The sequence below is a fragment of the Cryocola sp. 340MFSha3.1 genome (genome assembly GCF_000383315.1).
Lineage (GTDB): Bacteria > Actinomycetota > Actinomycetes > Actinomycetales > Microbacteriaceae > Leifsonia.
Window position 1 is genome coordinate 1 of sequence record NZ_KB911087.1, and the last position, 56,590, is coordinate 56,590.

At 69.5% G+C, this 56,590-nt stretch carries 53 protein-coding genes and 1 tRNA gene; 29 read left to right on the top strand and 25 right to left on the bottom strand.

Going from position 1 to position 56,590, the window contains the following annotated elements; genetic code table 11:
* Window positions 1-3,620 (bottom strand): CLIPPER-2 domain-containing protein (locus H284_RS20455; protein ID WP_020074690.1); only part of this gene is annotated, 3,620 nt, incomplete at its 3' end.
* 287 nt (window positions 3,621-3,907) lie between these two features.
* Here H284_RS20455 and H284_RS0100010 point away from each other — a divergent pair.
* A complete protein-coding gene (locus H284_RS0100010; RefSeq protein WP_018191091.1) occupies window positions 3,908-4,345 on the top strand; it encodes a DUF1707 SHOCT-like domain-containing protein in 438 nt (145 codons plus the stop codon).
* 23 nt (window positions 4,346-4,368) lie between these two features.
* Here H284_RS0100010 and H284_RS0100015 read toward each other — a convergent pair whose 3' ends face one another.
* The 4 genes from H284_RS0100015 to H284_RS0100030 all read right to left on the bottom strand — a co-directional run bounded on the left by H284_RS0100015 (window position 4,369) and on the right by H284_RS0100030 (window position 7,658).
* The gene (locus H284_RS0100015) at window positions 4,369-5,457 is read right to left on the bottom strand and encodes a VIT1/CCC1 transporter family protein (protein WP_026307177.1); all 1,089 of its coding nucleotides are present in this window, start codon (window positions 5,455-5,457) and stop codon (window positions 4,369-4,371) included.
* A gap of 10 nt (window positions 5,458-5,467) precedes the next feature.
* Entirely contained in the window at window positions 5,468-6,469 is a 1,002-nt protein-coding gene (locus H284_RS0100020) for a helix-turn-helix transcriptional regulator (protein ID WP_020074691.1), read from the bottom strand.
* Between the two features lie 39 nt (window positions 6,470-6,508).
* Window positions 6,509-7,486 carry a cation diffusion facilitator family transporter gene (locus H284_RS19805; protein WP_051092439.1) on the bottom strand — a complete coding sequence of 326 codons (978 nt, stop codon included), beginning with the start codon at window positions 7,484-7,486 and terminating at the stop codon, window positions 6,509-6,511.
* Window positions 7,487-7,573: 87 nt separating this feature from the next.
* A tRNA-Leu gene (locus H284_RS0100030) sits at window positions 7,574-7,658 on the bottom strand.
* Window positions 7,659-7,791: 133 nt separating this feature from the next.
* On the opposite strand from H284_RS0100030, the gene H284_RS0100035 reads away from it, so the two are divergent.
* From H284_RS0100035 to mshC, 3 genes are read left to right on the top strand one after another with little or no spacing between them, the layout of a single operon-like run.
* A complete protein-coding gene (locus H284_RS0100035) occupies window positions 7,792-9,111 on the top strand; it encodes a M20/M25/M40 family metallo-hydrolase (RefSeq protein WP_020074692.1) in 1,320 nt (439 codons plus the stop codon).
* A gap of 21 nt (window positions 9,112-9,132) precedes the next feature.
* Entirely contained in the window at window positions 9,133-9,996 is an 864-nt protein-coding gene (locus tag H284_RS0100040) for an undecaprenyl-diphosphate phosphatase (RefSeq protein WP_020074693.1), read from the top strand.
* A gap of 31 nt (window positions 9,997-10,027) precedes the next feature.
* Entirely contained in the window at window positions 10,028-11,296 is a 1,269-nt protein-coding gene (gene mshC / locus H284_RS0100045; protein ID WP_020074694.1) for a cysteine--1-D-myo-inosityl 2-amino-2-deoxy-alpha-D-glucopyranoside ligase, read from the top strand.
* Between the two features lie 7 nt (window positions 11,297-11,303).
* Here mshC and H284_RS0100050 read toward each other — a convergent pair whose 3' ends face one another.
* A complete protein-coding gene (locus tag H284_RS0100050) occupies window positions 11,304-12,239 on the bottom strand; it encodes a proteasome assembly chaperone family protein (protein WP_018191085.1) in 936 nt (311 codons plus the stop codon).
* Window positions 12,240-12,327: 88 nt separating this feature from the next.
* On the opposite strand from H284_RS0100050, the gene H284_RS0100055 reads away from it, so the two are divergent.
* From H284_RS0100055 to lnt, 10 genes are all read left to right on the top strand, one after another.
* Entirely contained in the window at window positions 12,328-13,053 is a 726-nt protein-coding gene (locus H284_RS0100055; protein WP_020074695.1) for an HAD family hydrolase, read from the top strand.
* A complete protein-coding gene (locus H284_RS0100060) occupies window positions 13,050-14,060 on the top strand; it encodes a tRNA (adenine-N1)-methyltransferase (RefSeq protein WP_020074696.1) in 1,011 nt (336 codons plus the stop codon). The genes H284_RS0100055 and H284_RS0100060 overlap by 4 nt, the downstream gene beginning before the upstream one ends.
* 40 nt (window positions 14,061-14,100) lie before the next feature.
* On the top strand, window positions 14,101-15,018 hold the full coding sequence (locus H284_RS0100065) for an FKBP-type peptidyl-prolyl cis-trans isomerase (RefSeq protein ID WP_051092440.1): 918 nt from the start codon (window positions 14,101-14,103) through the stop codon (window positions 15,016-15,018).
* Window positions 15,019-15,048: 30 nt separating this feature from the next.
* Entirely contained in the window at window positions 15,049-16,134 is a 1,086-nt protein-coding gene (locus H284_RS0100070; protein ID WP_020074698.1) for a helix-turn-helix transcriptional regulator, read from the top strand.
* Window positions 16,127-17,101 carry a helix-turn-helix transcriptional regulator gene (locus tag H284_RS0100075; RefSeq protein WP_018191080.1) on the top strand — a complete coding sequence of 325 codons (975 nt, stop codon included), beginning with the start codon at window positions 16,127-16,129 and terminating at the stop codon, window positions 17,099-17,101. The genes H284_RS0100070 and H284_RS0100075 overlap by 8 nt, the downstream gene beginning before the upstream one ends.
* Window positions 17,102-17,130: 29 nt before the next feature.
* Window positions 17,131-17,490, top strand: a complete 360-nt coding sequence (locus tag H284_RS0100080; protein WP_020074699.1) for a hypothetical protein — start codon at window positions 17,131-17,133, stop codon at window positions 17,488-17,490.
* Between the two features lie 4 nt (window positions 17,491-17,494).
* Window positions 17,495-17,779 carry a Sec-independent protein translocase subunit TatA gene (gene tatA, locus H284_RS0100085; RefSeq protein WP_018191078.1) on the top strand — a complete coding sequence of 95 codons (285 nt, stop codon included), beginning with the start codon at window positions 17,495-17,497 and terminating at the stop codon, window positions 17,777-17,779.
* 43 nt (window positions 17,780-17,822) lie between these two features.
* Window positions 17,823-18,575 (top strand): twin-arginine translocase subunit TatC, encoded by a 753-nt coding sequence (gene tatC / locus H284_RS0100090; protein ID WP_018191077.1) that lies wholly within the window; start codon window positions 17,823-17,825, stop codon window positions 18,573-18,575.
* Window positions 18,576-18,598: 23 nt separating this feature from the next.
* On the top strand, window positions 18,599-21,031 hold the full coding sequence (locus H284_RS0100095; RefSeq protein ID WP_020074700.1) for a DEAD/DEAH box helicase: 2,433 nt from the start codon (window positions 18,599-18,601) through the stop codon (window positions 21,029-21,031).
* Window positions 21,032-21,111: 80 nt separating this feature from the next.
* Window positions 21,112-22,680 (top strand): apolipoprotein N-acyltransferase, encoded by a 1,569-nt coding sequence (lnt, locus tag H284_RS0100100; RefSeq protein ID WP_020074701.1) that lies wholly within the window; start codon window positions 21,112-21,114, stop codon window positions 22,678-22,680.
* Between the two features lie 24 nt (window positions 22,681-22,704).
* Here the strand turns inward: lnt and H284_RS0100105 are convergent, their stop codons facing one another.
* The 4 genes from H284_RS0100105 to H284_RS0100120 form a co-directional block, all read right to left on the bottom strand.
* Entirely contained in the window at window positions 22,705-23,076 is a 372-nt protein-coding gene (locus H284_RS0100105; protein WP_026307176.1) for an RNA polymerase-binding protein RbpA, read from the bottom strand.
* A gap of 124 nt (window positions 23,077-23,200) precedes the next feature.
* The gene (locus H284_RS0100110; protein WP_020074702.1) at window positions 23,201-23,950 is read right to left on the bottom strand and encodes a glycerophosphodiester phosphodiesterase family protein; all 750 of its coding nucleotides are present in this window, start codon (window positions 23,948-23,950) and stop codon (window positions 23,201-23,203) included.
* Complete coding sequence (locus H284_RS0100115) at window positions 23,947-24,942, bottom strand: SPFH domain-containing protein (RefSeq protein WP_020074703.1); 996 nt, start codon at window positions 24,940-24,942, stop codon at window positions 23,947-23,949. The genes H284_RS0100110 and H284_RS0100115 overlap by 4 nt, the downstream gene beginning before the upstream one ends.
* Window positions 24,939-25,448 carry an NfeD family protein gene (locus H284_RS0100120; protein ID WP_018191071.1) on the bottom strand — a complete coding sequence of 170 codons (510 nt, stop codon included), beginning with the start codon at window positions 25,446-25,448 and terminating at the stop codon, window positions 24,939-24,941. The genes H284_RS0100115 and H284_RS0100120 overlap by 4 nt, the downstream gene beginning before the upstream one ends.
* Window positions 25,449-25,554: 106 nt before the next feature.
* On the opposite strand from H284_RS0100120, the gene H284_RS0100125 reads away from it, so the two are divergent.
* Both H284_RS0100125 and H284_RS0100130 read left to right on the top strand, forming a co-directional pair.
* Window positions 25,555-26,325, top strand: a complete 771-nt coding sequence (locus H284_RS0100125; RefSeq protein ID WP_020074704.1) for an SDR family oxidoreductase — start codon at window positions 25,555-25,557, stop codon at window positions 26,323-26,325.
* Window positions 26,322-28,316 (top strand): S9 family peptidase, encoded by a 1,995-nt coding sequence (locus H284_RS0100130; protein ID WP_020074705.1) that lies wholly within the window; start codon window positions 26,322-26,324, stop codon window positions 28,314-28,316. Before H284_RS0100125 ends, H284_RS0100130 begins: the two co-directional genes overlap by 4 nt.
* An 88-nt stretch (window positions 28,317-28,404) precedes the next feature.
* On the opposite strand, the gene H284_RS0100135 is transcribed toward H284_RS0100130, so the two are convergent.
* From H284_RS0100135 to H284_RS0100150, 4 genes are all read right to left on the bottom strand, one after another.
* The gene (locus H284_RS0100135; protein WP_020074706.1) at window positions 28,405-29,046 is read right to left on the bottom strand and encodes an HdeD family acid-resistance protein; all 642 of its coding nucleotides are present in this window, start codon (window positions 29,044-29,046) and stop codon (window positions 28,405-28,407) included.
* A gap of 163 nt (window positions 29,047-29,209) precedes the next feature.
* Complete coding sequence (locus H284_RS0100140; protein ID WP_020074707.1) at window positions 29,210-29,935, bottom strand: alpha/beta fold hydrolase; 726 nt, start codon at window positions 29,933-29,935, stop codon at window positions 29,210-29,212.
* 148 nt (window positions 29,936-30,083) lie between these two features.
* Complete coding sequence (locus H284_RS0100145; protein WP_155885431.1) at window positions 30,084-30,524, bottom strand: hypothetical protein; 441 nt, start codon at window positions 30,522-30,524, stop codon at window positions 30,084-30,086.
* A gap of 149 nt (window positions 30,525-30,673) precedes the next feature.
* Window positions 30,674-30,985, bottom strand: coding sequence for a putative quinol monooxygenase (locus H284_RS0100150; protein WP_020074709.1), 312 nt, complete (start codon window positions 30,983-30,985; stop codon window positions 30,674-30,676).
* 215 nt (window positions 30,986-31,200) lie between these two features.
* On the opposite strand from H284_RS0100150, the gene H284_RS0100155 reads away from it, so the two are divergent.
* The gene (locus H284_RS0100155) at window positions 31,201-31,557 is read left to right on the top strand and encodes a hypothetical protein (protein WP_020074710.1); all 357 of its coding nucleotides are present in this window, start codon (window positions 31,201-31,203) and stop codon (window positions 31,555-31,557) included.
* A gap of 22 nt (window positions 31,558-31,579) precedes the next feature.
* Here the strand turns inward: H284_RS0100155 and H284_RS0100160 are convergent, their stop codons facing one another.
* Complete coding sequence (locus tag H284_RS0100160; RefSeq protein WP_353597349.1) at window positions 31,580-32,476, bottom strand: helix-turn-helix transcriptional regulator; 897 nt, start codon at window positions 32,474-32,476, stop codon at window positions 31,580-31,582.
* Window positions 32,477-32,533: 57 nt separating this feature from the next.
* Between H284_RS0100160 and H284_RS0100165 the strand changes: the two genes are divergently transcribed.
* The gene (locus H284_RS0100165; protein ID WP_020074712.1) at window positions 32,534-33,742 is read left to right on the top strand and encodes an MFS transporter; all 1,209 of its coding nucleotides are present in this window, start codon (window positions 32,534-32,536) and stop codon (window positions 33,740-33,742) included.
* Between the two features lie 13 nt (window positions 33,743-33,755).
* Entirely contained in the window at window positions 33,756-34,244 is a 489-nt protein-coding gene (locus tag H284_RS0100170) for a nuclear transport factor 2 family protein (RefSeq protein WP_020074713.1), read from the top strand.
* A 29-nt stretch (window positions 34,245-34,273) separates the two neighbouring features.
* Here the strand turns inward: H284_RS0100170 and H284_RS0100175 are convergent, their stop codons facing one another.
* Window positions 34,274-34,852 carry a TetR/AcrR family transcriptional regulator gene (locus tag H284_RS0100175; RefSeq protein WP_018191060.1) on the bottom strand — a complete coding sequence of 193 codons (579 nt, stop codon included), beginning with the start codon at window positions 34,850-34,852 and terminating at the stop codon, window positions 34,274-34,276.
* Window positions 34,853-34,928: 76 nt separating this feature from the next.
* On the opposite strand from H284_RS0100175, the gene H284_RS0100180 reads away from it, so the two are divergent.
* The gene (locus tag H284_RS0100180) at window positions 34,929-35,705 is read left to right on the top strand and encodes an SDR family NAD(P)-dependent oxidoreductase (protein ID WP_020074714.1); all 777 of its coding nucleotides are present in this window, start codon (window positions 34,929-34,931) and stop codon (window positions 35,703-35,705) included.
* 63 nt (window positions 35,706-35,768) lie between these two features.
* Here H284_RS0100180 and H284_RS0100185 read toward each other — a convergent pair whose 3' ends face one another.
* Window positions 35,769-36,110: an EthD family reductase gene (locus H284_RS0100185; RefSeq protein ID WP_020074715.1), complete on the bottom strand. Its 342-nt coding sequence runs from the start codon at window positions 36,108-36,110 to the stop codon at window positions 35,769-35,771.
* Window positions 36,111-36,319: 209 nt separating this feature from the next.
* Here H284_RS0100185 and H284_RS0100190 point away from each other — a divergent pair, with 209 nt between their 5' ends.
* Genes H284_RS0100190 through H284_RS0100205 form a run of 4 tightly spaced genes read left to right on the top strand, consistent with a single transcriptional unit; the run spans window position 36,320 to window position 39,280 of the window.
* Window positions 36,320-36,730 (top strand): VOC family protein, encoded by a 411-nt coding sequence (locus H284_RS0100190; protein ID WP_020074716.1) that lies wholly within the window; start codon window positions 36,320-36,322, stop codon window positions 36,728-36,730.
* A gap of 17 nt (window positions 36,731-36,747) precedes the next feature.
* A complete protein-coding gene (locus H284_RS20615; protein ID WP_029042758.1) occupies window positions 36,748-37,335 on the top strand; it encodes a TetR/AcrR family transcriptional regulator in 588 nt (195 codons plus the stop codon).
* A 35-nt stretch (window positions 37,336-37,370) separates the two neighbouring features.
* Entirely contained in the window at window positions 37,371-38,291 is a 921-nt protein-coding gene (locus tag H284_RS0100200) for an arginase family protein (RefSeq protein ID WP_081630393.1), read from the top strand.
* Between the two features lie 53 nt (window positions 38,292-38,344).
* Window positions 38,345-39,280 carry a S1C family serine protease gene (locus H284_RS0100205; RefSeq protein WP_020074720.1) on the top strand — a complete coding sequence of 312 codons (936 nt, stop codon included), beginning with the start codon at window positions 38,345-38,347 and terminating at the stop codon, window positions 39,278-39,280.
* A 59-nt stretch (window positions 39,281-39,339) separates the two neighbouring features.
* Here H284_RS0100205 and H284_RS0100210 read toward each other — a convergent pair whose 3' ends face one another.
* Entirely contained in the window at window positions 39,340-39,954 is a 615-nt protein-coding gene (locus tag H284_RS0100210; protein ID WP_020074721.1) for an N-acyl homoserine lactonase family protein, read from the bottom strand.
* Between the two features lie 148 nt (window positions 39,955-40,102).
* On the opposite strand from H284_RS0100210, the gene H284_RS0100215 reads away from it, so the two are divergent.
* From H284_RS0100215 to H284_RS0100225, 3 genes are all read left to right on the top strand, one after another.
* Window positions 40,103-40,711 (top strand): dihydrofolate reductase family protein, encoded by a 609-nt coding sequence (locus tag H284_RS0100215; RefSeq protein WP_020074722.1) that lies wholly within the window; start codon window positions 40,103-40,105, stop codon window positions 40,709-40,711.
* 45 nt (window positions 40,712-40,756) lie between these two features.
* A complete protein-coding gene (locus tag H284_RS0100220; RefSeq protein ID WP_020074723.1) occupies window positions 40,757-43,099 on the top strand; it encodes a HelD family protein in 2,343 nt (780 codons plus the stop codon).
* Window positions 43,100-43,183: 84 nt separating this feature from the next.
* Window positions 43,184-44,656, top strand: a complete 1,473-nt coding sequence (locus tag H284_RS0100225; protein WP_020074724.1) for a phospholipase D-like domain-containing protein — start codon at window positions 43,184-43,186, stop codon at window positions 44,654-44,656.
* A gap of 29 nt (window positions 44,657-44,685) precedes the next feature.
* On the opposite strand, the gene H284_RS0100230 is transcribed toward H284_RS0100225, so the two are convergent.
* Window positions 44,686-46,071 (bottom strand): FAD-dependent oxidoreductase, encoded by a 1,386-nt coding sequence (locus H284_RS0100230; RefSeq protein WP_020074725.1) that lies wholly within the window; start codon window positions 46,069-46,071, stop codon window positions 44,686-44,688.
* A 73-nt stretch (window positions 46,072-46,144) separates the two neighbouring features.
* Here H284_RS0100230 and H284_RS0100235 point away from each other — a divergent pair, with 73 nt between their 5' ends.
* Together H284_RS0100235 and H284_RS19820 are read left to right on the top strand one after the other, a co-directional pair.
* The gene (locus H284_RS0100235; RefSeq protein WP_029042759.1) at window positions 46,145-47,068 is read left to right on the top strand and encodes a helix-turn-helix transcriptional regulator; all 924 of its coding nucleotides are present in this window, start codon (window positions 46,145-46,147) and stop codon (window positions 47,066-47,068) included.
* A 133-nt stretch (window positions 47,069-47,201) separates the two neighbouring features.
* Window positions 47,202-47,843, top strand: coding sequence for a GNAT family N-acetyltransferase (locus tag H284_RS19820; RefSeq protein ID WP_051092441.1), 642 nt, complete (start codon window positions 47,202-47,204; stop codon window positions 47,841-47,843).
* A 35-nt stretch (window positions 47,844-47,878) separates the two neighbouring features.
* Here the strand turns inward: H284_RS19820 and H284_RS0100245 are convergent, their stop codons facing one another.
* The 6 genes from H284_RS0100245 to xrtR all read right to left on the bottom strand — a co-directional run bounded on the left by H284_RS0100245 (window position 47,879) and on the right by xrtR (window position 56,479).
* Window positions 47,879-50,554, bottom strand: a complete 2,676-nt coding sequence (locus H284_RS0100245) for a helix-turn-helix transcriptional regulator (RefSeq protein WP_020074727.1) — start codon at window positions 50,552-50,554, stop codon at window positions 47,879-47,881.
* Window positions 50,555-50,644: 90 nt separating this feature from the next.
* Window positions 50,645-51,772, bottom strand: coding sequence for a non-hydrolyzing UDP-N-acetylglucosamine 2-epimerase (gene wecB / locus H284_RS0100250; RefSeq protein ID WP_020074728.1), 1,128 nt, complete (start codon window positions 51,770-51,772; stop codon window positions 50,645-50,647).
* 243 nt (window positions 51,773-52,015) lie between these two features.
* On the bottom strand, window positions 52,016-53,917 hold the full coding sequence (locus H284_RS0100255; RefSeq protein WP_018191044.1) for an acyltransferase family protein: 1,902 nt from the start codon (window positions 53,915-53,917) through the stop codon (window positions 52,016-52,018).
* A complete protein-coding gene (locus tag H284_RS0100260) occupies window positions 53,914-54,498 on the bottom strand; it encodes an Ig-like domain-containing protein (protein ID WP_018191043.1) in 585 nt (194 codons plus the stop codon). Before H284_RS0100260 ends, H284_RS0100255 begins: the two co-directional genes overlap by 4 nt.
* Window positions 54,499-54,512: 14 nt before the next feature.
* A complete protein-coding gene (locus H284_RS0100265; protein WP_020074729.1) occupies window positions 54,513-55,883 on the bottom strand; it encodes a glycosyltransferase in 1,371 nt (456 codons plus the stop codon).
* Window positions 55,883-56,479: an exosortase R gene (gene xrtR / locus H284_RS0100270; protein ID WP_018191041.1), complete on the bottom strand. Its 597-nt coding sequence runs from the start codon at window positions 56,477-56,479 to the stop codon at window positions 55,883-55,885. The genes H284_RS0100265 and xrtR overlap by 1 nt, the downstream gene beginning before the upstream one ends.
* Between the last annotated feature and the right edge of the window lie 111 nt (window positions 56,480-56,590).

Genomic DNA, 56,590 nt, shown 5'->3' on the forward strand with positions numbered 1-56,590 from the left:
ACCCCGGTGAGGGTGACGTTGCCGGTGTTGGTGGAGGTGAAGGTGTAGGTGATCGTGTCCCCGACCGTCGCCGGGTTCTTCACCGCGGACGCGTTCGCGGTCTTGATCAGGTTCAGGGTGGGGTTCGCCACCAGCGGGGTGTCGGTCGCGGCCGGGGGCGGGGTGACCGTGGTCCCGTCCGGGGTCTTCCCGGAGGTGGTGGCCTGGTTGTTCACCTCACCGGCGTCCAGGTCGGCCTGGGTGAGCCGGTAGGTCGCGGTCGCGGTGACCTTCTCCTTCGGCTGCAGGGTGCCCGGGGTGCCCGGCCAGGTGTAGGTCAGGGCGGACAGGCCCGGCTTGGGGTCGGTGATGGTGACCCCGGTCATCGTGACATTGCCGGTGTTCTCGGTGACGAACGTGTAGGTGATCACATCGCCGACCGCGGCCGGGATCTTCACCTGGGAGTTGTTGACGCCCTTGGTCAGCGACAGTCCCGGACCCTGAGTCAACGGGGTGTCCGTGGTCGCCGGCGGCGGCGTCACCGGAGGACCGGTCGGCGGGTTCCCGGAACTGGTGGCCGTGTTGGACACCATGCCCACATTCAGGTCCGCCTGCGTGAGCACATACTGCGCCTGCGCGATCACCTCCTGCGACGGCTGCAACACCCCCGCCACGCCCGGCCAGGTGTACACCAGGTTCGACAGACCCGGCTTCGGATCCGTGATCGTCACCCCGGTCAACGTCGTGTTCCCGGTGTTCTTCGCCTTCAGCACGTAGGTGATCACATCACCCACCTTCGCCGGCGAGGACACCCCCGAACTCACCGCATCCTTCGTGAACGTCAGATCCGGACCCTGCGTCAATGGGACATCGGCAGCGGCCGGAGGAGTGCTCACCGACGGGCCTGTGGGCGGGTTGCCGGATGCGGTCGCGGTGTTCGGCACGAGCCCGTTGTCGATGTCGGCCTGCGTCAGCTTGTAGGTGGCTGTCGCGGTGACCGTCTCATCCACCTGCAGAGTTCCAGCGGTACCTGGCCAGCTGTATGTCAACGGGGACAGTCCGACATGGGGGTCGCTGATGGTGACGCCCGTCAACGTGGTCTGGCCGGTGTTCTTCGCCGAGAAGCGGTACGTGATCGTGTCGCCGACCTTCGCCGGCGTCATCACGGCTGAGTCGTCCGCCACCTTAGTGACCGTCAGATCGGATACCGGCACCATCGACGTGCACTTCGCGTCGGCCGAACCGGCTGCACAGTTGCTCCCGACGGTGGGAGACACGACGGTGTTGCGGAGGGAGTGGTCCCCGGGAGTCGGATTCTTCACCGTCACCGAGTAGGTGATCGTCGCTGTGTCACCGGGCCCGAGAGGACCGGACCACGCCAGGGTGGGGGCCGTGTAGGCGACGGCACCCTTCGACGCGGTCACGTCGCCGTTGTAGGTGGCGTCCTTGAGGACGTCGGTCAGGTCATCCGTGAACGAGGCGGTGTCGTACGCCTGCGTGCCTGTGTTCTTGACGGCGACCGTGTAGGTCACCGTGTCTCCAGGTCGGGCCGATTGCACCGACGAGTCCTTGGTGATCGCGAGGGAACAGGATGCGGGATCCGCCTCCACGGTGAAGCGCGCCCCGCCGGACGTGTTGCCGTTCGGTGCGTCGGTCCCGCCGGGGGAGGTCGTGACGGCGTTCGCCGTGTTGGTCAGGATCAGGGGCGTCGGAGCGTCGCAGGACACCGGGGGAGCCGTGGTCTGGAAGCAGAGTTGGGGGGCGTCGCCGGACCAGGTGATGCCCACCTGCGCGCTTTCGACACCGGCGGGGTCGGTGACGGCGTTGACCGTGACGGTCGCGGTGATGGAGGTCACCGTCGTCGGGATCCCCGACAGGTCGACGGACGCCCCGGGATTGACCGTGACCGCTTCGAACCCGGAGATGACCGCGTCGTTCTGGTCGCGCAGCGACACCGTCGCGTTGGCGTACGAGCCGTCCGTGAGCCCTGGAAGCGTCAGCGCACGCCAGCCGCGGAAGGACGTCGCTCCCGTGCCGCAGTAGTACCCGCTCGGCGTGACGGTGACCTCTCGCGGCTCCGTCGGACCGGCGCATTCCTTGCCCGTCGTCGCGTCGAAGAGCACGAACTGGGCGGCGTCTCCCGTGGCCACCAGGCAGTTCGTCGCGACATCCGTCGCGGGCCGGATGGTGTAGTTGAGGCCGTTGTTGACGTTGCTGAACCCGGCGCACGGCGGGACCGTGCCGGTTCCGGACCACTGTCCGAAGTCGCGACACATCACCTGGTTGCCGTTCGACAGGTACACGCGGGTGCCGATGACGTAGGCCTCGCCAGCGCCGTTGCCGCCGGCGGCGTAGTTCGCGCCAGTTCCTGCGTAGGGGTTGGCGGCAGCGGCGCCCGCGACGGTGACGCAGTTGGAGGCTGTTCCGGGGCCGTTCGTGATGGTGCAGACACCGGAGACCGCGCCCGTGCGGGACAGGATGGGCGCCATCGGCGATCCGGCCTTGGTGTTCGCCGCCGATCCGTTCACGGGCCAGCTGCCGGTGCAGAGCGCCTTGGTGTTGGTGTTGTAGCAGTAGTTCTTCCATGCGCTGGTCGACGTCTGCTGGATGCTCGCGAAGACGTAGGGGCCGTAACTGGACGAGGTGTAGATCGACGTGGTCGTGACGCCGCTCGCGATCAGGGTGACGCCCGGGCACGAGCCCATGTCGGGCGTCGTGCAGACGAGGGCGGCCTGATTGCGGCTTACGACGACGCTGTAGGTGTTGCCGTCGTCGGCCGGGAGCCCGGTCCCGTTCATCTGGGCGGCGAACGCGGTGTTGCTGACGGCCGCTCCCGATCGGGCAGTGTAGCCGCAGCTGCTCGGCGTCTTGGTCGACAGGTCGAGGCACGCGATGCCGTTGCTGCTGCCGTCGGTGAGTCCGGCGTACCAGTACAGCTTGTCGCCCGCGAGCCACGTGCCGCCCTGCTGCGGGGTGATCCCCGCGAAGGACGTGCCCGTTCCGATCGGTGTGCCCGGTACCGACGACCACGTCTGGACGTTGCTGCCGGTCGGCCAGCCCGGGCAGGTCGTCCCGTCGTGCTGTGCGCAGAAGACGACCGCCCCCTTGGCGTGGTGGTAGATCGCGTAGAGGAGGTCTTTCCGCGCGACCACGTTGTACGCGTCTCCGCCTCCCATGGCGATGACCTTCGACGGAGGCACGACGAACGGCGGCGAGAGCTGCTGTGTGCCCTGCGGGACGGGTGTCGCCACGAACCCGATTCCCGTGGCGTCGGCGGGGGGCGTGCCGGTGACCCAGCCCGGTCCGCCCGCGCGGTACTGGGGAGTCACCGAGCCGGCCGGGTTCTGGTTCGGGGGCAACCGGAGCGAGCCGGGGACGTAGGTGCCCGCCGTGCTGATGTCGTCTTTGAGATCCACGACCGCGTTGGCGCTGGTGTTGTTCTGCGACTCGACGACCCAGTCGATCACGTCGCCCGGTCGGGCAGTGCCGGTGGAGGGGCCGCCCGGAGCATCGTCCGAGGCCGCAGTGGACCCGTTGGCCGCGTTCTTCCCGGTGGTGAACACCGTCGACACGGCGGTCGTCGCGGCGTCCGAGTAGTGCTGCGGCAGCAGGAGCACGCCGACGAGCGCGCCGACGGTCACGCACGCCCCGAATGACAGCGCGACTCGCCAGCGGCGGGCTCGGCGAGCAGCGAATCCGGAACGACGCGCCATGTGCAGCACTTCCTCTCAGGACATGCCGGGAGGAGTCAGCCCCGGTCACGTGGTCGAGAGCACGGTTGCCCTCATTTATGAGGACACGGTGAGGTGACGTTCGTTACGGGATGCGCGATCCAATGCAAGCAAGGTGGTCTTTCCATGCGAGGCGTGCGCTCCAGGCGCATCCGAACCAGTGCGATCCCGCGCGGGCCGCTGCCATACTGGCGTCTATGTCGGACATCACAGACCCTTCCGGCGCCTCACTGCGCCTCAGCAATGACGAGCGCGAACGCGCGGTCGCGGCTCTGCAGTCGCACGCCGCAGAGGGGCGGCTCACCGACGTCGAGCTGCAGACGCGGTCGGCTGCGGCCCGATCCGCCGTGACACGCGGAGATCTCGCACCGCTCTTCACGGACCTTCCCGGCGGACTGCAGCTCGCGGGTCATCCCCAGGCGGCGCCCTCCGTTCCCGCCGGCGCGGGCGCGACAGGTCGCGAGCCGTCGTCCCGTTGGGGCCTCCTGGCGGTCTCGATCATCCCGTTCGTCTCGGTCATCCTGTTCTTCCTGACCGGGATGGCGTGGGGATACCAGTATTCGTGGCTGTGGTTCCTGCTGATCCCGCTGGTCGGCGCGATCGCATACGGCACCGAGGGCGGCCGCCGGCGCTAGCCGCGGAGCCGCGGAACCGAGCCTCAGCCGACGGTGGCGCCGAACAGCAGGCCGAGGAGGTACGTGGCGGCCGCCGCTCCGTATCCGATGAGCAGCTGACGGATGGCGCGCTTCAGCGGTGACGCACCGGACAGCAGCCCGACGACGGCTCCCGTGCCGAGCAGGACGATCCCGACCAGCAGGGCGGAGACGATGATCGCGGCCGTCCCGGTCAGCCCGAAAAGGAAGGGCAGGATCGGGATGAGCGCACCGGAGGCGAAGAAGCAGAAGCTGGAGATCGCGGCGTTCCATCCGGTCCCGATCGCCTCGTGCTCGTCCTCCGCGACCGCGGGAGTGATCGGGATGGGCGAGGTCACCGCCTGCAGGCCGGAAAGCACCTCGCGTGCGTGCTCGGCCGCCTCCTCCGCCGTCATTCCGCGTGCGCGGTAGACCAGGGTGAGCTCGTTCGCGTCGACGTCGAGGTGCGGCAACGCCGATCCGGTGGCCGGGTTGGGGGTGGATGCCTCCAGCAGTTCGCGCTGCGACCGCACCGACACGTACTCTCCCGCGCCCATGCTCAGCGCTCCGGCGAGGAGTCCGGAGATGCCGGTGAGCAGCACCACGTGGGTCGGGACGCCGCTGGCGCTGACGCCGAGGACGAGCGCCAGGTTGCTGACGAGGCCGTCGTTCGCCCCGAAGACCGCTGCGCGGAAGGTGCCGGAGAGCCGCTGCCTCCCGCGGGCCGCAAGGGCTCGGACGACCTCTTCGTGCACCTGTTCGTCCGCCGCCATCTGCGGCGTCGCGTCGGAGTCGGACGCGTACGGGGACCGGGCCTCGGCCCGCTGTGCGAGAGCGAGCACGAACACCGAGCCGAACCGCCGTGCGAGCCAGCCGAGCAAGCGCGTACGGACGTCGCCCTTCAGCGGGCGGCCCGCCTGGTCGCCGAGCAGGTCGACCCAGTGCTGTTCGTGGCGTCGTTCGGCTTCGGCCAGTGCGAGCAGGATCTCGCGTTCCTCGCCCTCACGCCGGCCGGCGAGGTCGCGGTACACGGAGGCTTCCGCGCGTTCGTCGGCGAGGTAGCGACGCCACCGCCTGATGTCGGCGGGGCTCGGGGTTCGGGCTGTTGTCGTCATCCCCTCAAGTCTACGAGGTCGCCGCCGGCTCTCTCGGGGCGGTGGCCTCAAGGCTGAGCGCCAGCGTCGAGCGGGTGAACCGCTCGCCCCACTCGGTGGCGGCGACGATGGCCTCTTCCGGACCGAGGATGCGGAAGGGCGCGTCGACAGCGGCGAGCCCGAACAGCGCCCACTCGGCGCTGTCGGCCGTGATCCGGACGGCGCACGTGCCGTCGCCGCGGTCGTCGACGGTCGCCCAGCGTCCGAGCACCTCGACGACCCGGTCGTTGGGCGCCTCGATGACGGCCTCGACGACCATCGGCTCGACCGCGCTGTGCAGCGACGCGCGCACGTACTCCGCCGCGTCCTCCGCGGGCAGCGCACGCGGCCGGAACCGCACGCCAGTGGGGTGCGGGTCGGCGATGCGGTCGAGGCGGAAGCTGCGCCAGTCGAACCGGGTGAGGTCGTAGGCGACGAGGTACCAGCGGCGCTCGATGGAGACCAGCCGGTGCGGCTCGACCGTCCGGTTGGAAGCCTGGCCGTCGCGGGCCACGTAGGCGAATTCGATCCGCTCCTCGTCGCGGCACGCCTGGGCGAAGGCGGTGAGGATGCCGGGATCGGTCATCGGGGTCGGCCCGAGCGTGGTGGACAGCGTCGTCATCCGCAGTGCGTCGACCCGGCGCCGGAGCCGGGGCGGCATCACCTGGACGACCTTGGCGAGCGCCCGAACGGACGCCTCGTCGACGCCCGCGATGCCGCTCTGCGCCGCGGTCCGGAGGCCGACGGCGAGCGCGACGGCCTCGTCGTCGTCGACGACCAGGGGAGGGAGGGAGGCGCCGGCAGCCAGCTGGTAGCCGCCCGAGACCCCGCGGGTGGCGTCGACCGGGTACCCGAGGTCGCGCAGTCGTTCGACGTCACGGCGGAGGGTGCGCGGCGAGACTCCGAGGCGGTCGGCGAGTTCCTGTCCTGGCCAGTAGCGGTGCGTCTGGAGGAGGGAGAGGAGCTGGAGCGAGCGGGAGCCGGTACTTGCCATGCATCCATTGTGCACATCCTTGCGGTCGGAAACTGACCGCTAGCTGCGTACGGCAGCCTCCGGACCCGAGCCGCTCGCGGCGGGACGCAGGGGCGCGGCGCCGGGCCGCGAGAGCGTGATCACGGCCTCCGTGATCCACTCCGACTCCTCGAGCGAGGCCTCGACCGCCTGCAGGTCAGCGGCGACGTCCGACTCCCGGTCGTTGCCGACGAGGTCGACCGCCGCCACCAGGTAGAACCGCTCGGGGCCGACGTACTCGAGGTGCAGATAGGTGACCGTCTCGACTTCGGGATGCGCGAGCAGTGCGCCGAGGGCGGCCTCCGAGGCGCGGTCCGAGCCGGGCTGTCCGACCAGGAACCGCCGGTTGCGCTCGATGAGCACGACCGCGACGATCGCCAGGAGCACACCGACCAGGATGGAGCCGAGCGCATCCCAGAACGGGTTGCCGGTGAGTTCGTGCAGCAGCAGGCCGAGGAAGGCGATCACCAGGCCGACGAGGGCCGCGGAGTCCTCGGCGAACACGGCCCGCAGCGTCGGATTCGAGGTGCTGAACACGTGCTCGAACGTTCCGGTGCCCGAGGACTCGGCCTTCGCGTGCGCCTGCCGGTACGACTGGATGAACGAGATGCCCTCGAAGACGAAGGCCGCCGCCAGGACGAGGTAGCCGACGAGGTAGTCCGAGTCCGCCTCTTCCGAGCCGAGCGCCTGGACGCCGTGCATGATCGACACCACCGCCCCAGCGGTGAAGAGCCCGACGGCCGCGAAGAGGCTCCAGACGTAGGCGTCGCGCCCGTAGCCGCCGGGATGCGACGCGTCGCGCGGCCGTACGGCGGAACGCTCGGCCTGGATGAGGAAGACCTCGTTGCCGGCGTCGGCCCACGAGTGCGCGGCCTCGGCGACCAGGGAGGCGGATCCGGTGAGGATGGCGGCGAAGGTCTTGGCGATCGCCACGAGGATGTTCGCTGCGAAGGCGAGCATCACGGTGAACAGACTCGAGGATCGTTTGCTGCGAGGCATGGCGACACCATAGTCCTGCGGCAGAGCGGGAATGCAGAGGGCCCCGGTCGTTGTGACCGGGGCCTTCCGCCCGCTTTCGCGGTTCTGTGTCCGAGGGGGGACTTGAACCCCCACGCCCTATACGGGCACTAGCACCTCAAGCTAGCGCGTCTGCCATTTCCGCCACCCGGACGAGGTGAGATGGCCGCCGAACTGCTCCGGCTGCCGAAGAAAGACGATAGCACGGATTCTCCACGGAGGATCACTCGTCCACACACCTCGGGCGTGGCGGGGCGGTCGTCGGATGCGGCAGGTAGCGTGGAGGGATGACCGACGAACTCCGCGCGACCGAGCCCGACCTCGACGAGACCGCGATCATCGCCCGGGACCTCATCCGGTTCGACACGACGAACTACGGCGAGGGCCGCTCGAACGGCGAGGCGGAGGCCGCCGCCTATGTCGAGGCGAAGCTGTCCGAGCTGGGCCTCCGGCCGCAGGTGTTCGAGTCCGATCCGGGCCGCGCGAGCGTAGTGGCCCGTGTCGAGGGCGCCGACCCGGGCAAGCCGGCCCTCGTCGTCCACGGTCACCTCGATGTCGTTCCGGCCGACCCGCGCAACTGGTCCGTCGACCCGTTCGGCGGCGAGATCAAGGACGGCCTGCTCTGGGGCCGCGGCGCCGTCGACATGAAGAATATGGGTGCGATGATCCTGACCGCGGTCGGCGACATCCTGCGCGCGGGGGAGCGTCCGGCACGCGACCTCGTCGTGGCGTTCTTCGCCGACGAGGAGGACGGCGGCCGTCGCGGATCCCACCACCTGGTCGACACGCATCCGGAGCTGTTCGCGGGCGCAACGGAGGCGATCAGCGAGGTCGGCGGCTACTCGATCGACCTCGCGGGCCGCCGTGCGTACCTGCTGCAGACGGGGGAGAAGTCTCTTGTTTGGATCAAGCTCATCGCACGTGGCCGGGCCGCGCACGGTTCGCGGCTCATCCGCGAGAACGCGATCACGCGGCTGGCGGAGGCCGTCGTCGCCCTGGGTCGGGAGGACTGGCCGATCCAGCTGACCGCCACGACGACCCGGCTGATCGGCGAGCTCGGCCGGCTGCTCGACGTCGACCCGCAGCGGATCGGACCCGACGAGGTGGTGATCCGCACCGGCACGGCCGCCGGCTTCATCCTGGCGACCCTGCGGACGACGACGAACCCGACGCTGCTCGAGGCCGGCTACAAGCACAACGTCATCCCGGACACCGCGGAGGCTCTGATCGACATCCGCACGCTGCCGGGCGAGGAGGACGCCGTGCTCGCGCGCGTCCGCGAGCTGATCGGCGACGACGTCGAGATCCAGGTCATGCACCGCGACATCGGCCTCGAAGCCGAGTTCGGCGGCGGCCTGGTGGAGGCGATCACCGGCACGCTGCAGCAGCACGACCCGGGCGCGCCCGTCCTGCCGTACCTGCTCTCGGGTGGCACCGACAACAAGGCGCTGAGCAGGCTCGGCATCACGGGATACGGCTTCGCGCCGCTCCGGCTGCCCGCCGATCTCGACTTCCCCGGCATGTTCCACGGGGTGGACGAGCGGGTCCCGCTCGACGCGCTAGTGTTCGGTAGGACCGTGCTCCGCGACCTCCTCCGCGCCTACTGACCCCGGGATTCGACGCTTCGTATGGACTTCATCAACGCCCTGATCCTCGGCCTCGTCCAGGGGCTCACCGAGTTCCTCCCCATCTCGTCGTCTGCGCACATCCGCATCGTCGGCGAACTGCTGGGCACCGGTGCCGACCCGGGGGCGCGCTTCACCGCGATCATCCAGCTGGGCACCGAAGCAGCGGTGCTGCTCTACTTCTGGCGCGACATCACACGGATCATCGCGCAGTGGTTCCGATCGCTGTTCGGGCGCATCCCGCGCAACGACCCCGACGCACGGATGGGGTGGCTCGTCATCCTGGGCAGCATCCCGATCGTGGTCCTCGGGCTGTTCTTCCAGGACCAGATCGAGACGACGTTCCGCTCGCTGTGGATCGTCGCGACAACGCTCATCGTGTTCGGCATCCTGCTGGGCATCGCCGACTGGGTGGGGTCGAAGCGCAAGCGGCTGCGGGAGCTGACCTGGGGCGACGGCATCATCTTCGGGCTCGCGCAGGCGCTCGCGCTCATCCCCGGCGTCTCCCGCTCCGGCGGCACGATCACCGCCGGGCTGTTCATGGGGTACCAGCGCCGCGCGGCCGCCCGCTACTCGTTCCTCCTCGCGCTGCCCGCTGTCTTCGGCAGCGGTTTCTACCAGCTGTACAAAGCGGTCAAGGAGCCGTGCACCGAGGCGCTCGCGAAGGCAGGAACGTGCACGCCCGAGGTGTTCGGACCGGTGGAGACGGCGGCTGCGACCGTCGTCGCGTTCGTCGTCGGCCTGCTGGTGATCGCGTTCTTCATGGGCTACATCTCGCGCCGCAGCTTCCTGCCGTTCGTGATCTACCGGATCGCTCTGGGCGTGCTGCTGATGATCCTGCTCGCCACCGGCGTCCTCCAGGCGTGACCCGCATGCCCGCGACGACGAACCGCTGACCGTGCGCGCCTGGAACGCCCCCGAGGTCCCGGCCGTGCCGCGGCCGGACGGCGCCTTCGTCGACGTCCCGTTGCTGTACGACACCGCCTCCGGTCAGCTCGTGGAGGCCCGTCCCGATGACGTCGCCCGCCTGTACGTCTGCGGCATCACGCCCTACGACGCCACCCACCTCGGCCACGCAGCCACCTACCTGGCGTTCGACACGCTGCAGCGGGTGTGGCGCGACGCCGGCTACCGCGTGCACTACGCGCAGAACATCACCGACGTCGACGATCCGTTGCTGGAGCGCGCCGCCCAGACGGGCGTCGACTGGCGCGCGCTGGCGGATGAGCAGATCGACCTGTTCCGCCGCGACATGGAGGCACTCCGCATCCTTCCGCCGGACGACTACGTCGCTGTCACCGAGGTGATCGAGCAGATCGGACGGGCAACGAGCATCCTGCTCGACCGCGGGACGGCGTATCGGCTCGACGATGACGTCTACTTCGACATCCAGGCCGCCCAGGACGCGGCGCCGTGGGTGCTCGGCGAGGAGAGCGGGCTCGACCGCGCCACCATGCTCGCCCTCTCCGCCGAGCGCGGCGGTGACCCCGACCGCGCCGGGAAACGCGACCCCCTCGACCCGCTGCTCTGGCGCGGTCCGCGACCGGGGGTGCCGAGCTGGTCGTCGGAGGCGGGGGAGGGCCGACCCGGCTGGCACATCGAGTGCTCGGTCATCGCGCTCATGCACCTCGGCCGCGACTTCACTGTACAGGGCGGCGGCTCCGATCTCGTCTTCCCGCACCACGAGCTGAGCGCGGGCCACGCAGCGGCGCTGAGCGGCCATCCGCTGGCCCGGGTGTACAGCCATACGGGGATGGTGGCCTACGACGGCGAGAAGATGAGCAAGTCCCTGGGCAACCTGGTGCTCGTGTCCGGCCTCCGCGAGCAGGGCGCGGACCCGCGCACGATCCGCCTGGCGCTCCTTGCGCACCATTACCGCAGCGACTGGGAGTGGTTCGACTCCGCGCTCGAAGAGGCCCGACTCCGGCTGACGGCCTGGCAGTCGGCGATCAGCCGGCGCGCAGACGAGGTGGATGCCGAGGCAGCGCTCAAGGAGGCGGCCCTCGTCGCCCGCATCCGGGCGGCATTGCGGAACGACCTCGACACGCCGTCTGCCCTGCGAGCCGTCGACCAGTGGGCGGCCACCCGCCCCGCCGTGACCACCGACCTGGTGCCGCGCGCGATCGACGCGCTGCTCGGCATCCCGCTCGCGACCGCCCCGGAGTGAGCCGCGGTCAGCCGCGGCGCGGGTCGTCCGGCGCGCGCCCGGCGGTTCCGCCGTCGCGGCCGTCACCGCGGCGGCGCAGGTAGCGCTCGAACTCCTGCGCGATCGCCTCGCCGCTCGCCTCGGGCGAGTCGACCGTGTCGCGCGCCTGCTCGAGCTGCTGGATGTAGGAGGCCATCTCCTCGTCGTCGGCCGCGAGAGCGTCGATCCCGGACTCCCAGGCCGCCGCCTCGTCGACGAGGGTGCCGCGGGGGATCGTCACGTCGACGAGCTCTTCGAGCTTGTCGATGAGCGCGAGAACGGCCTTCGGGCTGGGCGCGTTGTGCACGTAGTGCGGCACCGACGCCCAGATCATGAGGGTCGGGATGCCGACATCCTCTGCGCCTTCGGCGAGCGCGCTGAGGATGCCGACCGGCCCCTCGTACGTGGAGCGCTCGAGGCCGAGCTCGGCCCGGACGGCCGCGTTGTCACTGGAGGCGAACACCGAGATCGGCCGCGTGTGCGGAACGTCTGCGAGCATCGCGCCGAGAAAGACGACGGCTCCGATGTCGGCGGCGAGCGCCACATCCATGATCTCGGCCGTGAAGCTGCGCCAGCTGCGCGACGGCTCGGTGCCGAGCAGCAGGAAGATGTTGCCGGCGTTGTCGCCGGTGACCGTGAGCTCGGCGTCGCCGGCCAGATCCTCCCCGACGCGCCCGGGAAGCGACGGGCCGTACATGACCGCGGATGGCCAGATCAGCCGCCTGCGGCCGTCATCGTCCGTCACCACCGGCCGGTTGAACTGGAAGTCGAAATAGAGCTCGGGGTCGACCTCGGCGATGGGAACCACGTCGAGCTGCTCCTTGAGCGTCTTGACCGCGCCGCTGGCCGCCTCGCCCGCGTCGTTCCATCCCTCGAAGGCCACCACGAGGATGCGCCCGCCGAGGATGTTCTGTCCGTCTGTCACGAAGCTGTCCCTCGTCCCTTCCCGGCGTCCGGTCGGGACGCCATCCATCCAGGATAGGCCCGCGGCTCTCCCGATAGACTTGCCCGTTGTGACCGCGTCTTCCCCCCGCAGCGAACATACCCGTAGCGACACCGGCTCTGCCGACCTGCCCGCCGCCGTGCTGTGGGACATGGACGGCACCCTCGTCGACACCGAGCCGTACTGGATGGCGTCGGAGGTGGAGCTCGTCCACTCGTTCGGCGGTACCTGGACGCACGACGACGGTCTTCTGCTCGTCGGCCTCGGCCTCTGGAACTCGGCGGAGATCCTCCGCTCGCGCGGTGTGGCGATGGAGCCGGACGAGATCGTGCACTGGCTGACCGACCGGGTGCAGCAGAAGCTGGATGCGGACGGCGTGCCGTGGCGCCCTGGCGCGCGCGAGCTGCTCGAGTCGCTGCGCGAGCGCGGCATCCCGACGGCGCTGGTGACCATGTCGGTGCGGAGGATGGCGGAGCAGATCGTCGCGCACATCCCGTTCGACGCGTTCGATGTGATCGTGAGCGGTGACGAGGTCGACGAGCCGAAGCCCGCGCCGGAGCCGTACCTGCGCGCCGCCGAGCTGCTCGGTGTGGACATCCGCCACACCGTCGCCCTGGAGGACTCCCTGGTGGGCCTCGCGTCCGCCGTGGCGTCCGGCGCGACGACGATCGGCGTGCCGCACATCGTGCCGCTGCCGGAGTCGGAGGAGCACACGCTGTGGTCGTCGCTGGACGGCCGCACCGCGGAGGACGTCTTCGCCGTCGCCCGCGCACACCGTGAGGCGGCGAACCGATGAACGAGACTCCGCGCAGCGCCGGCCCGTTCCGCGCGGGCGACCGCGTGCAGCTCACCGGTCCGAAGGGCCGGATGAACACCATCACGCTGCAGCCGGGAAAAGAGTTCCACAGCCACCGCGGTGTCCTGCAGCACGACGCCATCATCGGCTTGCCGGATGGTTCGGTCGTCACCAACAACGCGGGCGTCGAGCACCTCGCGCTGCGTCCGCTGCTCACCGACTTCGTCATGTCGATGCCGCGAGGCGCGGCCATCGTCTACCCGAAGGACGCTGCGCAGATCCTCGCGCTCGCGGACATCTTCCCCGGCGCGACCGTCGTCGAGGCGGGGGTCGGCTCCGGTGCGCTCTCGCTCTGGCTGCTGCGTGCGATCGGTCCGGAGGGCCGGCTGCTGTCGTTCGAGCGCCGCGAGGAGTTCGCCGACGTCGCGCGCGACAACGCTGCGACGTTCCTCGGCAGCGAGCCCGCCAACTGGACGCTGACCGTCGGCGATCTGCAGGATGCGCTGCCCGCCGCTGTCGAACCGGGAACCGTCGACCGCGTGGTGCTGGACATGCTGGCGCCGTGGGAGACGCTCGACGCGGTCACCAGCGCGCTCAAGCCCGGCGGCGTCGTGATCTGCTACGTCGCCACCGTGACCCAGCTGTCCCGCGTCGCCGAGGCCATCCGCGCCTCCGGCGACTACACGCACCCGCAGTCGAACGAGACGATGGTCCGCGGTTGGCATGTGGAGGGGCTGGCCGTCCGGCCCGACCACCGGATGATCGCGCACACCGGCTTCCTGATCACCGCCCGCCGGCTCGCCCCGGGGACCGTGCTGCCCGAGCTGAAGCGCCGTCCGTCGAAGTCCGACTACTCCGACGAGGACGTCGAGGCCTGGACCCCCGGCGCTCTCGGCGAGCGGCAGTCCAGCCCGAAGAGCCTCCGTAAGCGGATGCGCGAGGCGGCCGCCAGCGCAGAGCTCGCGAAGGGCCGTGAGGCGGACGAGGACGCTCCGGGCGTCGGCTAGCATGAATTGGCCCTCCAACGCCCCGACCGAAAGAGAACACGTGCGCAGAGTCACCATCGGAAGAACGTCCGCTGTCGTGGTCGCCGTCGGCCTCGTGGCCGCTGTCCTCACGGGATGCTCGACCGACCCGAACAACGACTGCTCCACTGCTCTGCCCTCGGGCAAGGCCTCGCAGCTGGTGGAGGCGACCGGGAAGATCGGCTCGAAGCCGAAGATCACCGTTCCGACGCCGCTCGACACGACGAAGTCCGAGCGCACCATCATCACGGAGGGCACCGGTGAGCAGGTCCACAAGGGCCAGGTCATCGAGATGCAGTACACCATCCTCGACGGCGAGACCGGTCAGGTGCAGCAGACGTCTTACGGCAGCGGCGACACCTACCCGCTGGCGCTCGGCTCGGGCAACGAGGCGCTGAGCAAGGGCCTGCAGTGCGCTCCCGTTGGCTCGCGTGTCGCCGTGGTCATCTCGCCGAAGGACGCGGGCGGCGCAGGGGCGACCAGCTCCGGCGTGATCGTCGTCGACATCCTGAAGGCGTATCTGGCGAAGGCCAACGGGGCGGTCCGGCCGTCGGTGAACGGGTTCCCGACCGTCGTGCTCGCGCCGACCGGCCAGCCCGGAATCACCATCCCGTCGTCCGGATCCGCTCCGACGAAGGTCCGCAGCGAGGAGCTGAAGGCCGGAGACGGCGCGACGGTCAAGAAGGATTCGTTCGCCATCCTCCACTACACGGCCGTCGGCTGGGAGGACAAGAACGTCATCGTCTCGAGCTGGCAGTCCGGTTCCCCGGACTTCGTGAAGCTCGACACGGGCGCGAGCCAGCTGAACCAGGCTCTCCCGCAGAAGGTGCTCGCCGAGCTGGTGGGCAAGAAGGTCGGCTCGCAGGTCGTGATCGAGGCGCCTGCCGAGGGCCAGGTCGCGGCGTCCGCCTGGGTCGTCGACATCCTCGGGATCCGCTAGCGCACGCACGACGCGGACTAGGATGGACGGGTGTCCCGTTCCCCCTCTTCGCCCGCGCGCGTCCCGGTCGAGGAGCGCCTGTTCAGCCTCGTGCTGGCACTGCTCGCGACCGAGAACGGCCTGACCAAGAGCGAGATCCTGTCGACCGTCCAGGGGTACCGCCAGCGGTATGAGCCGCACGGCGACAACAGCAGCCTGGAGCGGCAGTTCGAGCGCGACAAGGACGACATCCGCGAGCTCGGCGTCCCGCTGGAGACGGTGGAGGCGCCCGAGGCGTCCGGCAACAATCAGCTGCTGCGGTACCGCATTCCCAAAGGGGCATACGACCTCCCGGCCGATGTCAGCTTCTCGCCCGAGGAGCTGACCCTGCTCGGCCTCGCGGCCGCCGTGTGGCGCGAGGGTTCCCTGTCGGGGGAGTCCCGGCGTGCTCTGATGAAGCTGCGATCGCTCGGCGTCGAGGCGGATGATCCGGTCGTCGGCTATGCGCCGCGGCTCCGCGTCCGCGAGAGCGCCTTCGAGCCGCTCAGTCAGGCGCTGGAGCGTCACGTCATGGTGCAGTTCCCGTACCTCAAGCCCGGCGAGAGCGCGTCCCGTCAGCGCACCGTCGCACCTCTCTCGCTCGTGCAGCACCAGGGCCGGTGGCACCTGCAGGGGATCGACCAGGACGCCCGCGGCTCGCGGACCTTCCTTCTCTCCCGCATCGTCGGGCCGGTCAAGTTGACGTCCCGCGTCTTCGACCCGGAGCAGTATCGCGTCGACGGCGAGGCCTTCGCCGAAAGGGCACTGCTCGAACTCGAGCGCATCTGGGAGTCGAACGTCGCCGAGATCGAGGTGACCGCCGGCACGGATGCGGCGACGCGCCTGGGCAAGCGGTACGGCGACGCAGTGCCGGTCGGCGCCGAGGGCGAGCCCGTCCGGCTCACCGTCAACTTCTCGGACATCAACATCCTCGCGGACCAGCTGTCCTCCTTCGGGCCCGAGGTTCTGGTCCTCGCCCCGCCGGAACTGCGCGACCAGGTGCTCCAGCGACTCCAGGCGACGGTCGCCGCGCACACCGCGCCAACCGCGCCCAACGGCTCGGCAGGCGCGGAGACGGGGGAGGCCCGCGATGGCTGAGCGCCGCAAGCCGATGCAGGCGCAGGACAAGCTCGCCTTCCTGCTCGCCCTCGTGCCCTACCTCATGGATCGCGACCGCGTGAGCGTCGCGGAAGCCGCTGAGCACTTCGGCGTCGACCAGGACCAGTTGCGTGACGCCGTGCGGCTGATTGCCGTTTCCGGCATCCCCGGCGAGACCAACGCGTACCAGCCGGGCGACCTGTTCGACATCGCCTGGGACGACTTCGAGGAGAACGACCAGATCGTCCTCACCCACCAGGTCGCCATCGACGATTCTCCCCGCTTCTCGGCACGCGAGGCGGCAGCCCTCATCGCCGGGCTTCAGTACCTCACCGCTCTGCCGGAGAACGCCGACCGGGATGCGATCGGCTCGCTCATGGCCAAGCTCGCCCGCGGCGCATCGGCGGCGCCGAGCCAGCTCGCGGTCGCGCGGTCGGAGACCGACGAGGCCCTGGCGACGATCCGGGATGCGGTCATCGCGGGCGTGCAGGTCGAGTTCGATTACCTCAGCTCCCGTGGCGAGCGCGAACGGCGCCGCGTCGACCCGCTGCGCATCGAATCCGTCGACCAGGACTGGTATCTGCGCGGCTGGGATCACCTCCGCACGGCCATCCGCACCTTCCGTCTCGACCGGATCGATGACCTGGTCGCGACGCAGGAGGCGATCACCTATCGGCCGGGCGACGTGAAGCTGCCGGAGACGCTGTTCACCGGCACGCCGGAGGACCAGCTGGTGACGGTGGAGGTGTCGGCGTCGGCGATCCCGCTGATCGAGGACTACATCCCCGAGGGTGCAGAGCGCGAGGAGCGGGACGGCGTCATCCGCACGAGCGTCCGCGTCGCGCACTTCCACGGTCTCAAGCGGCTGGTCGCCGGGTTGTCGGGCGTGCTCACGGTGCTCGACCCGCCCGAGGCGCGCCAAGTGGTCGCCGGCTGGGCCCGCGCGGGCGTCGAACGCTACCTCTGACCCGGCGGCGGGCCGGGTAGGCTGAGCCCATGCCCTGGTGGTCGTGGCTGGTGATCTGGATCGTGCTCGTGCTCGGTCTCCTCGGCATGCTCGCGTTCTTCGCTTGGTGGCTGTTCCGCAAGGTGGTCGCCGCCGGTCGCGAGGCCGCGGCGCTCATGGAGAAGGCGGAGGTGCTGTCGCGCCGAGCCGAGGAGCTCCACGACACCTTCGAGCCGGCCGTGCTGGCGGATGCCGATGAGCTCCGTGCGCAGCGGCAGGATCACCTCGCCGAGCAGGCGTTCGCCCGGCAAGCTCGCAGGGACGCCCGCGTCCGGCGCGGTAGACTACTGGTCGATGTGGACCCCGCAACGGTGCCCGCTCGCTTCGCCCACCTTTTGAGAAGGACCTGATCTCATGTTCGCAGGACTGACCGGATGGCATCTGCTCATCATCCTCGCCGTGATCCTGCTGCTCTTCGGTGCGCCCAAGCTTCCGGCGCTCGCCAAGAGCATCGGCCAGTCGATGCGGATCTTCAAGGGTGAGGTCGACGAGCTGAAGAAGGACGGCAAGGACGGCAAGTCCGACCAGGCTTCCGACGGCACCGCCACCACGCCCACCGCGCAGAGCACCGCAGCGCCGACGGTGACGCCCGCCCCGGCTCCCGTCGACCCCTCGACCGAGTCGAACCCGAAGCCGTAGTCCGGTGGCCTCCACGAAGCGAGGCAAGAGCCGCGAAGGACGGATGACGCTCGCCGAGCACTTCATCGAGCTTCGCAAACGCCTCTTCCGTTCCGCCCTCGCTCTGGTGGGTGGCGCCGTCATCGGCTGGTTTCTCAGCGGCTATGTGATGGATGCGCTGCGCGGTCCGATCACCGACATCGCGAAGCAGCAGGGCCGCGAGGCGATGCTCAACTACGACAGCATCACGGGCGCGTTCGACCTGAAGATGCAGGTCGCGATCACCATCGGCGCGATCATCTCCAGCCCGGTCTGGCTCTACCAGATCTGGGCGTTCTTCGTCCCCGCCATGACGCGCAAGGAGCTCCGCTACGGCTTCGGCTTCTTCTTCACCGCCGTCCCGCTGTTCATCGCGGGCGGTGTGACCGGGTGGCTGCTCGTCCCGCACATCGTGAGCCTGCTGACGAGCTTCGCGCCGGAGCCCGACTCGGCGATCATCCAGGCGAAGACCTACTTCGATTTCATCCTCAAACTGGTCATCGCCGTCGGCATCGCGTTCGTCCTCCCGGTCTTCCTGGTGCTGCTGAACTTCGTCGGCGTGCTGAGCGCGAAGTCGATCATCGCGTCGTGGCGTTGGGCGCTCATCCTGATCGCCCTGTTCACCGCCATCGCCACGCCGGCCGCCGACGTGCTCTCGATGTTCCTCCTGGCCATCCCGATGGTCGCCCTCTACTTCGCCGCGTACGGCGTCGCCTGGCTGCACGACCGCCGGGCGGCCAAGCGCGAGCTGCGACTCGAGGCCGAGCTCGCCGCCTGACCGCGCGGGCATAGGCTGGTGGGGTGACCGACCAGACGCTCTCACCGGCGGAGCGGTTCGCCGCCTCGCGCGACCGGGCCCGCCAGCCGCTGCTCGAGACCTTCCGCGCGAGTCTCCGGTTCGACCTCGACCCGTTCCAGCGGGAGGCATGCGGGGCTTTGGAGCGCGGGCGCAGCGTCCTCGTCGCCGCCCCCACCGGCGCCGGCAAGACGATCGTGGCCGAGTTCGCCGTCTTCCTCGCGATGCGCGAGGCCAACGCGAAGGTCTTCTACACGACGCCGATGAAGGCGCTCAGTAACCAGAAGTTCCAGGAGTTCGTGGAGGCGTACGGCCCCGAATCCGTCGGGCTCCTCACCGGTGACACGAACATCAACTCGCACGCCCGCATCGTCGTCATGACGACCGAGGTGCTCCGCAACATGCTCTACGCGGACTCCGACCTCCTCACCGATCTCGCCTACGTCGTGATGGACGAGGTGCACTACCTCGCCGACAGGTTCCGGGGCGCCGTGTGGGAGGAGGTCATCATCCACCTGCCGTCGGAGGTGCGGATGGTGTCGCTCAGCGCCACCGTGTCGAACGCCGAGGAGTTCGGCGACTGGCTTCAGGCCGTCCGCGGCGACACCGATGTCGTCGTGTCGGAGGAGCGCCCGGTGCCGCTGGAGCAGCACATCCTGATGCGCTCCAAGCTCATCGACCTGTTCGACTCGTCGGGGCTCGCCGCCACCAACCGGGTCAACCCGGAGCTCGTGCAGATGGCGCGCTACGGCGGCCGGGTGCTGAGCAGCCGGCAGATGCGTGATGTGGGCCGCTACCACTCCAAGGGCGGTCGTCCGGACACCTTCCGGATGAGCCGGTCGGATCTGGTCGCGCTGCTCGACGACCGCAATCTGCTGCCTGCGATCTTCTTCATCTTCAGCCGCAACGGCTGCGACCAGGCGGTACGGCAGGTGCTCCGGGCCGGCGTGCGCCTGACCGAGAAGCACGAGCGGGACGAGATCCGCGCGATCGTGGAGGAGCGGTGTCGCACGCTGCTCGACGAGGATCTGGCGGTTCTCGGCTACTGGGAGTGGCTGGAGGGGCTGGAGCGCGGTGTGGCCGCGCACCACGCCGGCCTGCTGCCGGCCTTCAAGGAGGTCGTCGAGGAGCTGTTCCGCCGGAAGCTCGTCAAGGTCGTCTTCGCGACAGAGACGCTCGCGCTCGGCATCAACATGCCCGCCCGGACGGTGGTGCTGGAGAAGCTGGAGAAGTTCAACGGCGAGGCCCGCGTCCCGATCACACCGGGGGAGTACACCCAGCTGACCGGTCGAGCCGGTCGCCGCGGCATCGACGTGGAGGGGCACTCCGTCATCCAGTGGGAGGACGGGCTGGACCCGCAGTCGGTCGCCTCTCTCGCCTCCCGTCGCAGCTATCCGCTGAACTCCAGCTTCCGGCCGACGTACAACATGGCGGTGAACCTGATCGACCAGTTCGGCCGGCCGCGCACCCGGGAGATCCTCGAGTCGTCGTTCGCTCAGTTCCAGGCCGACCGTGCGGTGGTCGACCTCGCCCGCAAGGCGATGCAGCAGGAGCAGTCGCTCGCCGGCTATGAGGAGGCGATGACGTGCCACCTCGGCGACTTCCGGGAGTACTTCGCCATCCGTCGAGAGCTGACGGACCTGGAGCGCTCGGGATCCCGCATCGAGTCGGCATCCAACAGCGACCGTGAGAAGCGGCAGCGCCAGCTGGCAGCGCTGCGCAAGCGGATGAAGGACCACCCCTGCCACCGCTGCCCCGAGCGTGAGCAGCACGCGCGGTGGGCGGAGCGCTGGTGGAAGCTGAAGCGCGACACCGACCGGCTGCGGTCGCAGATCCAGTCGCGCACGGGCGCCGTCGCCAAGGTCTTCGATCGCGTGTCCGACGTGCTCCTGGAGCTCGGCTACCTGACGAAGGAGGAGGGCGAGACCGTGCTGACCGTCCACGGCCGCACCCTCAAGCGCATCTACGGCGAGCGGGACCTCCTGGTCGCCGAGTGCCTTCGTCGCAACGCCTGGAAGGATCTGGATGCGTCGGGCCTCGCCGCCATGGCGTGCGCCCTCGTCTTCGAGCCGCGACGCGACGACGGCCTGGCCAACGACCGCACGTTACCGCGCGGCGCGTTCCGCCCGGCGCTCGAGAAGACGACGACGTTGTGGAGCACCCTCGACGACCTGGAGCAGGACAATCGGCTCCCGGGCAGCGAGCCGCCGTCCACGGCGTTGTCCCTCGCGATGTGGATGTGGTCACGCGGCTCCGGGCTCGACGCCGTGCTGAGAGAGGCCGACATGGCGGCGGGCGACTTCGTCCGCTGGGCCAAGCAGACGATCGACCTCCTCGATCAGCTGTCGCTCGTCGCGCAGGGCAACGTTGGGCGGGTCGCCCGGCAGGCGCTGGAGTCCATCCGGCGCGGGATCGTCGCCTACTCCTCGGTCGCTTGACGCGGCTCGAGAGCGGCCCGCGCGACCGCGTCGCGCATCCTGAACGGCCCCCACACGCGGATGCTTTAGGCTCTCCCTTCGTGCAGACCGTCCCGCGAGCCCCCCTTCCGCTCTGGCTCGCGGTGCTGGTCGCCGCGGCCGCCGGCCCGGTGCTCGATGCGGGGTTCCCGGACAAGGACTGGTGGCCGCTGACGTTCGTCGGCATCGCGATGGTGCTGCTCGCGCAGCGCGGCCGCCGCGCAGGCTCGGCGTTCCTGGTCGGCTGGGTGGCGGGGGAGGCGTTCTACCTCGTCCACGTGTCGTGGACGGCGTTGTACTTGGGCCCGGTGCCCTGGGTGGCCCTCTCGACACTGGAGGCCCTGTTCTGGGGTGTCGGCGGCATCCTGATCACGCTTGCGTACCGGTGGGTGCCTCGGGCTTTCCCGACCCTGCTCGGGCGGCTCGGACTGCTGCCGGTGATCGTCAGCGGCCTCTGGGTGCTGCGGGAGTTCGTGACCGGCACCTGGCCGTACGGCGGCTTCTCCTGGGGGCGCGTCGCCGAGTCGCAGTCCCTCAGCCCGCTCGCCCCGATGGTCGCGTGGATCGGTATCTCGGGTGTGAGCTTCGTGATGGTGTGGCTGGTGGCGTTCCTGCTTGAGCTTCCCGGCGCGCTGGACGTGCGAACGGTGCAGCGCTGGCTCCTGGCAGGGGCAGCGGTCGCGCTCGTGTTCGCGATCCCCGCCTGGCCCGCGACGACCAGCGGATCGACGCGGATCGCCGCCGTGCAGGGCAACGGACCGGCCGGGTACTTCGACAACGCGCCCGTCGGCGCGGTGTTCAACTCGCAGGTGGCGGAGACGTTGCGCATCCCGTCCTCGCAGGTGTCCGGCGCGAAGAAGGTCGACATGGTGGTCTGGCCGGAGGGGTCCGCCCTGCCGGACCCGACGCGGGACCCCGACAATGCGGCGATCCTGGATGCGCTGAGCCGCAAGTTCGGAGCCCCGTTCGTCGTCGGTACGATCACCTCGCGTGACGACCGCCTCTACAACACCTCGCTGCAGTGGGAGGCCGGGAAAGGCGCCGTCGATTACTACGACAAGAAGCACCCCGTGCCGTTCGGGGAGTACGTTCCCGACCGCGCGTTCTGGCGTCCGTTCGCTCCGCAGCTCATCGACCTGATCGGTCGCGACTACACGCCGGGGACGCGGGACAACGTCTTCGACGTCGGCGGCGTCCGCGCCGGCATCTCCATCTGCTTCGACATCGTCGACGACCAGCTGCTGACGGACATGATGCGCGGGGGAGCGCAGGTGATCCTCGCTCAGACCAACAACGCGGACTTCGGCGAGACGGACGAGAACCAGCAGCAGCTCGCGATCGCCCGCCTGCGCGCGATCGAGGCGGGGCGGTCGCTGGTGAACATCTCGACGGTGGGCAGCAGCCAGATCATCGGGCCCGACGGTCGCACGATCAGCTCCATCCCGCCGTTCAAGCCCGGGCACATGGTCGCGGACGTCCCGCTCGGGACCACGACGACGCCGGCCACGCTGCTCAGCCGCGGAATCGAGTTCCTGGTCGCCGGGCTTGGACTGTTCGGCTTGATCGTGGCGTTCACCGCCCGGCGCGGGCCCCTGCCGACGACGAAAAGGCCGCTCCCACCGCGAGGGTGAGAACGGCCCGGTGGCCTGACGGGGTCAGGCGGTGTGCTTGTGCTCGCTCGTTCCGCGACGCGACCGCAGGTACTGCAGGCGCTCCTCGAGGAGTTCCTCGAGCTCGGCGCGGGTGCGGCGCTCCAGCAGCATGTCCCAGTGGCTGCGGGGGGTCTTGACGTCGGAGTGGTCGACCTCGACGGGGGTGTCGCCGATCAGCAGGCGCGCCTCCTGGCCGCAGTGCTTGCACTCCCAGGTCTCGGGGGCCTCGGCCTCGGCCGAGAACACGACGTCGGTCTCCTTGCCGCAGGTGAGGCAAAGATAGTTGTAACGGGAACGCGGAGAGTAGACGACGCCTTCTTCACTCTGTAGGCTTTGGGCGCCGATTCTCATGCCGCGCAAGCTTCGATCTGCCATTGTGTGGTCTCCTCTAGTGCGCGCGAATCCTCACAGTTATAAACGGTCAAGCTGGGGATTCTCTTTCCAGGAGAGCGTTTCTCCCAGTGCCCTCTCAGAGTCGGCAGCGCGAGGCCGCCGGTCGTCAGGTTCTTGACGCCACCACGGACTTCAGGATGTCGCAGCGGTCCGTGACGATGCCGTCGGCCCCGAGGTCGAGCAGCCGGACCATGTCGGCGGGATCGTTGACCGTCCACACGTGCACTTCGGCCCCGGCCGCGTGGATGCGCTCGACGACCCGCCGTGTGACGATCCGCAACGGACCACGCCGCTCGGGAACCTGGACGGCGACGAAACCGCGCAGAGCCCGGTGGACCAGAGGGACGATCCCGAGCCGGGCGCCGATCAGGGCGGGGAAGAACTCGGACACGGCGGGGGAGGAAGCGACACCGGGGAGCGCGTCGGCGACGGCGCGTCTCCGCTCGCTCGAGAAGCTGGTGATGAGCACCCGCCCGGTCGCCCGGGCATCGCGGATGGCCGCCACCGCCGGTGCAGCTGCGCGCGCATCCTTCACATCGATGTTGAAGCGCGCCTGCGGGAACGCATCAAGGGCCTCGGCGAGAGAGCAGAAGCCCTGCCCGTGACCCAGCTCGATGCGGCGCAGCTCGGTCATCGTCAGCTGCCCGACGTTCACGTTGCGCCCGGCGACCCGGGCGAGGTCCGGGTCGTGGGCGATCACGGCGACGCCGTCCGCCGAGGCGTGGATGTCGGTCTCGAGGTGCGTCGCGCCCGCCGAGAGGGCGCGGAGGAACGCCAGGAGCGTGTTCTCCGGCGCGTCGAGGGCGAGGCCGCGATGCGCGATGATGCGCGTCCCGGCTCCGTCGAGGAACGTCACGGCGCGGTCGGTGCCGCCGGCCCGGTCTCGGCTGCCGGAGCGACCGGCGGCACCGACCCGGCCCCGGCTCCCGTCGCCGGGGGCCGTGGCGCGCCGGTCGTCGGCCCGAAGGCCTGCCCGATGCCCTTGAGCGCCTCGGTCAGCTCGCTCGGGATGATCCAGAGCTTGTTGGCGGGACCCTCGGCGAGCTTCGGGAGCGTCTGGAGGTACTGGTAGGCGAGCAGGAGGTTGTCCGGGTTGCCCTGGTGGATCGCACCGAACACGGTCGTGATCGCCTGCGCCTCGCCCTCGGCGCGGAGGACCGCCGCTTTCGCGTCGCCCTCCGCTTTGAGGATTGCGGCCTGCCGCAGTCCCTCGGCGTTGAGGATCTCGGACTGCTTCGTGCCCTCCGCCGTCAGGATCACAGCGCGCCGGTCACGTTCCGCGCGCATCTGCTTCTCCATCGAGTCCTGGATGGACGTGGGGGGATCGATCGCCTTGAGCTCGACGCGGGAGACGCGGATGCCCCACTTGCCGGTGGCCTCGTCGAGAACGAGGCGCAGCTGGCCGTTGATGTTGTCGCGGCTGGTCAGCGCCTCTTCGAGGTTCAGACCGCCGACGACGTTACGGAGCGTCGTCGTGGTCAGCTGCTCGACCGCGCCCAGATAGTTGGCGATCTCGTAGGTCGCGGCGCGCGCATCCGTCACCTGGAAGTACACGACCGTGTCGATCGAGACGACCAGGTTGTCTTCGGTGATGACCGGCTGCGGCGGGAACGAGACGACCTGCTCGCGCATGTCGATCAGCGGCCGCACCTTGTCGATGAAGGGCACGACCACGTTGAGCCCGGGCATCAACGTCTTGTGGTACCGGCCGAGCCTCTCCACGACACCGGCGCGCGCCTGGGGGATGATGCGGATCGCGCGGAACAGCGTGACCAGCACGAAGATCGCGATGATCAGGACGATGATGCTGACCACGATGGTCAGGATCAGCTGGCTCGGATCGTTCACGGAGTGATCCTCTCGGTGAGGCCGTCGGTACCTGCGGAGACCGGTGCGGGAGCGACGACGGCGGTCGCACCCTCGATCGAGACCACGATCACATGCTCCCCGGGCACGAGCTCCCCACGGTCGCCGCCGGTAAAGGCGCTGTCCGCGAGGCGCGAGGTCCAGGTCTCGCCGACCTGCAGCTTCACGAGCCCCGTCGTGCGGGTGACGGTCGAAACGACGACGCCGCCCATCCCGATCAGCCGGTCGATGTTGCTCTTCGCCGGGTCGCCCCCGCGCTTCAGCGCGCGGAGCAGCGGCGGTCGAATGAAGAAGATGAGGACGACGGAGAGGATCGCCGCGATGATCAGCTGGAGCCACCAGGGTGCTCCGAACAGGCCGGAGACGAGGCCGCCGAGGCTGCCGATGGCGATCATCAGGAAGACGAAGTCGAGCGTCAGCATCTCGATGATCACGAAGATCAGGATGAGGACGAGCCAGACGATCCAGGCGAAGGACGTGATGTCCATGACGTCCCCCTTTCACTGCTTTCTCCGACCGTATCAGGTGCGGCCCACGCCGATTCCACCCCACTTGGTAGTCTCAGGATGCAGACATCGACGCCGAGGAGTTTTCGTGGCAAACCCCCTTTCACCTGGTTCGCTGACGGGCAAGCGCGCCCTCGTCACCGGCTCGTCACGCGGGATCGGCGCCGACACCGCGCAGTACCTCGCCGAGGCGGGCGCGAGTGTCGTCATCAACTACCGCAACAAGGAGGCGCGGGCCCAGAAGCTCGTCGACTCCATCGTCGAGCAGGGCGGGACGGCCATCGCGGTCGGTGCCGACCTGACCGACCCGGACTCCGTCGAGGCCATGTTCCGGACAGTCGCCGAGGCGTGGGGCGGCCTCGACATCCTGGTGCTCAATGCCTCCGGCGGAATGGAGTCCGGCATGGCCGAGGACTACGCCATGCAGCTCAACCGCGACGCCCAGGTGAACACCCTCACCGCGGCCCTGCCGCTTCTGGGCGAGGGTTCGCGAGTCGTCTTCGTCACCAGCCACCAGGCGCACTTCATCCGGACGACGCCGACCATGCCCGAGTACGAGGCCGTGGCTCTGAGCAAGCGAGCGGGAGAGGATGCGCTGCGCGCGCTGCTCCCGTCGCTCACCGAGAAGGGCGTCGAGTTCGTGGTCGTCTCCGGCGACATGATCGAGGGCACCATCACGGCGACCCTGCTCAACCGTCTCAACCCGGGCGCCATCGACGCGCGCAAGGAGGCCGCCGGCCGCCTCTACAACGTCAGCGAGTTCGCGGCCGAGGTCGCCGCGGCCGTCGTCGACCCCATCCCCGCCGACCACACGCGCCTCGTCGGGGACGTGTCGAGCTTCACGCCGGTCGTCGAGTGAAGCCCGCCGACCTCGGCCTGCTGACCGGCGTCTCGACGCCGACGGTCCACCCCGGCGGCGCGAAGGCCGTCGTGTCGGTGACCCGGCCATCCCTGGAGGCGGACGCCACGGTGGGGCAGCTGTGGAGCATCCCGCTCACCGGTCACGCCGCTCCGCGCCTGCTGACGCGCGGGTTCCGCGACACGGCGCCGCGATTCTCGCCCGACGGACGCCTGCTCGCCTTCCTCCGCGCCGAGCCGAAGAAGGCGCCGCAGCTGTACGTCGTCGACGCCGCCGGCGGCGAGCCGGTCGCCGTCACCGACCGCACCCTCGGCGTCTCCGAGTTCGCCTGGTCGCCCGACGCGCGGACGCTCGCGTTCGTCAGCCGTGTGCCCGAACAGGGCCGCTACGGCACGGTCGAGGGCATCGACCCGAACGGGGAGTCCGCCCGTCGGATCGACACCCTGAAATATCAGGCGAACGGCCTCGGCTACGTCACCGATCGGCGTGCCCACGTCTTCACCGTGCCGGTGCCGGACGTGTGGGCTGCGCCCATCCCGGACCCCGCGCCGAGACCGGACGGGTCGACCGACCCGGCGCCGTCGGTCACCGAGCCGCGTCAGCTGACCGACGGTCCCTGGGACGACGGCGCGATCTCGTTCTCGCCGGACGGCCGGAGCATCGCCTTCATCTCCGAACGGCACGCCAGCCGCGACCTCGACCTCCGGTCGAACGTGTTCCTCGTTCCGGTCGACGGGGGAGAGGCGCGCGATCTGACCGGCTCGCACGGGTCGTGCAGCGTGATCGCCGCGCACTACGCCGGCGGTGGCGCCCTGTTCTTCACCGCGCAGGACGTCGGCCAGACCGGGCGCGACTTCGTCGCCAAGAACGCTGCTCTCTACGTGATCGACGCCGCGGGCTCCGCGCCGCGCCGACTGACCGACCCGGAGTCGGTCGACTTCACCGAGTCCGACATCGCGCCGCGAGCCGACGACTCGGTGCTCCTCGTCGACCGCAGCCGCGGAGCGCTCGTCCTGACCGAGGTGAACGCGGCGGGGGAGAGCCGGCGCCTTACCGACGACCACACGGTCGTGGGCGGTGCGGATGCGGCGGGCGAGACGATCGTCGTCTCCTTCGCCGACGCGCGGACGACCGGAGACGTCGCCGTCGTCGAGAGTGCCGGTCTGCGCCGCCTGACCGACTTCTCGGCTCCGCTGCGCTCGACGGGCATCATCGAGCCGCGCGAGCTCACGGTCACCGGCCGCGACGGCTATCCCGTGCACGGCTGGGTGCTGGCCCCCGAGAGCGAAGGGCCGCATCCCGTGCTGCTCAACATCCACGGCGGGCCGTTCGCTTCGTACACGCACGCTCTCTTCGACGAGGCGCAGGTGTATGCCGCGGCCGGCTACGCGGTCGTCATGTCGAACCCGCGCGGTTCTGCGGGGTACGGCCAGGAGCACGGCCGGGTCATCCGTCAGCGGATGGGCACGGTCGACCTCACGGACGTGCTCGACTTCCTCGACGGCGCGATCGCCGAGGTGCCGGGCCTCGACGCCGAACGCGTCGGGATCATGGGCGGCTCGTACGGCGGCTACCTCACGGCCTGGACGATCGCGCACGATCACCGCTTCGCCGCGTCGATCGTGGAGCGCGGATTCCTCGACCCGGACGCGTTCGTCGGAACCAGCGACATCGGCAGCTTCTTCGGCGACGAGTACACCGGGACGGACCCGGAGCTGATGCGGTCGCAGAGCCCGCAGGCCGTCGTGGACCAGGTGCGCACGCCGACGCTCGTGCTGCACTCGTCCCATGACCTGCGCTGCCCGCTCGGGCAGGCCGAGCGCTACTACGCGGCGCTCAAGCGCAGGGGAGTGGAGACGGAACTCGTCATCTTCCCGGGCGAAGACCATGAGTTGAGCCGCAGCGGGCGGCCGCGCCACCGCCAGGAACGCTTCGACATCATCCTCGACTGGTGGGCGCAGCACCTCCCGAGCCGCAGCAACCACCGCTGAGCCTGGGGCGCGATTCGTGCCGAATGTGCGTTTTGGCTCTGCCTTTCCGCACATTCGGCACGAATCTGCCGCGCTAGATCGTATACGATCAGGCGACGCGCGGCGTAGCGGCAGGGGAGTCGGTCGCCTTCAGCACCTCGCGTCCGAAGGTGAACGCCCGCACGATCCCGATCACGCCCAGGACGATCAGCGAGAACGCCGCGAAGAACAGCAGGAACACCGCGGACGACGCCGGCAGCACCAGCACGACGATGCCGGCGATGATGCTCAGGATGCCGAACGCGATGGCCCAGCCGGACGATGCGGCGCGTCCGGCTTCGGCCAGCGCCATGACGCCGTCGATGATCCAGCCGACGCCGATGAAGGCGATGGCGAAGATCACCAGCGTGACCGCTGCGGCCGAGACGTTCTTCAGTGCGACGATGCCGGCGAAAATGAGCAGGACTCCGAGAATGATGTTGAGTGCTCGAGAGCCGCCGCGCATCCCGCGGCTGAAGATGCCGATCCCGAGGCGCATGATCCCGGCGACCAGGAAGTAGATCCCCAGGAAGATCGCCAGCACCGACAGCGTCTTCTCGGGCCAGAACAGCAGGACGATGCCCAGGATCAGCGCGACGGCGCCGCTGACGCCCAGCGCCGTGCGGATGGCGTTGATGGCCCCACGGGTCATGTTCCGGGCATCCAGCGAGAACTCGTGCAGCATCGGGTCGGTCGGATCTGTAGCGCTCATGACGTCATCCCTTCGAGAGCGGCGGCCGCTTCACAGGCGGTTCGTTGCTGACACTAGCGCGCCGCATGCGTGCTGTCAGGAGTGGGGATGTGCCGTGTCGCCGCGGGATATCGTTACGCTGATAATGCACATTATGTCAGATAGAGGACGGCGCAGCGCCTGGTCAGCCCTGCGCACCGCCACTACCGGCCACGGCACGTTCGATGACATCCACGACGTCCTGCGGGTTGGTCTGCATGACCAGGTGCGGCGCCTTCAGTTCAATGACGTCGGCGATGCCGGCCCGGGTGTAGCCGAACCGTTCGACGTCGGGGTTGATGGTGTGGTCATCAGCCGAGACGATCCCCCACGCCGGCTTGGTCTTCCACGCGGCCGCGGACGCCTCTTCGGCGAACACGGATGCAGCCAGCGGTCGCTGCGAGACAGCGAGGACCTCGCTGACACGCGGGTCGAGGCCCGCGGCGAAGATGTGCGGGAACGCGTCGATCTTCACGGAGACGTCGGAGCCGTCCTCTTGGCCCGGAATGGGGAACGGCGTGAAGATGAGGTTTGCGATGAGCTCCGAATCGGGGAATCCTCCCTGCAGCTTCGAGATCGTCTCTCCGGTATCGAGGGCGTAACCGGAGACGTAGACGAGCCCGACGACGTTGGCCGCCTCACCCGCGATCGTGATGACCGCTCCCCCGTACGAATGTCCGGCGAGCAGGACAGGTCCGTCGATGTGCTCGACGAGAGCCCGCAGGGATGCGGCGTCGGCAGCGAGGCTCCGCATGTACAAAGGTGGCGCGATCACGGTGTGGCCTCGATCGAGCAGAATACGGGTGACGGGCGCCCAGCTGGCGGCGTCGGCGAACGCTCCGTGGACGAGGACGATCGTTGGGGACGGCATGACATTCTCCTATCGCTCTGTAGTTGGTCAGCAGGTTGGCCTGCGATTGGTCGGCAGGGTAGCCTCGGCCAATCCTGGGCGGCAAGCGAATTCTTGCTGAACCACGGCGTTGAGGACAGTCGTGCCGCGGACCTCGGAGAGCGACTCGTCAGTTGATGGTGTGGAGTCGCGTGGCCGCGAGCGCGACGAACTCCGAGCCCCAGACCGGGTTCTGCGACCAGATGGTCTCCTCCGTGTCCGCGATGTAATCGGCCGGGGCTCCCCGTGTAGCGGGGCTGGTACCAAGCCGGATCTCCACGTCGGACGCCGTGAAGCGAAGCGCACCCTGCTGCCTGAACAGCGGATGAAGCGTGACGGTGGTCTTGTCACCGAAGGTGGACGCCGTGGCTCCCCCGAGCGTCCAGTTGTACCAAGCCCCCTTCGGAGTGGTCGCACCCAGATCAACACTCGATACGTCCGATGCCACGATGAGTGCAGCATCGTACGAAGGAATGCTCCCCTGGCCCAGAATCACGCCCAGTCGACCGCGGTGCACGACGAGGCGAACATCGAACAGAAGGAACTCCTCGAGGCTCGATGCGTCAGCCATGTCGACAGACGGAACCGGGAGCTCGCTTCTGGACCTGACCTGAAGCTCGTCACCGAATGTCGCCATGGCAGACATCTCCCCCTCTTGCTGCGTGCACGGAGAGCCCGGGTCGACCGGGCACGTGACGCACGCTCACAGCTCGATACGGCTCAGTCGCCTCTCTCGTGCTTGACGGCGAGGAGGTCGACGGTGTTCAGCTCAGGGTCCTTCGCCAGCAGATTCGGACCCACCTCGCCGAGTGCCTGTGGGATCGCGCCGTTCAGGTGCGCTTGCCGCGCATCCTCATCGCCGAAGGTATCGAAGATGCCGAAATGGGTGTCGTCGATCTGGAAGGCGTACCAGGTGCGGGTTCCCGGCTCCTGGTCCACCACGGCTTTGCCCGCGATCAGGAATTCCTTCACTTCCGCCGCCTTGTCGGGCTTCGCTTCAAGCAGCGCCAATACACCGAGCGTGAGTTCCATGAGATTCTCCTATCGGGTCGGGACGTCCCGACATCCGACATCGGAGGCGTCACGCCGGACGGTACCCCTCGGCCGGTGCGGCGGCCATTGCTCGCTCGTCGCGATGCGACGCACCACTCCCCCGCCATTCCTGGTGGTGGTGCTGCTCACACTGGTATCAGCGGCACCGGACTCTGATCTTCCCTGCGGGTAAGGCCCCTCTTAGCCTCGTTGCCATGACCGCAATCATCGACACCGTGATGACCCGCATCGAGGTCACCGACCTCGATGCGGCGCTGCCCGCCTACGAGACGCTCGCCGGCCCCGGCGACGTTCGCCGACTGGAGTTTCCTCAGTTCCGCATGGCGATCGTCGGCCCCTTCATGCTCATCGAGGGGACGCCGGAGCAGCTCGCTCCCTACCGCCGAGCTGCGACGATCATGGCCGCTGACCACGAGGCGGCCGTCGCCGCATTCACGGGCGCAGGCGGTCGCGTTCTGGATGGTCCGACACCGTCGGCTGGCGGAATGCGCACCATCGTCGGAGACCGGGATGGGAACCCGTTCGAGGTGTTCACGCCCGCATCGTCCTGAGCACGCGCCAGTCGCAACGGCATCAAGTTCGGCCGGCGTCGAGCTCGTGGACGCCACCATACGGAACGAAGCGGCTCCCGAGCTTCTCCGCCGTCTCCTCGTCGGCCGGAAGGAACACCAGCATGGCGAGATCGTTCTGCTCGGCGACGTCGAGCTTGACGTAGTCGAGGTGCAGGACTCCGAGGCGATCGTGGCGCAGCTGTTTGCGGGCGGGTTCGAACCGCCGCGCCTGCTGTTCGCGCCAGAGTTCCGCGAACCGGGGGCTCGCCCCGATCAGGACATCACGCAGTTCTCCCCCACGTGGGTCCTGGGGGTGCTGGGCGAGGTTGATCCGGAACTGACCCACCAGTTGGCGCGCCTCGGCCTCCCAGTCCACGAACAAATTCCACGACCGCTTCTGGGTGAAGGTGAGCCAGAGGATGTTGCGCTCAGCGACGGGACGTTCGTCGTACCCGCCGAGGAGCTCCGCGTACATGTCGTTGCAGGCCAGGACGTCCCACCACACGTTCGTGACGTAGGCCGGATTCGGTTGCATGGTCTGCACGAGCCGTCGCAGTGCGTCATTCACCTGGGGAGGCTCCGGCGCCGCCGTCGGCAATGCCAGGCCGGCGAGAGTGAACAGCATGTCCCGGTCGTCTCGGCCGAGGCGGAGTGCGCGCGCGAGCGCTTCGATGACCTGCCGGCTCACCCCGATCTCCCGCGCCTGCTCCAACCAGGTGTACCAGGTCACGCTCACACCGGAGAGCTGCGCGAGCTCCTCGCGCCGCAATCCGGGCGTCCGCCGTCGAGGGCCTCGAGGAAGGCCGACTGAGACGGGGTCGGTGGCTTCCCTGTGGGCGCGGAGAAAGGATGCGAGTTCATGGCGTTGGATCACATCGGACAATGTCATCACTCCTGACGGCGGGAAGCCTGGTGGCATTCATACCAGCATAACTACAATCTGTACCAGGATAAATAGCCGCAGCACCATGATGGCATGACCATTCACACCACCTCTCAGATCCGCTCCCCCGAGCAGAGCCTGCGGCCGGATCACTGGGTCTTTCCCGTCGTCCTGTTGGCCGTCGGCACCTTCGCGATCGGCACCGACTCCTTCGTCTTGGCCGGGATCCTGCCCCAGCTGGCCAGCGGGCTTCACATCTCCGAAGGCGCGGCCGGCCAGGTCGTCACCGCTTTCGCGATCACCTACGCCATCGCCGCGCCGTTCCTTTCGGTGCTCACTCACCGGGTACCACGGAAAGCCTTGATAGCGATCGGCCTCGCCGTGTTCGTCGTGATGAACGCCGCCGGCGCGTTCGCGCCCACCTTCGCGGTCCTTCTCGTCACGCGCGTCCTGTGCGCACTGGGGGCGGCCAGCTTCACGCCCACTGCGAACGCGGTCTCGACGGTTCTCGCCGGATCGGCGGCCCGCGGTCGCGCCCTCTCGGTCACTCTCGGCGGTATCGCTCTGGGCACGGTGTTCGGTGTGCCTGTGGGAACAGCCATCGGACAGCAGCTCGGCTGGCAGGCCAGCCTGCTGTTCGTCGCCGCAGTCGGCCTGGTAGCGCTCATCGCCCTGTCCGTCGTCCTCCCCCACCTCGCCGGCGAGGCGGTCGTTCCCCTCCGCCGGCGCTTCGGCGTGATGGGAGACCCGCGAGTCGTCCTGGTCGTCCTGGTGACGGCGGTCGCCACCGGATCCGGCATCCTCGTGTACACCTACATCGCTCCGATCGTGCACACCATCGCCGGGATCTCCGGTGGAACACTCGCGATCGCCTTGCTGATCTGGGGCGTCGGAGGCGCCGTCGGCGCCTTCGGATGCGGATGGTTCACCGACCGGATCGGCGCGGGGCCGACCTCCGCCCTCGGCATCGCCGTGCTCGCGGCGGCGCTGGCCGTCATCGCGTTCGCCGGCTCACCTGTCGTAGTGCTGATCGCGATGTTCTTCGGTGGAGTGGGCAGCTGGGCGTTCGTGGCCCCGAACAACCACATGCTCACCGGCCTGCACCCGACCATGGCGAGCGTCGTGATCTCCTTCAACTCGACGGGCACGTACGTCGGTCAAGCTGCTGGTGCCGCGGTAGGCGGCGTGCTGCTCGTGAGCGGCCTCGGCGCCACGCCCACCGTGCTCATCGCGGTCGCCGGACTGGTCGTCGCCGCCATCCTCGCGCTTGCAGCGTGGCGCGCTACCCGGGTACGCGGCTGAGGGGGTGGACGATATGGCACGCATCACGGACGCGGCAGACCCCGCCGCCCTTCAATACGTCCTCGACCGTGTCGCGATTCAGGATCTGATCGTCCAATACGCCTTCGGCCAGGACCTTCACGAAAACGGGGATAACGAGGTCCAGCAGCAGTGGGATGTCGTCTTCTCCCCCGACGCCGTCCTCGACTACCGCGCGGGCGGCGCAGCCGCGGACATCGACTACCGCACACTGATCGCCACGATGCGCGGGCCGGGAGGCACGATGTCGGGGCTCGAGAACTGGCAGCACTTCCAGGGCTTCGCCGCCGTCGACATCGACGGCGACACCGCCACCGCTCGCACGCAGCACCTGCACACCCACTCCGGAATGACGGACGGCGCGGGATGGAACCTCATGCAGACGGGATTCTTCGTCGACCGCCTCGAGCGCCGCCCCGAAGGGTGGCGGATCGTCCACCGAACCCTCGAGATCCTGTGGATGCAGACCTTTCCCGCTCTCTAGCCGACCGACGTCGGCTCGCGCGCCCGTCCTCAGCGCGTTGATCGCGCCGAGGCGGGCGTGCGGGTCCCGTCGATCAGCACACCCAGCCACGGATGCGCCTCTGCCCCGCGGCGCAGCCCTTCCGGAAGGCCGGCGACGACGGCCAGGAGATCGTTCGCCGTGATGTCCTCGCGAACCATACCGGCCCCTTGGGCATCCTCGAGGATCCTGGCCGTCTCTTCCTTCATGGGACCGCATGCGGTGGCGATCACCGACGCGTCGTCGCCGAGGGCCTCGACGAGCACGCTCCTCAGGCCGCGGTAGCCCGCGGGCATGCGATCGAACTCGGCCAACCATGCTTCGTAGGCCTGCATCGGTTCCAGCTCGGCACGGAGATGCGCAGCTCGGTCGGCCAGGTCTGCGAACGTCGCGGCGAGCAGAGCGGCGAGCAGATGCTCCCGCGTGGGAAAGTGCCGGTACAACGTGCCCTTCCCGACTCCGGCGACGCGGGCCACCTCTTCGAGAGGCAGCGCCGTGCCGGTCGACGCGAACACCTGCGCACCAGCCTCCAGAAGGCGTTTGACGTTCCGTTCGGCGTCGGCTCGTCGTGGTCTCTCCGTCGTCGTCATGACCCTCCTTGCAAAACGGACGCGCCGTCCATATCGTTAATCGGACGTAGCGTCCATTTTACGCATAGGAGAGAACATGGCAGACCGCCTCACGGGAAAGACCGCCCTCGTCACGGGTGCGACGAGCAACATCGGCGCCGCGATCGCCGAACGATTCGCCGCGGAGGGAGCCACCGTCGTCGTTTCGGGGCGTTCCGCCGAGCGTGGCCAAGCGGTGGTCGACCGCATCACCGCAGCGGGCGGGCGCGGGAGCTTCGTCGCTGCCGACCTCGACGGGACCAAGCGTGCATCGGAGCTCCTCGCCGACCAGGCGCGGGAAGCGCTCGGCGGCCGCGTCGACATCCTCGTGAACAACGCGGGCGTCTTCCCCGGCGGCCCGACTCCCGCCATCACCGAGGAGATGGCCGACCTGGTCTACGCAGTCAACGTCAAAGCACCGTTCTTCCTCGTTGCCGCCTTGGCCCCGGCGATGGTCGAACGCGGAACGGGGAAGATCATCAACATGGGTTCCTGGGGTGCGCGGCTGGGTATCGCCGGCTCGGCGCTCTACACCTCCTCCAAGGGGGCGATCGAGTCGCTGACCCGCGCGTGGGCCGCGGAGTTCGGGCCGGCCGGTGTCAACGTGAACGCCATCTCCCCCGGGGTGATCCGGGAGACGGAACCCGAGCCGGGAGAGCGCGGTGAGACGCTCATGTGGGGCACGCCTGTCGGTGCGAGCGGCCGTCCGGACGTGATCGCGGCTGCTGCCGTGTACCTGGCAAGCGACGAGTCGGATTTCGTCCACGGCTCGGTCCTGGACATCGACGGTGGACGGACCGGCGTCGCCGTCCGCGGAGCCGCCCCCGCGGCGTGACGGGTTGGGCGGCCTGCCCGGCAGCGTTGCCGGGCAGGCCGCCCTGTCACCGATGGGTCGGTGTCATGACGGCGTCACGGTGCGTTCCACCCGGACCGAGTGGATCCCCACCGTGGTCGGGCGCATGAAGTTCTCCCGCGCCCGATGCGCGCGTCGATACGCCTCGGTGTCGAGGGCCTGTGCCATCGCCTCGGCGGAATCGAAGGTGATCTCGACGACCGCATCGATCGGGTCCTCGGATCCGTCGTTGTACTGATCGACGACGTAATGCTGCCGATACGACTGCACCTGCGGCATCCGCGTGTACGTGGGTCCGTACTCGAGCTCCATGAAGTGACGGAACTCCCCGGTGCTGACAGTAGGCAGCTTTCGGATCAGGGTGATCAAGCGCAGCGGCTCAGACATGAGCGTCCGCCTTCCGGGAGGTGAGGTCGTCGGCGATGGATGAGTTGTCATGGGGTGCTGTGGTCACCTGACTGATGTTCGCAGCGTTCCGACACGTCATCCTGGTGCCGGTTGCACCACGCTGACGGCGTATCGCACGTTGACCGGGTGGGGCCCACCCGTTAGGTTAACGACGTTTACCTGATCAACTGCGTTTACCAAGGAGTCTCATGACCCAGCACGACCACGTCGGTCTTTCCGTAGCGGACCTCGATGCGCAGAGAGCCTTCTACGTGGCGGCCCTCGGCCTCAGCGAGGTCGAGGAAGAATTCTCCATGCCCGAGGCCGGAGTACGGTCGACGATCATCCGCTCCCCGCAAGGGCTCAAGCTCGAGCTCATCGAGCGAGTCGACTCACTCCCCCAGCGATTCGCCGACCCGTACGACGGAGCCGGAACTCAGGGATACTTCCACTGGGCCATCGCTGTGGACGATCTCCAGACCGCATTCGACGCGGTGCTCTCTGCCGGCGCTGACATCGTCAGCTCTCCGGCCGACGCTGTCCGGCCGGGCCAGCGCTTCGCATACGTGCGCGACCCCGAGGGCAACCTGCTCGAACTCATTCAACCCGCTCGGCCGTAAGCGATACGGTCACTCACATGACCGCCACGCCTCGCCCTGTCGGGCACCACCACGGCGACCTCCGCAACGCGCTCGAGGAAGCCGCCCTCGAACTGGTCGCCGAGCGCGGAGCGAACGGTTTCAGCCTCAGCGAGGCCAGTCGTCGCGCTGGTGTCACGAAGGCCGCGCCCTACCGTCATTACGCCGATCGAGAGGATCTGCTGGCATCGCTCGTTCTGCGCTGCTATCGAATGCAGGAACAACGGTTCGGCGCCGCGATGGAGTCCGCCTCCGATCCCGCAGACGCCCTCGCAGCCTTCGCCAGGGCGTACGTCCAATTCGCTGCGGACGAGAGCGCACTGTTTCAGCTCACCTTCGGCGGGTCGATCCGAAAACACGACCACCCGGACGTCCAAGAGGCAGGCGACAGACTGCTCCGCACACTCACGGAGAGGCCCCGGGCCCTCGGCCTTGAGGCCGAACGCTCACTGGACCTCGTCCGTAACGTCGCGGCCAGCTCCCACGGGTTCGCCGTGTTCCACCTCGAGGGCGTGATCCCGGACCTTTCCTCCGCCCTCGATGCAGCGGAGGTCGCCGCCCGGCACTTAGCGAGCGATGTGTCCTGACGCCGCTGCCGTCGGGCACTCGTAAAGTGGTGGCGGTGATCACGATCGTCTCTGCTCCCACCAACCTGGGACTCCGTCCCCCGCAGCCTGGGAGCGTTCCCGGAGCAGCGAAGGCGCCGGAAGCCTTGCGAGAGGCCGGGATGTACGACCGGCTGTTCTCGACGGGTGCGCGAGACGGCGGTGTGGTGCTGCCCGGCCGATACGTCGACGACGACGCGACGCGCGCACCGGGCCGCATCCGGAATCACGATCAGCTCGTCGATCACACCGGGCGTCTCGCGGAGCGGATCGAGGACGTCTGGGATGCCGGGCGCACTCCCCTCGTGCTCGGCGGCGACTGCAGTGTGCTCCTGGCCGCCGGGGTGGCGACCGCTCGGCGCGGACGCGCGGGACTGATCCACATCGATGGTCACACCGACTTCCGCCACCCGGGCAACAGCGACGCGTGCGCCAGCTTGGCAGGAGAAGACCTCGCAGCCGTCGTCGGCCTGCACTACAGCGAACTCGCCGACCTCGGGGGCCTCTCCCCCTACGTCGAACCCCGCCGCGCCGCTCACTTCGGTCACCGTGCGAACGATGAGCACGCTGCGGAAGCGCGCGAGCGGCTGGGCGAGGTCGTGCCCGCCGCAGCACTCACCGATTCAGGGGTCGAGGCGGTGAGCGAGCGGTTGCGGCGCGCGGCAGGCCCGGACTATTGGTTGCAGGTCGACGTGGATGTGCTCGACCCGGCGATCATGCCGGCGGTCGACAGCCCGGACGAGGGCGGGATCACCGCACCCCAGCTCACCGACCTTCTGCGAGCTCTCGCGCCGGACGCCGTCGGCGCCTCTGTGACCGTGTTCGACCCGGATCTCGACCCGCACGGAGACTATGCCCGCCTCCTCGTCGACATCCTGGTGTCCGGCCTCTCATCGCTCGGCGCTCGCAGCAGGCGCCCCGGGAACGGGGATCGGTAAGCCGCTGGCGAACGCTCCCCCGGGCGCAGGTTCTGGGCGCGCACACTCGTTGCATGTCGAATGCCGATGCCGATGCCGATGCACTGGACGCATACTCCACTGTGGTCGTGCGCGTCGCCGCCGCCGTGAGCCCGGCGGTCGCCGCCGTGACCGCGCGCACCGCCCGAGGTGTGGGCCTCGGAAGTGCCACGGTCGTCTCTGCCGATGGGCACCTCTTGACCAGCGCGCACGTCGTGGAGAACGCGACGAGCGTCGATCTGGCGTTCGGGGACGGAACCCGCGTGCGGGCGCGGGTCGTCGGCAGGGACCCACTCTCGGACCTCGCGATCCTGAAGGCCGACGAACCCACGCCGCCACCGGTGGAGTTGGGCGACGCCGCCGCGCTTCAGGTGGGCCAGCTCGTCGTCGCTGTCGGCAACCCGTTCGGCCTGGCGGGAAGCGTGACAGCCGGGATCGTGTCGGCGCTCGGTCGCTCACTGCCGACCCGGGCCGGCCGGGTGGTCGACGAGGTCATCCAGACCGATGCCGCCCTCAACCCCGGCAACAGCGGCGGAGCGCTCGCCGACAGTTCTGCCCGCATGATCGGTGTGAACACCGCCGTCGCGGGCACCGGCCTGGGGCTCGCCGTGCCCGTGAACGCCACGAGCAGACACATCATGGAGACCCTCATGCGCGAGGGACGCGTGCGCCGCGGCTGGCTGGGCATCGCCGGTGCGGAGATCGCGTTGCAGGATGCGGTCGCGCGGAAGGCCGGCGCACGGACCGGCATCCAGGTCATGACCGTCGTGCCGAGCAGCCCGGCCGACCTCGCGGGTATCCGACCCGGCGACGTGCTGATCTCCCTCGACCGGACGCCGATCCACTCGGTGGCAGACCTGCAGCGCCTGATGATCGCGAGCACCATCGGGCGTCGCCTCGAGCTGACCGTCTGGCGCAACGGCGCCCTCGTCGACGCGGTCGTCGAGCCCACTGAGCTCGCCGACGCGTGATCGTCGATTCGTCGCGTCTGGCGGCACCGGGCTGCCGAGGCTAGGAGCTCACTCGCACGCTACGCGGACCAGGGCTCCGCGGCGTGCGCGAGCCACACCTGCTGCGGGTCGAGCGAGCGGATGAGGCGCTGGCCCTCAGTCTCCGGCGCGTCGAGTTCGCCGAACCACACGGCGGTGTCGCCGGCGATGACGATGGGTCGCTCCCCCGTCTCCACCACGACGATCTGCGAGCCGCGGGTGTGCCCGGGCGCCGGGACCAACCGGATGCCGGGCAGCAGCTCGAGTTCTCCGTCGACCGGCGTGTACTCGACGCCGGGCGCATCCACCCACTCCCGGATCGTGTAGTCCTCCCGGGTGCGCGCATCCTCGAGTTCGGCCCGCTGCACATAGATCGGGCGGCCCGTGAAGAGGTGGTTGCCGCCGCAGTGGTCGAAGTGCAGGTGCGTGTTGACGACCGCGGTGATGCTGTCGAGGTCGACGTCCGCCTGCTCGCTCAGAGGCTCCAGCTGCGGGTCCATGTCGGCGACAGCAGGATGCAGCGCGGTGAGCCCGGTGTCGACCAGGATGCGGCCGTCGGGGTGATCGATGAGGTGGACGAATACCGGAAGCCGCTCGTTCTCCCCCACGAGAAGGCTCGCGACGCGGACCGGAGTGACGGTGACGGACGTTGTCATGCGGTCACAGTACCGGCAATGGACACAAAAAATGCGAGGAATATCACCTCGCATTTCCAGAATATATCAGGCCAGGGGGCTTGCCACAAGAGTCCCCTCCCCCGGCAGACTGCACTCTCGGCCGATTCCAGCAGGAGGGCACAGCACCGTGAGCATCGTCGTCGCCAGTCAGACCATCACCGCCGACGGGTACGCCGCCGGCATCAACCAGACCGAGGAGCGCCCCTTCGGCGAGGACGGCGGAGACGGATGGGGTGACCGGCTCCACGCGTGGATGTTCGACCAGAGCGACGAGAACCGGGCGGAGGTCGAGCAGATGGCCGGCGCCCGCGCGCACATCATGGGCCGGAACATGTTCGGGCCGGTTCGCGGCGAGTGGGACCGCGACTGGAACGGGTGGTGGGGCGACGATCCGCCCTTCCACGGTCCCGTCTTCGTGCTCACCCACCACGCGCGCGAGCCGCAGCGGATGGAGGGTGGCACCACTTATCACTTCGTCACCGACGGCATCGAGTCGGCATTGGCGCAGGCGCGGGAGGCGGCGGGCGACGGCGAGATCTCCATCCAGGGCGGCGCGGACACGATCAACCAGTACCTCGCGGCTGGGCTGGTCGACGAGCTGCGGCTGCACATCGTCCCGTTCACGCTCGGCGCCGGCGCCCGCCTGTTCGACGGGGTGCCTCCGCTGAACCTGGAACAGGTCTCCGTGCGAGCGGCGAGCACGGTCATCCACGTCACCTACCGGGTGCTGCGCTGATCCCCTGACGCTTCCCTCCCCCGTTCCTCCACTGATTGGACCGCGATGACCCTTGCCCTCCCGACCCCGTTCGCCCTCGACTCCCATCCCGCCAAGGCCGCGCCCGAGCTGATCGACGACGACGTTCGCCACTTCGCCCGGATCGAGGCGCGCCTGGCGGCCGAGCGCGAGGAGGTCGACGGTCGCCTCGCCGTGCTGCTGGCGACACCCGGCGGGAACGGGCAGGAGGCGTACGAGCGGGAGGTGGAGATCGTCCGGCTGAACCGGCGCGCACGGTTGCTTGGCCGGTTCGGGGCCGACCTCTGCATCGGGCGGGTGGTGGATGACGCGGGAACGATCTACATCGGTCGCGCCGGGTTGGCCGACGCCGACGGCGACCGGCTGCTGGTCGACTGGCGCACCCCGGTGGCCGAGCCGTTCTTCGGTGCCACGCTCGCGCATCCGATGGGGCTGACATCCCGTCGCCGCTATCGCTGGACGGACCGCCGCGTGACGGACTACTGGGACGAGGCCTTCACCGAGGCGGCCGCCTCCTCCCCGGCCGCGCTCGACGACCAGTCTGCGTTCATCGCCAGCCTCGGTGCGAGCCGGACTCCGCGGATGCGGGATGTGCTGGGCACCATCCAAGCGGACCAGGATGCGATCATCCGCGCCGGCGGCCAGGGCACCCTGGTGGTCGACGGCGGACCGGGCACGGGGAAGACGGTGGTCGCGCTGCACCGCGCCGCCTACCTCCTGTACTCCGACCCGCGGCTGCAGAGCGGGCACGGCGGCGTGCTCTTCGTCGGACCGTCCCACGCCTACACCGACTACGTCGCCGACATCCTGCCGGGCCTCGGCGAGGAGGGCGTGCGCACCTGCACGCTCGCCGACCTCGTGCCGGAAGGCGGAGAAGCCGTGCCCGAGCCGGACCGCCGCGTCGCGGTGCTCAAGGGCGACGGCCGGATGCCCGAGGCCGTCGAAGCCGCGGTCCGGCTCTCCGAGCGCCCGCCGTCGCGTCCGACCGTGCTCGACACCCCGTGGGGCGAGCTCCGCATCGGCCAGAGGGAGTGGGCCGAGGCGCTCGCTGCGGCAGACCCGGCCGTGACGCACAACGACGCTCGGGCGGAGATCCGGGAGGCGCTGCTCGACATCCTGGTCGATATCGTCTCCACCCGGAACAGTGAGAGCGACGCAGTGGGTCACGGCCGGTGGAGCGGCGAAGGGTGGGGCGACGCGGGATGGGATGACGGGGACTGGGATGACGCAGCGTCCTCTCGTGACGACGACGCCCCGCGCTGGGGGTTCGACGACGAGGAGGAGTTCGACGCCTATGGGCTGGCCGGCGGAAGGACGGACGCCGACGCGATCCGGCGCACGCTGACCGACGATACCGACCTGCCGGCGGTGTTCGACACGGTCTGGCCGCTCCTCGACCCGGCCGCGATCGTCCGAAGGCTGTGGAGCTCCCCGGCCTTGCTGCTTCGCTGTGCGCCGTGGCTGACCACCGATCAGGCCGCGCTGCTCCAGAGAGCGCCGTCCGACCCGTGGACGCTGTCCGACCTCCCGTTGCTCGATGCGGCTCTGCAGCGCGCGGGAGACCCCGAGCGGGATCGCCGCCGCCGCGCGGAAGCAGCGCGAGCGGCCGCCGATGAGGCCGTGATGGACGATGTCATCCACGACCTCATCGCGACAGACGACTCCGACCTCAAGACGATGTCGATGCTGCGAGGGCAGGACCTCCGTGCAGCGCTTGACACGTACACCGGCCCGGCAGCCTCCTCCACCGAGCTGCTCGCCGGCCCGTTCGCCCACATCATCGTGGACGAGGCGCAGGAGCTGACGCCGGCCGAGTGGGCGATGGTCATCCGGCGCGTTCCGTCGCACAGCCTGACGGTCGTCGGCGATCGCGCGCAGGCCCGGCACGGCTTTCCGGAGAGCTGGATCGAGCGGCTCGCCGACGTCGGGCTGCCGGGTGCGACGGTGGCGACGCTGTCCGTCAACTACCGGACACCGGTCGCCGTCATGGAGCAGGCCGCGCCCGTGATCCGCGCCGTCCTGCCCGACGCCAACGTGCCGACGTCGATCCGCGACAACGGCATCCCGGTGCGGCATGCGCAGGCGTCCGACCGCGACCGCATCCTCCGCGACTGGCTCGACGCCCATGCCGAGGGCACCGCCTGCGTCATCGGCGACGACGCCTTCGCGGGGATGCCGCGCGTCCGCTCGCTCAGCGCCGTCGAGGCCAAGGGACTCGAGTTCGACCTCGTGCTCCTCGCGGCGCCCGGCACACGTCAGGACGGTGCCGCGCTCGATCGCGCGGGCGACATCGAGTCGGCGGTCGACCGCTACGTGGCCATGACCCGGACGACCGGCGAACTCGTCATCCTCGATGCGTCGGACTACTGACTTCCCGCCCCGCTCCCCCGCTGCGATACTTCGGACGACCATCCGCCCGGCCGCTGCGCCGGCACGGATCAGGAAGGCGGCCGCATGAACGGTGATCAGCTCTCGTTGCTCGGCGGCATCCTGATCCTCGCCGACCTCGCCATCCGTATCGCGGCCCTCATCATCGTGCCGCGCGACCGCAAGCCGACCGCTGCCATGGCGTGGCTTCTGGCGATCTTCCTCATCCCGTTCATCGGCATCCTGCTGTTCCTGCTCATCGGCAATCCGCGTTTGCCGAAGAAGCGACGGGAGAAGCAGGATGAGCTGAACCGCATCATCACGGCCCGCGCGCAGGGCATCGAACTCGTCGACGGGCGCGGGTCCTGGCCGGACTGGTTCGCCTCGCTCGTGCGGCAGAACCACGAGCTCGGCGCCCTCCCCGCGGTGGGCGGCAACGCGGCCACGCTGATCGGGGACTACCGCGCGTCGATCGCCGCGATGACAGCGCACATCGAGACCGCAACCCGTTTCGTCCACGTCGAGTTCTTCATCGTGTCGTGGGATGCGACCACGAAGCCGTTCTTCGCGGCGATGGAGCGCGCGGTGCAGCGCGGAGTGACCGTGCGTCTTCTCGCCGACTACGTCGCCTCCCGTCGGGCGGTCGACAGCGACAAGACGTTCGCCGAACTCGACCGGATCGGCGTGAAGTGGAGCTGGATGCTCCCGGTCCGCTCGTTCTCCGGCGAGTACCAGCGGCCGGATCTGCGCAATCACCGCAAGCTCGTCGTCGTCGACGGCCTCGTCGCCCACATGGGGTCGCAGAACCTCATCGACCGCAGCTACAACACGCCAAAGAACCTGAAGCGCGGCCTGCAATGGCAGGAGTTGATGACGCGGATCACCGGCCCGGTCGTCGCCGAGACGAACGCCGTCTTCCTCTCCGACTGGTACCTCGAGACCGGCGAACTGCTGGGCGCCGACGCACAGGTGAGGGCCGTGGATGTGCCCGCCGACCCGTCCCCCGAAGCGCTCGTCTGCCAGGTGGTCCCGAGCGGACCGGGATACGGCGAGGAGAACAACCTGCGCCAATTCCTGACGCTGGTCACGTCGGCGCAGCGGAAGGTCATCATCACGAGCCCGTACTTCGTGCCCGACGAGGCGATGATGTACGCCATCACGACGGCCTGTCAGCGTGGTCTGGAGGTGCAGCTCTTCGTCTCCGAGGTCGGCGACCAGGGCGCCGTCTGGCACGCACAGCGGTCGTACTACGAGCCGCTGCTGCGCGCGGGCGTGCAGATCTGGCTGTACCCGGCGCCGTACATCCTGCACTCGAAACACCTCTCGATCGACGACGACGTCGCCGTGATCGGGTCGAGCAACATGGACATCCGTTCGTTCGCGCTGAACTCCGAGGTGACTCTGCTCGTGCACGGCCGCTCGTTCGTCGAGCAGATGCGGGCGGTCGAGCAGGGCTATCGCGACGCGGGCAGGCAGCTGACGCTCGAGGAGTGGAAGCGGGAGCCGAAGTCGGCCACCTTCCTGGACGGGGTCGCCCGGCTCACCTCCGCGCTGCAGTAAGTGGGGATCGATGTCCTCCTGCCGCTAGGTCACGCGACGAACGCTCCCAGCACTTCGTTGAGCGCCTCCGTCGAACTCGGGTGGGTGTAGATCGCGTTCTTCAGGGTGGTCGCTGTGACCCCCTGCCGCATCGCGAGGGCGATCGTGTTGATGATCTCCTGGGCGTCGATGCTGAGGATCGCCGCGCCGAGGATGAGGTCGGTGTCGGCATCGAGGATGAACTTCATCACGCCTCGGGTCTCTTCCACGGTGTACGCCCGCGGCATCGCAACGATGTCTGCGACCTTCTCGCGCGCGACCCGGATGCGGAGGCCGCGCTCCCGCGCCTCGCGCTCTGTCAGTCCGACCGTGGCGAGCGGCGGCGTGATGAACAGCGTCCGCGGTACGGCGACACGATCCGTGGTGCTGCGCTCCCCCGCGCCCAGCAGCTGATCCAGAACGATCCGCGCGTCGTCGAGAGAGACGTACGTGAACTGCGGGCCGCCGTTCACATCGCCGAGAGCGAAGATGTGCGGACTCGTCGTCCGCAGCTTCTCATCCACCACCACTGCTCCTCGGGCGGTCGTGCGAACTCCGGCGGCATCGAGGTTGAGCCCACCTGTCGCTGGACGGCGACCGGTGGCGGCGAGGAACGCATCCGCCTCGACCCGGTACTCACGGCCCTCCTTCTCGTACGCGATGGTGGCGACGTCCTCGGCGTCGGTGACGCCCGTGACGCGAGCGCCGGTGACGACCTCGATCCCGTCTCCTCTGAGGATGTCGGCCGCGACCGCGGCGACGTCGTCGTCCTCACGGTCGAGAAGACGATCCGCGGCTTCCAGGATGGTCACCTCCGCTCCGAAGTGGCGGTAGATGGAGGCGAACTCCAGGCCGAGGTAGCCTCCGCCGATGATGACGAGCTTCCGCGGGAGAGTGCCCGTGCGGGTCAGGTCGGTGCTGCTGACCGCGTGGTTGCTGTCCTTCACGCCGGGGATGTCGGGGACGACCGGTTCGGATCCGGTGTTGATGAGGATGGTCGGCGCGGTCACGGTGATCCGGTCGGCGCCCTCGCCCACCTCCACGGTGTGCGGATCGACGAATCGGGCCGCGCCCGTGATGACCGTGGCTGTCTCCTTGCCGTCGAGCGCGTCGAAGTTGCCCGCACGGAAGGCGCTGGTCAGTGCGCGGACACCCTCGATCGAGTTGGCGAAGAACTCCTGGGCTTCGTCCTCCAGCCGCTTCGAGGTGGAGTAGTGGACGAGCATCTTGGTGGGGACGCAGCCCACGTTCGGGCAGGTTCCTCCGTACATCTCGTCGGACTGCTCGATGAGGATGACCCGCTTTCCCGCATCGGTGAGTGCGTGTGCTGCGGTTTTGCCACCCTTGCCGAAGCCGAGGACGAGAACATCTGCGGTGAGTGCTGTCGTGGTTTCCATGGTGGCAGTCAACCGCTCACCGGATGATACTGATACATGCTCCCGTATCAGAAAACCGCTCGAAAGTATCACGATGGATGACATCAGCCGAATGCTGCACATGGCCCGATTGCAGGCGACGCTCGACAAGCGGTGCCTTCTCGGAGACTCGACGACCATGGTCGTCCAGCCCGGGGCGGAGCGGGAGGTGCCGTTTCACGTCCTACTCGAGGGCGAGTGCCAGTTCGAGGTCGACGGCCGGTTGTTCCGCATGGTCGCGGGCGATGTCATCGTCCTGCCCGCTGCGGTGCGCCACCGCATCATCACCGCCGGCGCGGCCCCCGGCCGCGGCACCGTCGAGGCGACGGGTTCCACCTTCACGCGAACGTCGAGCGCCGGAGGGGGTCCGGCCGTCATCGACCTGTTCTGCGGCCATTACCGGGTCGCGCCCGGTGCCGGCGCCATCCTGTTCGGGTCACTGCCCACGCCGGTTCACGTCTCCCTGTTCGATTCGGAGGACGGCAGGTCGGTGCTGCTGCAGCTGAGCGCTCTGATGCGCGCGGAGGCCGATCATGACGGGGCGGGGAGCGCCGCGATCATGTCGGCGTTGTGCACCGTGCTCATCGCGCTGGTGCTGCGGACCTCGTCGAGCAGCGGTGCCCACCATCAGCTGTGGACGGCCGCGGCGGACGCGCAGGTCGGCGACGTCATCCGTCGAGTACTGAGTTCGCCCGGGCAGGGCTGGTCGATCGCCGGCCTCGCGCGCGAGTCGGCCATGTCGCGAGCGACCTTCATCCGCCGCTTCCACGCCGCGACCGAGATGACCTTCGGCCAGTTCCTCGTCCGCACCCGTCTCATGTGCGCGGCGGATCTCCTCGCCGGCACCGATCGGACTGTGTCGTCGATCTCGGCCGAGGTCGGATACCGCTCCGAGTCGGCTTTCACTCGCGCCTTCCGGGAGGCGCTCGGCGCTACCCCGGCCCGCTTCCGGCGGGAGCAGAAGGTGCAGTCGTTGTAGCGTCCGCCGCCGAACGGGTTGCCCGCCTGCATTCCCGCTATGATCCGCTTGCGGCGCTCTCAGACTGCGGGCGGGGTCTTGCAGCCGCGTCATCGACTCGCGCCGTAGCGTCGCATCCGAGAGGAGGCGGCCGATGATCGCCCTGTCGCACGATCCGTCGGGTGGACGGCTGCTGGCGTCCCTCCGCGCGCTGCGCGAGCCTCCCGCCCTCCGCGCACCGGTCGTCGCGCGCGAGCTTCGCACCCCGCGCCTCCTGCTCCGCCCGTATCGGCTGACGGACGAGGCCGACTGGATGCGCATCGAAGGGGACGAGAGGATCCGGTGCGGACTCGGCTGGCCGCCCCGCACAGAGAGGGAGACCCTCCGCCACCTCCGGGATCGCACGCGCCACAGGGCGCTCTCCGTTCCCGGCGACCTCCTCGTGCTCGCCGTCGAACGGGACGGCCAGGTGATCGGCGACGTGTCCCTGCACCTGCGCACGACCGCGGCGGAGACCCGGACCGCCGAGATCGGCTGGCTGCAGCTGACCAGCGCCTGCGGACACGGGTATGCGACGGAGGCGGCGAGGGCGATGCTGGAGTTCGCCTTCCGCGACCTGGAGGCCGCGCTCGTGACGGCGGTGATCGACAACACGAACGCGACGTCCGCAGCGCTCGCCGTGCGACTCGGGTTCCTCGCCGCACAGGACACCGGACGGCGGAGGACGTTCGTGCTCACGGCCGTCAGCGCTGGGCTGACCCTGGTGCAGAACGCTCAGCGCTGCGAAGAACGATAGAGCGGGTCAGGCGCAGTCGTAACCCTCCCGGGAGCTCAGACCGCCTCCGGGTTCCACTGGTCGCGCAGGTCGCTCCGGCTGCCGAGGCCCAGCTTCCGCAGTGCCCGGTACACGTGGTTCTCGACCGTTCGCACGCTCAGGTAGAGGCGCGTCGAGATCTCCCTGTTGGTCAGCCCCGAGCGCGCCAGCAGGGCGACTTCGCGCTCCCGGTCGCTCAGCCCGCCCTCGCCGTCGAGGCGCCCACTCGGGTTGGCGGTCAGCGACGCGGCGACCCGTTCCCCCACCAGGATGCTCCGGTCCGAGGCGCTCAGCGGCGCCTTGCCGACCGCATCCCGCGTCCGATCGATGAGGTGCAGAGCAGTGGCGGTCAGTCGGAGGTCGTTCCCGGGCGGCGCGGTCCGCAGCGCGGCGGTGACCGCGTCCGGGTCGCCGGCGGCGAGGGCGGTGTGGAGGCGCGCCCGGCTGTCGAAGAGCGCGGCCTCGCTGGAGCTCGCGACGTGGGCGAACCGCTGTGCGCGCTGGTCGCTGAGCGGCGCACTGATCGCGCTGAACCGGCGGAGTGCGGCGGCCACGTAGCCCTTCTCGAGGTCGGCCTCCCCCGCCCGCCACAGCAGTTCATCCGCCTCCTCGGGGTCGCCCTCCGCCGACGCGAGGTGCGCCCGACCCCATTCGGCCTGCACGCCGAACAGCGGACGGTGGCCGTCGTCAAGCGCATCCAGCTCCCTCTGAAGCACCTCGGCCAGCTCGGTGTTGCCGCTCTGCGCCTGCACGACCGCGCCCAGCGCGACGAGCCGCGGGTAGGTCCGGTTGTCCGGCCCCGGCGTCCCCTGGCGCAGCACCAGGGAGATGGTCCGCCAGGTCGCCGCGAGGTCGCCCTTCAGGTACAGCGCTTCGGCGAGGCCGACCGAGTGGATGCGGATGCCCACCGCATCCAATTCGGCGTACGCCTGTTCCAGCCGCTGCCGCGACAGCTGCTCGGCCTCGTCGACGCGGTTCAGCATGAGCAGTGCGTCCGCCCGCTGGGCGTCGAGGTAGCGGTTCGCGTGCCGGAGGTGGCGCGAATCGGGCAGGCCGTCGAGGAGTTCGAGCACGCGGGCCGGGCGGCCGAGCTCGAGCAGCAGCCAGCAGTGCAGGTTCGCGGCCCAGGCCCGCGCGAATCCACTCGGCTGGTCCGTCAGGCAGGCGTCGAGCAGGTCGGCGGAGAGCGTCGCCCCCTCCGCCGGCGCGCGCACCACCGACCAATACGTGCACAGCAGGATGTGGTGGGCACCCACGAGCGCCTCGCACCGCGCGAGGAACGCGGCGATATCGCGGCCCGTCGCACCCGACCAGATCAGCCACTGGAGCTGGAGCAGGCAGAATTCGGCGCGTGCCGCCTCCGCGTCGTCGTCGTGCAGCACCGTATCCGCGAACACCTCCGCGAAGGCGTCCGTGTCCGGCCGGCTGAGCAGGGTGTGCAGGTAGACGATCGCGTTGCCGATGCCGGGGTCGGCCATCCACCGCGTCCGTGCCTCCGCCTGCTCGCCTGCGACCCGCTGCTCGACGTGCGAGGCGAGGTCGGTCGCCCAGCGCCAGTAGTCGTCGACCCGCGCCCTGTCGCTCAGGTACAGGCGGTCGGTCGCGCTGTCGGGAGCCGGCAGCGACGGTGCGGATGCGGCGCCCAGCGCCGAACGCAGCCGGTCGGTCAGCTCGGCACGGCGGAAGTCGGGCGTCCGTGCCCGGACCGCGCGGCCGAGAGCCGGGGGCGACACGCTCACTAGCTGAGCCTCCACTCCGCGGTGGAGGGCGATCCGTCCGCGTTCGGTGAGCCGGTGGAGCGGCGCGGCGCCGACCAGGCGCTCGGCGTCATCCGACGCGATCGATCCGGCCCAGGCGAGCGCTTCGAGCGCATCCACCTCGTCGGATCCGAGGCGAGAGGTCAACGCGTTGGCGACCGCGTCGAGCGGGAGGCCGTCCAGCGGACCGGTCTGGGTCCACACGCCGTCGACCAGGTCGATCGCGCCCGCCCAGCGTCCGCCGTCGACGAGCGCGGTCGCGACGCGCGGGTTGCCTCCGGAGTGGGTCGTGATCGCGGTGATCAGCGCGGAGTCCGGCGTGCCGGCCAGGCGCCAGGTGAGCAGCGACGAGATCCCCCAGTATCCGAGGGGGGCGATGCGGACCTGCGCGGGAGACCGCTGGCCGATCAGGTGCCGCACGGGTCGAGCGGCGTCGTCGTCCGCGCTCCCCCTGCCACTCTGGTCGAGCGGCAGGTCGAGCCCGGCGGTGCCGACCAGGCGGCTGCTCGTGGTCTCCAGCAGGCGTTCGACGACGAGCACGGACTCCTGATCGAGGAGGTCGATGCCGTCGATGAGGATGACGTTGCTGCGGCCCCGCAGTTCGGGCGTCAGGATGCGCACGATCTCCGCGGGCACCCAGCGATGCTTCGGCTGGTCGAGCGCGACGAGGTCGTGGAACAGGAACGGCGCGAGAGCGGTGTCGCGGCTCGAACGCGAACCCGAGAGCATGAGGACGTTGGTGCCGCGGTCGAGGAAGAGCTCGCGCAGCTGCTGCGCGAGGTGCGTCTTGCCCGCTCCGTCGTCGCCGAGGATGAGCACGTCCTGACCGTGCGAGACCCAATCCCGCGTCGCGATGATCGCGGGGTTGCTCGAGGCGCTCTGCCCCGCGCCCACCACGTCGGCCCACTCACGTTCCTGCTGCGTCGCCACCCGCATCTGTCGCTCCCCTGATCTCCCCGGACGGCGGAGCTGGGATCAGTCCGCCTACTCAGGAGGACGAGGTGAGAATGCTGGCATTACGGCGACTCAGCGAACACTCAGATGCTGTTCAGCCTGACGGGCGAGCAGCGAGTGGATGGCCGTGGCGATCCGGGCGGACGCGGAACCGTCGCCGTACGGGCTCGGCGTGCGGGCCAGCTCGGCGTGCTTCGCGGCCAGGCCGTCCAGCCATTCGTTGACGATGAGGGAGATCTCCGGTCCGGGGTTGGTCCGCTCGGCGAACGTGCCGATGACCTCGGGGCGTTCGGTGGAGGCCCGCACGACGAGGAGCGGCCGCTTCAGCACGCTGCACTCCTCCTGCACCCCGCCGGAGTCGGACACCAGCACGGCCGCGTTGCCCGCAAGCGCCAGGAACTCCGCGGGCGGAACCGGGTCGATCACCGTCAGCGGTGCGAGCAGGTGCGACAGCCCCGCCTTCTCGATCCGGGAGCGGGTGCGGGGATGCAGCGGCGCGACGACCTCGGCGTCGATCTTCGCGAGCTCCTCCAGGATCGTGGTGAGCACCTCCAGCGGGTCGGTGTTCTCCGGCCGGTGGAAGGTGGCGAGCACATACCGGTTCGGCGTCAGCCCGTGCGCGTCGAGCACAGCGGAGGCGGCGCGGTCGTCGAGGCGCTGCGCATCCACCGCCTCGACCACGGTGTTGCCGGTGAGCAGCACGCGGCCCGCCGCGACGTTCTCGGCGCGGAGGTTCGCCACGTTGGTGGAGGTCGGTGCGCAGAGCAGGTCGGAGAGGTGGTCGACCATCACGCGGTTGTGCTCCTCGGGCATGGCCCGGTCGAAGCTGCGGAGGCCGGCCTCCACGTGGATGAGCGGGATGTCGTGCGCGTTCGCCGCGAGGGCACCGGCGAGGGTCGCATTGGTGTCGCCCTGGACGACGACCGCGCGCGGCGGCCGCTCGGCGAAGTGCACATCCAGCTGGTGCAGGGCCGACGCGACCTGGACGGCACGGGTGGCGCCGCCGACATCCAGCACGGCCTCGGGCTCGGGCAGGCCGAGCGATGACCACACGTCGCCGGAGAGCGCCGGGTCGTAGTGCTGTCCGGTGTGGAAGACGCGGGCCTGCTCCCCCAGCTCGGCGATGATGCCGGCCAGCTTCACCATCTCCGGTCGCGTGCCGAGCACGACCGCGATTCCGGTCCGGGCGGGTGTTCTCATGGAGGGTTCCTTTCAACAGGGGCGGGTTCAGCGTTGCCCGCGATCCGGGCGCTGAGAGCGGGATCGGCGGGCATTGGGTAGTGGGTGCGCGGCCCAGGCGGCGCGGCTGAGTAGTCGGCCGGGGTGGTGAGTGCGGCGGCGGTGAGTGGTGCGGCGGTGAGTGGGGCGGCGGTGAGTGGGGCGGCGCTGAGTGGTGGATGCGGTGAGCAGTCGTGAGTGGCAGGGGCTGCCGCTTGATGCCGGTCAGCGGCGGTCGGCGTACGCCACCGCCGAGCCGAGCCACGGCGCGATGTCGCGCAGGCCCGCGTCGCTGAAGTGGACGCCGTCCACATACAGCGGGTCGCCGGCGGCCGTGGAAGTGGTGCAGCGTCCGTTCGGGCAGACCTTGCCCTTCAGGTCGAGCAGGGTGACCTCGGGGGTGGCGGCGACGAACTCGGCGATCAGGGCGTCGTGTGCGGCGGCCGCGTCCGGCTCGGTGACGGGCGAGTCGGGCCGGGAGTTGGTGAGCAGCACGGGAACGCCCGCTGCGGCGACGATCGTGCGCAGGGTCTCGAGCTGCGCCCGGTAGTGGGAGCGCGCCGCCGGCTGGGCCAGGTCGGTCCACTTTCCGTCGAGCTTCTGGCCGACCGCGTCCCAGCCGAGCGTGATCAGCACGACATCAGGATGGGCCTCCGCGAGCGCGTCGCGGTAGCGCTGCTCCCAGGGCAGGCAGTCGCGCGGAACCGCGAGCTCCGGCTCCTCCGGGGTGCGGGTCTGCTCGGGCGAGAAGATCCCGCATCCGCCGACACTCCGGTCGACGATCGAGGTGCGGACGCCCGCCTCCTCCAGCGCGAGCGCGGAGGCGAAGTCGGCGCCGAGCGAGTCGCCGAGGGTGAGCACGCGCACTCCCCCGCCCGCTGTCGTCTGTGCGGGCGGCGTCCCCGCGACCGCGATCAGGGTGGCGCACAGCGTCACCGCCGTCGCGGCGAGCAGGCTGCCGGGCTTGCGCCACCGAGAGCGGCGCAGCGGCTCGGCGACCGCGAAGTGGAGCGCCAGTCCGCACAGCACGCTGAGCGGCAGCACGCTGGTGAGCAGCCCGAGCGGCGGGGTGCCCGGGCTCAGCGTGCTGACCAGCCAGATCAGCGGCAGGTGGACGAGGAAGATCGAGTAGGACGCACGCCCGAGCGTGACGAGGACGGTCCAGCTGAGGAACGCGGTGAGGACGCTCGGGCCGGTCAGGCTCCACACCAGCACCCCGGCGAGCACCGCGACGGCCGCGAGGCCGCCGTAGTACAGCCACGACGCGTGGTAGGTCTCGGCCGCGATGCTCAGCTGGACGATGAGGAAGGCTGCGACGACACCGACGATCGAGCGCACCAGGACGCGGCGCCCGCGCTCGGTCCGGGCGAACGGCCGCCGCTCGCGGACCGCGATGATCAGGCCAGTGGTCACCCCGGCGGCCAGGCTGAGGGCGTGCGTGTCCGTGCCGAGGTACGCGCGATCCGCACCGGAGGTGGAGAAGACGTACGCGGTCCAGATCGACAGCTGCAGGAACAGCCCCGTGCTCACCCAGGCCGCGATGGCGACCCGCGTGGGCCGGGTGGCGACCGTCAGCGGACGGCCGCGCCGGTGGACGAACAGGATGAGCAGCAGGATCGGCGGCCAGATCAGGTAGAACTGCTCTGTGACCGAGAGCGACCACATGTGGCTGAGCGGCCCGGGCGCGACCGCTTCCCAGTAGGCGTCGCCGTTGAGGATCTGCTCCCAGTTGGCGATGTTCGCCAGGGACGCGAGCGCGTGCGGGAGGAAGTCGGCACGCTCGGCGGGTGAGCCGAGCATCCACACCAGGACGGCCGTGATGGCGAGCGTGACGACGAGCCCCGGCAGCAGCCGCTTCACCCGCCGGGCGTAGAAGCGGCCGACGCGCACCTCGCCGCGGAAGTACTCCCGCGTCAGCATCAGGGTGACGAAGACGCCCGAGAGGACGAAGAACACGTCGACGCCGAACAGCCCGTTCGTGTAGAAGCCGGTGTGGTAGACGACGATCGACAGGACGGCGACCGCGCGCAGCCCGTCGATCGCCGCGTAGTGGCGGAATCCGGATCGCCCCGCGTCGCCCCCTCGGGGAGCGAGGAGGGCGGACGCGAGGGTGCTACGGCCCCTCACCGGCTCAGGACGCGGTCGGCGGAGGCCTCGGCGCCCTTCGGGTCGCGGGTCGGCGCGGCGGTGCCGGCCGCGGTCTTCTGTGCTACCCCCTCCGTGGCTTCGCGACGACGCTTGCGCGCTCGCGCGACGGTCAGGCTGATGCCGCTGACGATGACGAGGAGCACGCTGGCGGCCCCGAGGATCATCCAGTTCTCGAACAGCGGCTTCTCCTGGTGGGCGACCTCGAACGTCGCGACGTCGCTGGTGATCTCGCCCCACGCGTTCTGCGTCGCGGTGACGGAGGTGGAGCCGTCGCCCATGTCGACGACCGAGGTGCACGACCAGCCGGAGGCGGTGACCTTGGCCGCGCACAGCACGGTTCCGGCAGGGTCGCCGACGACGACGGAAGCGCCGGGCGCGCCCGTCCCGCGGAACTCGGGGTTCTTCGAGTCGGCCCGGGTGAAGTCGACGGGAGCGGTGATCGCGACGACCGCGTGCTCGCTCTTCGGGGCGGCTTCCTCGGCGGAGGCGAGGCCGGCGCCGGAGGTGGCGAGGACGACCCCGATCCCGGCGGCGGCGAGTCCGATGCGGATGCTCTTCATTGTTCGTTGATTCCTTAGTGTGACGCGGGCGCGGAGGCGGCCGCGGAGGTGGTGGACGGGGCTGCGGTCGCTCCCCCGGGTTCGGCCGACCGTGCGGTCTTGTCCCACCCGGTGCGGCCCTGGATCATCCGCAGCAGCGCTCCCCAGGCGCAGGCGAACGAGAGGTAGTTCATGACGAGGAAGGCGTGACCCATGAGGATCGCCCAGCCGAGCCCGACCCGACGGTCGCGTCGCAGGTAGACGACCGTGGTGAGGATCGACGGCGCGAACGTGAGCACGTACCACGCGAGCAGGCCGACGACGAGCGACAGCGGGCCGTCGACGTAGGAGAACACCGAGTCGGCACGGACGATGAACGTGAACAGCAGCCAATGCCAGAGGATCGACCAGGGCAGGTCGAACAGCCACGGCACGGAGAGGTAGGCGGACATCTCGAACATGCGCGCGTTGGAGAGGTCGGGGTTCTTCCAGATGTCGACGATGCGCTTGCCGGCCGTCATGTGGCCCTGGTACCAGCGGCGGCGCTGCACGATGAGCCGGCGGAGGGACTCGACGCCCTGCTGGTCGACCGACGCCGCGGGAGTCGTCTCCAGCGTCCAGCCCTTGATGAGCAGCGAGATGGCCAGGTCGAGATCCTCGGTGAGGGAAGCCGACCACGGCATCCCGTCGAGTCCTTCGAGGGCCGACATGCGGGTGAACTGGCCGTTGCCCCCGAGGCTGACCGTGCCGGTCTTCCGGCGGCCGAACTGCGTGATGGCCGACATCGACCAGAACTGGAAGTCCTGGAAGCGGGTGAGGAAGTTGGTGTTGCGGTTGCGGATGCGCACAGCGAGCTGAAGGCCGCCGACCTTCGGGTCCTCGAAGATCGGGAGGACGTGCGACAGTGCGCCGTCGGAGAGGCGGCCGTCGGCATCCATGACGCAGATGAGCACGCGGGCCGGATCCTGGCCGCGCTCTTCGACGAGCCGACGGACGAGCAGGTAGGCGTCGTTGAGCGCCTCCCCCTTGCCGGTGCGCGCGTTCGGGAGCTGCCGGCTGAGGACGATCGTGTTCGGTCCGCCCTGCTCGCGGGCGACCTCGGCCGTGCGGTCGTCGGAGGCGTCGTCGATGACGATGGTCGTGCTGCGGCGGCCCGGCGCGAGGGCACCGACGGTTGCGCCGATGACGGCCTCCTCGTTCAGGCACGGCACCAGGAAGTAGACGTCGAACGTCTCCGGCTCGTCGAGGAACGGCTGCTCGTAGCGGGCGTCTCCCTGCACGCCGAGCTTGGTCTTGTTCTTGCGGAGCTCGTGCATCCCGGCGCCCATCGCGGCGAGGAAGTACACCAGCGACAGCGAGATGACGACACCGGCGATGGTGTTCAGGACGGGGAAGAGCAGGTCCATCAGCGCACCGCCGTTCTTGTCGAGCGGAAGCGGCGGCGCGGACGGCGTCGCGGGACGATCCCGAGGAACACGCCCAGGCTGACGACGAGTCCGGCGGTCATCAGGAAGCTGCCGCCGAGGCTGTGCGCCCACTCGAAGCCGTCGCGTCCGTACTCGGAGAGCACCCACGCGAGGCCGACGATCCGCACCTGGTTCAGCAGGATCATCAGACCCGCGCCGAGGGCGGTGGCGACGACGACACGCACGGTCCGCAGGCGCGGGAGCATCATGAGCAGTCCGCCGAAGATGACGATGCTGCCGGCGTAGAGGGCGATCGAACACTCGATCGTGATGCGCAGCGCCAGGAACGTGTCGTGGACGCCGAAGACGACGGCCGGGGTTCCTGCGCTGAGCGACGGGAGGGCGTTGGTCGCGAAGAGCGTGTCGACCAGCCAGGCACCGACCTGCGCCTCGAGAAGGCGGGCGGAGTACTCCTTGACCAGGAAGAGGATGCCGAGCGCGACGACGGCGAGGCCGAGGAGGATGCGGGCCGCGGTCAGCAGCCGTCGGGCGGCGCGCCGGGAGGGCGCGGGGGTAGCGGGAGCGATGGTGGACATCGTCGGGTTCCTTCGTGGGCTCGGGAAAGCAGCCCACGTCGGTGGGCGGATGAACGGGTGTGAGGCGGCGCGGAGAGGCCGGCGGAGCCCCGGGGTCGCGCTAGGGACGCG

Bases quoted from the DNA above. Each gene is read 5' to 3' on its own strand.
- H284_RS0100010 (WP_018191091.1), top strand. From the start codon at position 3,908: ATGTCGGACATCACAGACCCTTCCGGCGCCTCACTGCGCCTCAGCAAT.
- H284_RS0100015 (WP_026307177.1), bottom strand. From the start codon at position 5,457: ATGACGACAACAGCCCGAACCCCGAGCCCCGCCGACATCAGGCGGTGG.
- H284_RS0100020 (WP_020074691.1), bottom strand. From the start codon at position 6,469: ATGGCAAGTACCGGCTCCCGCTCGCTCCAGCTCCTCTCCCTCCTCCAG.
- H284_RS19805 (WP_051092439.1), bottom strand. From the start codon at position 7,486: ATGCCTCGCAGCAAACGATCCTCGAGTCTGTTCACCGTGATGCTCGCC.
- H284_RS0100035 (WP_020074692.1), top strand. From the start codon at position 7,792: ATGACCGACGAACTCCGCGCGACCGAGCCCGACCTCGACGAGACCGCG.
- H284_RS0100040 (WP_020074693.1), top strand. From the start codon at position 9,133: ATGGACTTCATCAACGCCCTGATCCTCGGCCTCGTCCAGGGGCTCACC.
- H284_RS0100060 (WP_020074696.1), top strand. From the start codon at position 13,050: ATGAACGAGACTCCGCGCAGCGCCGGCCCGTTCCGCGCGGGCGACCGC.
- H284_RS0100075 (WP_018191080.1), top strand. From the start codon at position 16,127: ATGGCTGAGCGCCGCAAGCCGATGCAGGCGCAGGACAAGCTCGCCTTC.
- H284_RS0100080 (WP_020074699.1), top strand. From the start codon at position 17,131: ATGCCCTGGTGGTCGTGGCTGGTGATCTGGATCGTGCTCGTGCTCGGT.
- tatA (WP_018191078.1), top strand. From the start codon at position 17,495: ATGTTCGCAGGACTGACCGGATGGCATCTGCTCATCATCCTCGCCGTG.
- tatC (WP_018191077.1), top strand. From the start codon at position 17,823: ATGACGCTCGCCGAGCACTTCATCGAGCTTCGCAAACGCCTCTTCCGT.
- H284_RS0100105 (WP_026307176.1), bottom strand. From the start codon at position 23,076: ATGGCAGATCGAAGCTTGCGCGGCATGAGAATCGGCGCCCAAAGCCTA.
- H284_RS0100120 (WP_018191071.1), bottom strand. From the start codon at position 25,448: ATGGACATCACGTCCTTCGCCTGGATCGTCTGGCTCGTCCTCATCCTG.
- H284_RS0100135 (WP_020074706.1), bottom strand. From the start codon at position 29,046: ATGAGCGCTACAGATCCGACCGACCCGATGCTGCACGAGTTCTCGCTG.
- H284_RS0100140 (WP_020074707.1), bottom strand. From the start codon at position 29,935: ATGCCGTCCCCAACGATCGTCCTCGTCCACGGAGCGTTCGCCGACGCC.
- H284_RS0100145 (WP_155885431.1), bottom strand. From the start codon at position 30,524: ATGGCTGACGCATCGAGCCTCGAGGAGTTCCTTCTGTTCGATGTTCGC.
- H284_RS0100150 (WP_020074709.1), bottom strand. From the start codon at position 30,985: ATGGAACTCACGCTCGGTGTATTGGCGCTGCTTGAAGCGAAGCCCGAC.
- H284_RS0100155 (WP_020074710.1), top strand. From the start codon at position 31,201: ATGACCGCAATCATCGACACCGTGATGACCCGCATCGAGGTCACCGAC.
- H284_RS0100160 (WP_353597349.1), bottom strand. From the start codon at position 32,476: ATGCCACCAGGCTTCCCGCCGTCAGGAGTGATGACATTGTCCGATGTG.
- H284_RS0100165 (WP_020074712.1), top strand. From the start codon at position 32,534: ATGACCATTCACACCACCTCTCAGATCCGCTCCCCCGAGCAGAGCCTG.
- H284_RS0100170 (WP_020074713.1), top strand. From the start codon at position 33,756: ATGGCACGCATCACGGACGCGGCAGACCCCGCCGCCCTTCAATACGTC.
- H284_RS0100175 (WP_018191060.1), bottom strand. From the start codon at position 34,852: ATGACGACGACGGAGAGACCACGACGAGCCGACGCCGAACGGAACGTC.
- H284_RS0100180 (WP_020074714.1), top strand. From the start codon at position 34,929: ATGGCAGACCGCCTCACGGGAAAGACCGCCCTCGTCACGGGTGCGACG.
- H284_RS0100185 (WP_020074715.1), bottom strand. From the start codon at position 36,110: ATGTCTGAGCCGCTGCGCTTGATCACCCTGATCCGAAAGCTGCCTACT.
- H284_RS0100190 (WP_020074716.1), top strand. From the start codon at position 36,320: ATGACCCAGCACGACCACGTCGGTCTTTCCGTAGCGGACCTCGATGCG.
- H284_RS20615 (WP_029042758.1), top strand. From the start codon at position 36,748: ATGACCGCCACGCCTCGCCCTGTCGGGCACCACCACGGCGACCTCCGC.
- H284_RS0100205 (WP_020074720.1), top strand. From the start codon at position 38,345: ATGTCGAATGCCGATGCCGATGCCGATGCACTGGACGCATACTCCACT.
- H284_RS0100210 (WP_020074721.1), bottom strand. From the start codon at position 39,954: ATGACAACGTCCGTCACCGTCACTCCGGTCCGCGTCGCGAGCCTTCTC.
- H284_RS0100220 (WP_020074723.1), top strand. From the start codon at position 40,757: ATGACCCTTGCCCTCCCGACCCCGTTCGCCCTCGACTCCCATCCCGCC.
- H284_RS0100225 (WP_020074724.1), top strand. From the start codon at position 43,184: ATGAACGGTGATCAGCTCTCGTTGCTCGGCGGCATCCTGATCCTCGCC.
- H284_RS0100230 (WP_020074725.1), bottom strand. From the start codon at position 46,071: ATGGAAACCACGACAGCACTCACCGCAGATGTTCTCGTCCTCGGCTTC.
- H284_RS0100235 (WP_029042759.1), top strand. From the start codon at position 46,145: ATGGATGACATCAGCCGAATGCTGCACATGGCCCGATTGCAGGCGACG.
- H284_RS19820 (WP_051092441.1), top strand. From the start codon at position 47,202: ATGATCGCCCTGTCGCACGATCCGTCGGGTGGACGGCTGCTGGCGTCC.
- H284_RS0100245 (WP_020074727.1), bottom strand. From the start codon at position 50,554: ATGCGGGTGGCGACGCAGCAGGAACGTGAGTGGGCCGACGTGGTGGGC.
- wecB (WP_020074728.1), bottom strand. From the start codon at position 51,772: ATGAGAACACCCGCCCGGACCGGAATCGCGGTCGTGCTCGGCACGCGA.
- H284_RS0100260 (WP_018191043.1), bottom strand. From the start codon at position 54,498: ATGAAGAGCATCCGCATCGGACTCGCCGCCGCCGGGATCGGGGTCGTC.
- H284_RS0100265 (WP_020074729.1), bottom strand. From the start codon at position 55,883: ATGGACCTGCTCTTCCCCGTCCTGAACACCATCGCCGGTGTCGTCATC.
- xrtR (WP_018191041.1), bottom strand. From the start codon at position 56,479: ATGTCCACCATCGCTCCCGCTACCCCCGCGCCCTCCCGGCGCGCCGCC.